The organism is Hydrocarboniphaga sp., from assembly GCF_028291725.1.
In the GTDB taxonomy this organism is placed as follows: Bacteria; Pseudomonadota; Gammaproteobacteria; order Nevskiales; family Nevskiaceae; genus Hydrocarboniphaga.
The window spans coordinates 1-57,020 of sequence record NZ_JAQGNT010000028.1 but is presented as its reverse complement, the minus strand read 5'-3'; the positions used below and the strand labels follow the sequence as shown (position 1 = coordinate 57,020).

50 protein-coding genes, 2 tRNA genes and 1 pseudogene (1 of these 53 running past the window's edge) are annotated in these 57,020 nt (G+C 65.1%); 35 read left to right on the top strand and 18 right to left on the bottom strand.

Annotation, left to right across the window (positions count from 1 at the left end):
• Both JWQ90_RS08185 and JWQ90_RS08180 read right to left on the bottom strand, forming a co-directional pair.
• Positions 1-938 carry the 5' portion of an EAL domain-containing response regulator gene (locus JWQ90_RS08185; RefSeq protein ID WP_299691904.1) on the bottom strand. 334 nt of this gene lie to the left of the window's left edge, so 938 of the gene's 1,272 nt are visible here — the first part of the coding sequence; its start codon is at positions 936-938; its stop codon lies off the left edge, out of view.
• 16 nt (positions 939-954) lie between these two features.
• The gene (locus JWQ90_RS08180) at positions 955-2,904 is read right to left on the bottom strand and encodes a hybrid sensor histidine kinase/response regulator (protein ID WP_299691902.1); all 1,950 of its coding nucleotides are present in this window, start codon (positions 2,902-2,904) and stop codon (positions 955-957) included.
• A gap of 389 nt (positions 2,905-3,293) precedes the next feature.
• Here JWQ90_RS08180 and JWQ90_RS08175 point away from each other — a divergent pair, with 389 nt between their 5' ends.
• The 7 genes from JWQ90_RS08175 (at position 3,294) to JWQ90_RS08145 (ending at position 10,283) form a co-directional block, all read left to right on the top strand.
• A complete protein-coding gene (locus JWQ90_RS08175; RefSeq protein WP_299691900.1) occupies positions 3,294-4,232 on the top strand; it encodes a cytochrome c peroxidase in 939 nt (312 codons plus the stop codon).
• 91 nt (positions 4,233-4,323) lie between these two features.
• Complete coding sequence (locus JWQ90_RS08170; protein ID WP_366919469.1) at positions 4,324-4,608, top strand: plastocyanin/azurin family copper-binding protein; 285 nt, start codon at positions 4,324-4,326, stop codon at positions 4,606-4,608.
• Positions 4,605-4,964, top strand: a complete 360-nt coding sequence (locus JWQ90_RS08165) for a cytochrome c (protein ID WP_299691894.1) — start codon at positions 4,605-4,607, stop codon at positions 4,962-4,964. The genes JWQ90_RS08170 and JWQ90_RS08165 overlap by 4 nt, the downstream gene beginning before the upstream one ends.
• A gap of 32 nt (positions 4,965-4,996) precedes the next feature.
• Positions 4,997-7,252 (top strand): methyl-accepting chemotaxis protein, encoded by a 2,256-nt coding sequence (locus JWQ90_RS08160; RefSeq protein ID WP_299691891.1) that lies wholly within the window; start codon positions 4,997-4,999, stop codon positions 7,250-7,252.
• Between the two features lie 83 nt (positions 7,253-7,335).
• Positions 7,336-9,402: an excinuclease ABC subunit UvrB gene (gene uvrB / locus JWQ90_RS08155; RefSeq protein ID WP_299691887.1), complete on the top strand. Its 2,067-nt coding sequence runs from the start codon at positions 7,336-7,338 to the stop codon at positions 9,400-9,402.
• A 158-nt stretch (positions 9,403-9,560) separates the two neighbouring features.
• Positions 9,561-9,637: transfer RNA gene (locus JWQ90_RS08150), tRNA-Val, on the top strand.
• A 187-nt stretch (positions 9,638-9,824) separates the two neighbouring features.
• Positions 9,825-10,283: a helix-turn-helix transcriptional regulator gene (locus JWQ90_RS08145; RefSeq protein WP_299691884.1), complete on the top strand. Its 459-nt coding sequence runs from the start codon at positions 9,825-9,827 to the stop codon at positions 10,281-10,283.
• 8 nt (positions 10,284-10,291) lie between these two features.
• Here JWQ90_RS08145 and JWQ90_RS08140 read toward each other — a convergent pair whose 3' ends face one another.
• Positions 10,292-10,621, bottom strand: a complete 330-nt coding sequence (locus JWQ90_RS08140) for a type II toxin-antitoxin system YafQ family toxin (RefSeq protein ID WP_366919468.1) — start codon at positions 10,619-10,621, stop codon at positions 10,292-10,294.
• On the bottom strand, positions 10,596-10,877 hold the full coding sequence (locus JWQ90_RS08135) for a type II toxin-antitoxin system RelB/DinJ family antitoxin (RefSeq protein ID WP_299691878.1): 282 nt from the start codon (positions 10,875-10,877) through the stop codon (positions 10,596-10,598). Before JWQ90_RS08135 ends, JWQ90_RS08140 begins: the two co-directional genes overlap by 26 nt.
• A gap of 109 nt (positions 10,878-10,986) precedes the next feature.
• Between JWQ90_RS08135 and JWQ90_RS08130 the strand changes: the two are divergent.
• A pseudogene (locus JWQ90_RS08130) lies at positions 10,987-11,097 on the top strand (IS5/IS1182 family transposase); the annotation flags it as partial.
• A gap of 164 nt (positions 11,098-11,261) precedes the next feature.
• Here JWQ90_RS08130 and JWQ90_RS08125 read toward each other — a convergent pair.
• From JWQ90_RS08125 to JWQ90_RS08115, 3 genes are read right to left on the bottom strand one after another with little or no spacing between them, the layout of a single operon-like run.
• Positions 11,262-14,357 carry an efflux RND transporter permease subunit gene (locus JWQ90_RS08125; RefSeq protein ID WP_299691875.1) on the bottom strand — a complete coding sequence of 1,032 codons (3,096 nt, stop codon included), beginning with the start codon at positions 14,355-14,357 and terminating at the stop codon, positions 11,262-11,264.
• Complete coding sequence (locus JWQ90_RS08120) at positions 14,354-15,475, bottom strand: efflux RND transporter periplasmic adaptor subunit (protein ID WP_299691872.1); 1,122 nt, start codon at positions 15,473-15,475, stop codon at positions 14,354-14,356. The genes JWQ90_RS08125 and JWQ90_RS08120 overlap by 4 nt, the downstream gene beginning before the upstream one ends.
• The gene (locus JWQ90_RS08115; RefSeq protein WP_299691869.1) at positions 15,472-17,034 is read right to left on the bottom strand and encodes an efflux transporter outer membrane subunit; all 1,563 of its coding nucleotides are present in this window, start codon (positions 17,032-17,034) and stop codon (positions 15,472-15,474) included. Before JWQ90_RS08115 ends, JWQ90_RS08120 begins: the two co-directional genes overlap by 4 nt.
• A gap of 192 nt (positions 17,035-17,226) precedes the next feature.
• Between JWQ90_RS08115 and JWQ90_RS08110 the strand changes: the two genes are divergently transcribed.
• Positions 17,227-17,802: a hypothetical protein gene (locus JWQ90_RS08110; protein WP_299691866.1), complete on the top strand. Its 576-nt coding sequence runs from the start codon at positions 17,227-17,229 to the stop codon at positions 17,800-17,802.
• A 151-nt stretch (positions 17,803-17,953) separates the two neighbouring features.
• The gene (locus JWQ90_RS08105; RefSeq protein WP_299691863.1) at positions 17,954-18,403 is read left to right on the top strand and encodes a hypothetical protein; all 450 of its coding nucleotides are present in this window, start codon (positions 17,954-17,956) and stop codon (positions 18,401-18,403) included.
• Positions 18,404-18,560: 157 nt separating this feature from the next.
• On the opposite strand, the gene JWQ90_RS08100 is transcribed toward JWQ90_RS08105, so the two are convergent.
• Positions 18,561-20,228: an alkaline phosphatase D family protein gene (locus JWQ90_RS08100; protein ID WP_299691860.1), complete on the bottom strand. Its 1,668-nt coding sequence runs from the start codon at positions 20,226-20,228 to the stop codon at positions 18,561-18,563.
• Between the two features lie 210 nt (positions 20,229-20,438).
• Between JWQ90_RS08100 and JWQ90_RS08095 the strand changes: the two genes are divergently transcribed.
• A complete protein-coding gene (locus JWQ90_RS08095) occupies positions 20,439-22,112 on the top strand; it encodes an alkaline phosphatase D family protein (protein ID WP_299691857.1) in 1,674 nt (557 codons plus the stop codon).
• A gap of 100 nt (positions 22,113-22,212) precedes the next feature.
• Here the strand turns inward: JWQ90_RS08095 and JWQ90_RS08090 are convergent, their stop codons facing one another.
• From JWQ90_RS08090 to JWQ90_RS08080, 3 genes are all read right to left on the bottom strand, one after another.
• Positions 22,213-23,811: a hypothetical protein gene (locus JWQ90_RS08090; protein ID WP_299691854.1), complete on the bottom strand. Its 1,599-nt coding sequence runs from the start codon at positions 23,809-23,811 to the stop codon at positions 22,213-22,215.
• Between the two features lie 29 nt (positions 23,812-23,840).
• Positions 23,841-25,001, bottom strand: a complete 1,161-nt coding sequence (locus JWQ90_RS08085) for an alkaline phosphatase family protein (protein WP_299691851.1) — start codon at positions 24,999-25,001, stop codon at positions 23,841-23,843.
• A 161-nt stretch (positions 25,002-25,162) separates the two neighbouring features.
• Positions 25,163-26,074, bottom strand: coding sequence for a cation diffusion facilitator family transporter (locus JWQ90_RS08080; RefSeq protein WP_299691848.1), 912 nt, complete (start codon positions 26,072-26,074; stop codon positions 25,163-25,165).
• A 130-nt stretch (positions 26,075-26,204) separates the two neighbouring features.
• Between JWQ90_RS08080 and JWQ90_RS08075 the strand changes: the two genes are divergently transcribed.
• From JWQ90_RS08075 to JWQ90_RS08000, 16 genes are all read left to right on the top strand, one after another.
• Entirely contained in the window at positions 26,205-27,149 is a 945-nt protein-coding gene (locus tag JWQ90_RS08075) for a histone deacetylase family protein (protein WP_299691845.1), read from the top strand.
• A 545-nt stretch (positions 27,150-27,694) separates the two neighbouring features.
• A complete protein-coding gene (ndhC, locus tag JWQ90_RS08070) occupies positions 27,695-28,117 on the top strand; it encodes an NADH-quinone oxidoreductase subunit A (protein ID WP_299691843.1) in 423 nt (140 codons plus the stop codon).
• A 33-nt stretch (positions 28,118-28,150) separates the two neighbouring features.
• Complete coding sequence (locus JWQ90_RS08065; RefSeq protein ID WP_299691841.1) at positions 28,151-28,843, top strand: NADH-quinone oxidoreductase subunit B; 693 nt, start codon at positions 28,151-28,153, stop codon at positions 28,841-28,843.
• Positions 28,843-30,606: an NADH-quinone oxidoreductase subunit C/D gene (gene nuoC / locus JWQ90_RS08060; protein ID WP_299691839.1), complete on the top strand. Its 1,764-nt coding sequence runs from the start codon at positions 28,843-28,845 to the stop codon at positions 30,604-30,606. Before JWQ90_RS08065 ends, nuoC begins: the two co-directional genes overlap by 1 nt.
• Before the next feature lie 59 nt (positions 30,607-30,665).
• Positions 30,666-31,163, top strand: a complete 498-nt coding sequence (nuoE, locus tag JWQ90_RS08055; protein WP_299691941.1) for an NADH-quinone oxidoreductase subunit NuoE — start codon at positions 30,666-30,668, stop codon at positions 31,161-31,163.
• On the top strand, positions 31,160-32,467 hold the full coding sequence (nuoF, locus tag JWQ90_RS08050; protein WP_299691837.1) for an NADH-quinone oxidoreductase subunit NuoF: 1,308 nt from the start codon (positions 31,160-31,162) through the stop codon (positions 32,465-32,467). The genes nuoE and nuoF overlap by 4 nt, the downstream gene beginning before the upstream one ends.
• Positions 32,468-32,585: 118 nt before the next feature.
• Entirely contained in the window at positions 32,586-35,303 is a 2,718-nt protein-coding gene (gene nuoG, locus JWQ90_RS08045; protein ID WP_299691835.1) for an NADH-quinone oxidoreductase subunit NuoG, read from the top strand.
• Positions 35,303-36,304 carry an NADH-quinone oxidoreductase subunit NuoH gene (gene nuoH / locus JWQ90_RS08040; RefSeq protein ID WP_299691834.1) on the top strand — a complete coding sequence of 334 codons (1,002 nt, stop codon included), beginning with the start codon at positions 35,303-35,305 and terminating at the stop codon, positions 36,302-36,304. Before nuoG ends, nuoH begins: the two co-directional genes overlap by 1 nt.
• A 12-nt stretch (positions 36,305-36,316) precedes the next feature.
• Positions 36,317-36,865 carry an NADH-quinone oxidoreductase subunit NuoI gene (gene nuoI / locus JWQ90_RS08035; protein WP_299691832.1) on the top strand — a complete coding sequence of 183 codons (549 nt, stop codon included), beginning with the start codon at positions 36,317-36,319 and terminating at the stop codon, positions 36,863-36,865.
• 13 nt (positions 36,866-36,878) lie between these two features.
• On the top strand, positions 36,879-37,376 hold the full coding sequence (gene nuoJ / locus JWQ90_RS08030; RefSeq protein ID WP_299691831.1) for an NADH-quinone oxidoreductase subunit J: 498 nt from the start codon (positions 36,879-36,881) through the stop codon (positions 37,374-37,376).
• 8 nt (positions 37,377-37,384) lie between these two features.
• Positions 37,385-37,693: an NADH-quinone oxidoreductase subunit NuoK gene (gene nuoK / locus JWQ90_RS08025; RefSeq protein ID WP_299691938.1), complete on the top strand. Its 309-nt coding sequence runs from the start codon at positions 37,385-37,387 to the stop codon at positions 37,691-37,693.
• Positions 37,694-37,933: 240 nt separating this feature from the next.
• Entirely contained in the window at positions 37,934-39,841 is a 1,908-nt protein-coding gene (gene nuoL, locus JWQ90_RS08020; RefSeq protein WP_366919467.1) for an NADH-quinone oxidoreductase subunit L, read from the top strand.
• Between the two features lie 12 nt (positions 39,842-39,853).
• Positions 39,854-41,440: an NADH-quinone oxidoreductase subunit M gene (nuoM, locus tag JWQ90_RS08015; protein WP_299691829.1), complete on the top strand. Its 1,587-nt coding sequence runs from the start codon at positions 39,854-39,856 to the stop codon at positions 41,438-41,440.
• A complete protein-coding gene (gene nuoN / locus JWQ90_RS08010; RefSeq protein WP_299691827.1) occupies positions 41,437-42,891 on the top strand; it encodes an NADH-quinone oxidoreductase subunit NuoN in 1,455 nt (484 codons plus the stop codon). Before nuoM ends, nuoN begins: the two co-directional genes overlap by 4 nt.
• Positions 42,892-42,895: 4 nt before the next feature.
• Positions 42,896-43,828 (top strand): mechanosensitive ion channel domain-containing protein, encoded by a 933-nt coding sequence (locus JWQ90_RS08005; protein ID WP_299691825.1) that lies wholly within the window; start codon positions 42,896-42,898, stop codon positions 43,826-43,828.
• A 125-nt stretch (positions 43,829-43,953) separates the two neighbouring features.
• Positions 43,954-44,304, top strand: coding sequence for a hypothetical protein (locus JWQ90_RS08000; RefSeq protein WP_299691824.1), 351 nt, complete (start codon positions 43,954-43,956; stop codon positions 44,302-44,304).
• A gap of 91 nt (positions 44,305-44,395) precedes the next feature.
• Here the strand turns inward: JWQ90_RS08000 and JWQ90_RS07995 are convergent, their stop codons facing one another.
• From JWQ90_RS07995 to otsB, 3 genes are read right to left on the bottom strand one after another with little or no spacing between them, the layout of a single operon-like run.
• Entirely contained in the window at positions 44,396-45,361 is a 966-nt protein-coding gene (locus tag JWQ90_RS07995; RefSeq protein ID WP_299691822.1) for a glucokinase, read from the bottom strand.
• Between the two features lie 11 nt (positions 45,362-45,372).
• A complete protein-coding gene (otsA, locus tag JWQ90_RS07990) occupies positions 45,373-46,740 on the bottom strand; it encodes an alpha,alpha-trehalose-phosphate synthase (UDP-forming) (RefSeq protein WP_299691820.1) in 1,368 nt (455 codons plus the stop codon).
• The gene (gene otsB, locus JWQ90_RS07985; RefSeq protein ID WP_299691818.1) at positions 46,737-47,537 is read right to left on the bottom strand and encodes a trehalose-phosphatase; all 801 of its coding nucleotides are present in this window, start codon (positions 47,535-47,537) and stop codon (positions 46,737-46,739) included. Before otsB ends, otsA begins: the two co-directional genes overlap by 4 nt.
• 152 nt (positions 47,538-47,689) lie before the next feature.
• On the opposite strand from otsB, the gene infC reads away from it, so the two are divergent.
• The 8 genes from infC (at position 47,690) to JWQ90_RS07945 (ending at position 53,612) form a co-directional block, all read left to right on the top strand.
• Entirely contained in the window at positions 47,690-48,253 is a 564-nt protein-coding gene (gene infC, locus JWQ90_RS07980; protein WP_299691816.1) for a translation initiation factor IF-3, read from the top strand.
• A 129-nt stretch (positions 48,254-48,382) separates the two neighbouring features.
• Entirely contained in the window at positions 48,383-48,580 is a 198-nt protein-coding gene (gene rpmI / locus JWQ90_RS07975; protein WP_299691814.1) for a 50S ribosomal protein L35, read from the top strand.
• 12 nt (positions 48,581-48,592) lie between these two features.
• Positions 48,593-48,949, top strand: a complete 357-nt coding sequence (rplT, locus tag JWQ90_RS07970; RefSeq protein ID WP_299691812.1) for a 50S ribosomal protein L20 — start codon at positions 48,593-48,595, stop codon at positions 48,947-48,949.
• A 231-nt stretch (positions 48,950-49,180) separates the two neighbouring features.
• A complete protein-coding gene (locus tag JWQ90_RS07965; RefSeq protein ID WP_299691810.1) occupies positions 49,181-50,182 on the top strand; it encodes a phenylalanine--tRNA ligase subunit alpha in 1,002 nt (333 codons plus the stop codon).
• 15 nt (positions 50,183-50,197) lie between these two features.
• Complete coding sequence (gene pheT, locus JWQ90_RS07960; RefSeq protein WP_299691808.1) at positions 50,198-52,567, top strand: phenylalanine--tRNA ligase subunit beta; 2,370 nt, start codon at positions 50,198-50,200, stop codon at positions 52,565-52,567.
• Positions 52,568-52,608: 41 nt separating this feature from the next.
• Entirely contained in the window at positions 52,609-52,902 is a 294-nt protein-coding gene (locus JWQ90_RS07955; protein WP_366919466.1) for an integration host factor subunit alpha, read from the top strand.
• The gene (locus JWQ90_RS07950; protein WP_299691806.1) at positions 52,889-53,299 is read left to right on the top strand and encodes a MerR family transcriptional regulator; all 411 of its coding nucleotides are present in this window, start codon (positions 52,889-52,891) and stop codon (positions 53,297-53,299) included. Before JWQ90_RS07955 ends, JWQ90_RS07950 begins: the two co-directional genes overlap by 14 nt.
• 236 nt (positions 53,300-53,535) lie before the next feature.
• Positions 53,536-53,612, top strand: a tRNA-Pro gene (locus JWQ90_RS07945).
• A gap of 139 nt (positions 53,613-53,751) precedes the next feature.
• Here the strand turns inward: JWQ90_RS07945 and JWQ90_RS07940 are convergent.
• From JWQ90_RS07940 to JWQ90_RS07925, 4 genes are all read right to left on the bottom strand, one after another.
• Entirely contained in the window at positions 53,752-54,213 is a 462-nt protein-coding gene (locus JWQ90_RS07940) for a MaoC family dehydratase (protein WP_299691804.1), read from the bottom strand.
• A 14-nt stretch (positions 54,214-54,227) separates the two neighbouring features.
• On the bottom strand, positions 54,228-55,394 hold the full coding sequence (locus tag JWQ90_RS07935) for an acyl-CoA dehydrogenase family protein (protein WP_299691802.1): 1,167 nt from the start codon (positions 55,392-55,394) through the stop codon (positions 54,228-54,230).
• A gap of 26 nt (positions 55,395-55,420) precedes the next feature.
• Positions 55,421-56,680 (bottom strand): acetyl-CoA hydrolase/transferase C-terminal domain-containing protein, encoded by a 1,260-nt coding sequence (locus JWQ90_RS07930; protein ID WP_299691801.1) that lies wholly within the window; start codon positions 56,678-56,680, stop codon positions 55,421-55,423.
• Between the two features lie 2 nt (positions 56,681-56,682).
• A partial coding sequence (locus JWQ90_RS07925; protein ID WP_299691799.1) for a CoA-transferase occupies positions 56,683-57,020 on the bottom strand: 338 nt, incomplete at its 5' end.

The window sequence follows — 57,020 nt, the reverse complement described above, 5'->3', positions numbered from 1 at the left end:
CCGAAATTGCCGAGCGACAGTTTGAAGCCCCTGATCCGCAGCCGCGTCAGCAATTGCAGCGAGTTCGCCGTTTCCGACATCGCCGCCGCTTCGGATATCTGCAGCGTGACCCGGTGCGGGTCGAGCGCGGCCTGCTCACAGTGCCGGGTCAGCGCATCCACCAGCGCCAGATCGCCAAGGCTGGCGGGGGATATCCTCAGCGTGAGTCCGATGGACCCGCTGGGATAGGTCCTGCCGAGCCAGCTCAGGGCCTGCTCGTTGATCGATTCCGTCAGCGCTGCTATCAGCCCGCTACGCTCGGCAAGAGCAATGAACTGGCCTGCGCTGAGCACCCCGAACGGTAGATGGCGCCAGCGCGCGCTGGTTTCAAAGCCGGCCAGCTTGCCGCTGCTGCACTCCACCTTGGGCATGAACATCGGGAATATCGCGCCGCTTTCCAGCGCCCGGCGCAGCTCGGCGGGGGTCGGCGCAGGGGCTTTGACCGTTGCCGGTACCTGCCCCGCGAGCGGATTGCCGGCCGCAGCTGCCGGCGAGCGCGCCGCGAGCAGGGCCTTCAGCTGCTGCAGCTTGAACGGCTTGGGCAGCATACCGGCCACATCGAGGCCGTTGGCGGAGGCGGTGCGCATGGCAGCGGCCAGAACCTCCTCTGCCATGCCGCTGCAAATGATGATGCGCGCGCTGCAGCGGCGCCGCGCCAGCATGTTCATCACCTCGACGCCGTCGATATCCGGCATCGCCAGGTCGATGGCGATATGGGTAGGCGACCAGTTGGCGATGGCGTCGAGCAGGCCACTGACGCGTGTCGTCGTCCGGCCCTCGCCGCCGAGCGACTGGACCATGGCGGCGGCGACTTCCGCCACCGCCGGATTGTCGTCCACCACTAGCAATCGGCAATTTTCCATGGAGTTTCCTGGTGAGTGGGCGGCGCCGTTGCGCACGCCCTTGTCGTTCGCGCTAGACATCGCCCACCGCCGCCGGTCGCGCGGCCGCAGGCGCGTCCGAGAGCTGCGGCAGGTAAATCGACAGCTGCGTGCCTGCACCCGGCGCCGATTCGACCGAAATGTGCCCCAGCGACTGATTGACGAAGCCGTAGGCCATGGCCAGCCCGAGCCCGGTTCCCTTGCCGGTTTCCTTGGTCGTGAAGAAGGGTTCGAACACATGCGGCAGATGCTCGATGGCGATGCCGGTGCCGGTGTCCTTGACGGTGAGCAGCACGTAGCGGCCGTCGCAGCCCAGGCCGCAACGCAGCGCTTCGGCTTCATCGAGCTGGATGTTCTGCGTCCGGATCGTCAAGCGGCCGCCGTCCGGCATGGCGTCGCGCGCGTTGATGGCAAGGTTGAGCACCGCGTTTTCGAGCTGCCCGGGATCGACCCGCGTGAGCCAGAGATCCGCGGCCAGAATCAGATCGATCTTGATGTGTCCGCCGAGCGAACGGCGCAGCAGTGCCTCCAGCCCGGCGAGCAGCGGGTTCAGATCCACGGCCTTCGGATCGAGCGCCTGTTTGCGCGCAAACGCCAGCAGGCGCCGGGTCAGTTCGGCGCTGCGCTCGGCAGCATCGCCGATCAAGGCGGCCAGCTTGTGCAGCCGGGGTTGCGCCACCAGCAGCTCGGTGAGCAGTTCGGCATTGCCCTGGATCACGGTCAGCAGGTTGTTGAAGTCGTGGGCGACGCCGCCGGTGAGTTGCCCGAGCGCTTCCAGGTGCTGCGACTGGCGCGATTGCTCGGCCATCAGCTTGCGCTTGGTGATGTCCTGCGCAACCGCCGCCATGCGGCGCGGCGTGCCGGCTTCGTCGCAGACCGCAAAGCCGGTATCCGAGACCCAGCGCAGGCTGCCGTCCGGCCGCAATACGCGATATTCGACGCTGTAGGGCTGCGCCGGGAAAGCCTTGGCGGCGCGTGCGACGCGCGCGCGGTCGTCCGGATGCACAGACTCGAGCCACAGGCCCGGATTCAAATACAGCTCCGCGGTAGAGCGGCCCCAGATCTTTTCGTAGGCGGGTGATACGTAGAGCAGCCGCTTGCTGTCCAGCTCGCTGAGCCAGAACACCTCGCTGATGGCATTGGCCAGCTCGCGAAAACGGCGCTCGCTTTCCGCCAGCGCTTCGGCGGCCCTCAGGCGTTCTGTCACATCGATGGTCGTGACCAGCCGGGCCGAAGCGCCTGCCCAGGGCAGCCATTGGGCGTGGATCTCGGTGCGGACGATCCGGCCACTCTTCAGCAGATGCCTCCACACTTTTACATTTCTGGCGGAGGTTTCGAGCTCCTCGACATCGGCTCCCAGGGTCCGTACATCGTCCGGCGGCCGGATGTCGGCCAGCGTCATCGCAAGAAACTCAGCGCGGGAGTAGCCGTAGTACGCGACCGCCGCCTCGTTGACTTCCAGGAAACGCAGCGTGGCGGGATCGAACACCCACATCGGCAGAGTATTGCCGTCGAATGCGGCCCGGTAGCGTGCCTCGCCCGCCGGTGCCCCGCTGGCGACGTCGCTAAGGTTCGCCAGCGTCATCAGCGCACCCGCCCAGGCTCCGGTGCTGAACGCCGCGACATGGACGCGAAGCCAGACGATTTCACCGCCGACGTGGCAGGCGTAGCCCAGGCGACACGCGGCTTGCGAGCCGATCAGCACGGCCCGGATACCGGCCGCCAGGCGGCTGGCTTCGGCAGCGCTTTCGCCGTCCTCGGCTCGGCACAAGGCCAGGAAATTTTGTTCGACGGTGCCCGCGAACGGGCCAGACCGGTGAGTGGCCGCCAGCTGCTCCCAGGCCTTGTTGACCACCACGATGCGTCCGCGGGCGTCCAGCACCGCTGCCTGCGAGGGCAGCGCGTCGACCAGCGCCCCTGTCAGCGCGGCTTCGGCCGGCGTCAGGGTCGCACTGTCCAGTTCAGAAGCGCGGTTTTGGTACATGGGCTCTCCTGAGGTCCAACGATCCGTGTCGGTTACAGGCGGTGACGCTCGAGACAAATGTCGGAGAGGTTTTTTGTGGAAGCAGGTTCGCAAGTTCGGGCTGCCAGTGTAGTCGCGTGGATCAGCCTGCACATTTTCGTATCGGCAGTACGCCGGGATTCTGAACCTAGCAGAGCACACGCTGGATCGGCGGGAGTTCCGACGACTTCCGGCGTCTGCGCGAGCGCGGTCTTCAGAACGCTGCCTGGGTGCCGTTAACTCGCTTGAATGCGGACCGGGCGATGTGCCCGTTTCGGAGCTAAGGGATTTGGGGAATTTGGCGAATGAAACATCTTCGGTTGTGCATGGCAGTGGTTTTTGGTCTCTGTGCCGGGCGGGCAGGCGCCGCCGTGGATGCGCGTCCGGCCGATGCCGATCCCTGGCTGCGGCCCGCGCAGGTGCCGGCGCCGGAGTCCAACGCGCCCACCGCCGAGCGCGTCGAGCTGGGCAAGGCGCTGTTCTTCGACCCGCGCCTGTCCGGCTCCAACTGGATCAGCTGCGCGTCCTGCCACAACCCGGCGCTGGGCTGGTCGGACGGCCTGCCCACGGGCATGGGCCACGGCATGAAACCGCTGGGGCGCGGCACGCCGACGATTCTCAACACCGCCTACAACCCGCTGCAGATGTGGGACGGCCGCTTCAAAGACCTGGAACAACAAGCGCTGGGACCGATGGGCTCCGGTGCCGAGATGAACCAGGACCTGGGTAGCGTCGCGACGGAGTTCGCCGCGATCGCCGGCTATCGTGCACGTTTCGACGCCGCCTATCCGGGCGAGAGCATCAGCACGACGACCATCGCCAAGGCCATCGCCAGTTTCGAGCGCACCGTGGTGTCGGGCGAGGCGCCGTTCGATCGCTGGCGCCGCGGCGACGCTGCCGCCATCGGCGCATCCGCCCAGCGCGGCTTCGAGCTGTTCAAAGGCAAGGCCGAGTGCGGCCTGTGCCATATGGGCTGGAACTTCACCGACAACGGCTTTCACAACATCGGCCTGAACAGTGAGGACCCGGGCCGCTACGCGCAGAAGCCGCTCAAGTCGATGAAGGGCGCGTTCAAGACGCCGACGCTGCGCGATGTGGCCCTCACAGCGCCGTATATGCACAACGGTATGTACGCCAGCCTCGAAGAAGTGATCGAGCACTACGATCGCGGCGGCGACCTCAAGGACAACTTGAGCCCCAGCATCCGTCCTCTGGGCCTGACCGTGGTGGAGAAGCGCGATCTGCTGGAATTCCTGAAGACGCTGACCGGCGCGCCGATGCTGGTCGTGCTGCCGCAGTTGCCGCAATAGCTGCCAAGGCCCCTTGAATTTTTAAACATTTTTCGATTGTTGGAGATTGACCATGAACACCCTGCGCTACGCGATTCCCAGCCTGTTGCTGATGGCGATGCTGCCGGCTGCATTCGCCGAGGATCACCTGGTCATGCAGAAAGACAAGGCCTTCAGTGCCAAGGCCCTGAGCATCAAGACGGGCGAATCGGTCACGTTCCGCAACGAGGATGAATTCTTCCACAACATTTTCAGCCTCAGCGATCCCGCGCCTTTCGACCTGGGTGCTTTCGGCAAGGGCCAGACGCGCAAGCTGGTGTTCGACCAGCCCGGCCACTACGAAGTGGAATGCGCGATTCATCCGGAGATGCGGATGACGGTGAACGTGAGCAAATGAACCGCAGCCCCGCCCTGTTCGCGCTGGCTTTGCTGCTCGCCGAACCCGCGGCTGCCGATGCGGGGTCCGCGCCTGGCGGGCGGCAGGTGTTCATGACCTACTGCCGGCTTTGCCACGGTGACGCCGGCGAAGGCGATGGCCCGGCCGCGAAGCTGCTGGCCGATCACGTGCGGCCGGCGAATCTGCGGCGGAGCGTTCTGATCAGGACCGAGAAGGAACGGATCATCCGTGCCGGCGGTGCCGCGGTCGGCCGTTCGGGTTCGATGCCGCCCTGGGGCGAGCAGCTCAGTGACGCCGAGATCGGCGATCTGCTTGCGTATCTGTCCGTGCTCGCGCAGCCGACGACGACGCCTTAATAAATAAATAAACAAGCCTGACGAGAGACTCCATGTCGATCACCACAAGATTGATGCTGGCCCTGGGCAGCATGGCGCTGTTCGTCGGCATCGTGGCCGGCATGGGCCTCTGGCAGCTGCAGCGTTTCGACCATAAGACCCAGACTTTCGTGCAGGTGTCGATGCCGCGTATCGACACCATGCAGGCGTTCACCGAAAGCATCAACCGCATCGGCAACCACGCCTATCGCGCCTATCTGGCCGACGATGCCCAGGTCATGCAGGAGCAGCTGACGGCGCTGAACCAGGACAAGGCCGGGATCGGCGAGATGCTCGCACGCATGGACCAGCTCTTTGCCGACGGCGGCGAGCAGGCCAAGACGCTGCAGGCGGTGATCCAGAACGACAACAGCTCGCTGCTGGTCGCGCTGACCAAGTTCGGCCGCTTCCTGCAGGCCGGCAAGCGCGAGATCGCGCGCACCGCGCTCTACGACGAGGCGCTGCCGCGCATCGACGCGATGCGCAAGACGCTGGCCAGCTACAGTGGCTACGAACTCGCGCAGCTCACCGCCATGCAGCAGGCGATGCATGCTTCCTACCGTGGCGCAGTGATGCTGATGAGCGCCATCGGCGTCGTCGTGCTGCTACTGGCTGTGGTGCTGGCGATCACCATCACGCGCTCGGTGAGCCGTCCGCTGGCCGGCGCCATCGACGTGCTGCGCGGCATCGCCGACGGCGACCTGCAGCGCGAAATCCCGGCGGCAAAGACCCGTGAAATCCGCGAGTTGCTCGAAACCCTGCGCAAGATGCGCGACGACCTGCGCGCCCGCCTGGAACGCGAGCGCCGCATCGCCAACGAGAACCGCGCCGTGCGCGATGCCCTGGACCAGGCCAGCGCCTGCGTCACGATCGTGGATCAGCAGCGGCGTGTCACTTACAGCAACCCGGCCGTCGCCGCCATGTTCGACGGCGCGGCCGACGATATTCGCGGGCAGATGCCCGCGTTCGACGCGGCTGCGCTGCAGGGGCTTTGCATCGACGGTTTCTTCACGGAAACCGATCGCGCCCAACTGCAGTCGGCGCTCGCCGAGCCGCTGCGCACGCGTTCGCGCATCGGCGCCCGCAGCTATGCGATGGTGGTCAGCGCGATCCGCGGCGAGCACGGCGAGTGCCTGGGCAGCGTCGTCGAATGGAAGGACCGCACCGCCGAGATCGCCGTCGAGCATGAAGTGGCCGGCATCGTCCAGGCGGCTGCCGAAGGTGATTTCAGCCTGCGCGTGGACGAAGCCGGCAAGGACGGCTTCTTCGGTCACCTGGCTCGCGGCATCAACCGGCTGCTTGATACCTCGGCGAGCGCGTTCGAGGAAGTGATGATGGTGCTCGGGGCGATCGCCCAGGGCGATCTCACGCGCCAGATTTCGACGGACTACCGGGGCATGCTGGCGCGCATCAAAGAGGACGCCAACGGCACCGTCGTGCAGCTTGCGGATATCGTCGACCAGATCAAGTCGAGTACCCAGGCGCTCAGCTCGGCAGCGCGGCAAATCGCGGCCGGCAACGCCGATCTGTCGATCCGCACCGAGCAGCAGGCGGCGAATCTGGAGCAGACCGCGTCGAGCATGCAGGAGCTGACCTCGACCGTGCAGCGCAACGCCGAGCACGCCCACCATGCCAGCCAGTTGGCGATCAGCGCGAGCGATATCGCCGTCCAGGGCGGCGCGGTGGTCGGCGAAGTGATCAAGACCATGTCGGCGATCGACCAGGCATCCAAGCGCATTGCCGACATCATCGGCGTGATCGATTCGATCGCGTTCCAGACCCATATTCTGGCGCTGAACGCGGCGGTCGAAGCCGCGCGCGCCGGCGAGCAGGGCCGCGGCTTCGCGGTCGTCGCCACCGAGGTGCGCAGCCTGGCTCAGCGCGCCACCGCGGCGGCGCGCGAGGTCAAGTCGCTGATCGCCGATTCGGCGGCGCAGGCGGGCAGTGGATCGGCTTTGGCGGAGCAGGCGGGGCAGACGATGCAGCAGATCATGAGCTCGGTGAAGCGGGTTACCGGCCTGATGGCCGAAATCGCCACTTCGTCGCGGGAGCAGAGCGGCGGCATCGCGCAGGTCAATAGCATGCTGGAGCAGATGGACCAGACGACCCAGCAGAATGCGGCGCTGGTGGAGGAGGCTTCGGCGGCGGCCATGAGCATGGAGCAGCAGGCTCAGGTGCTGGTGGGAGCGGTAGAGCGCTTCCATACGGCCAAGGATTGGGACCAGCCGTCACAATGGGCGGACTCGGACAGGCCGGCCCTGGCGGCCTGATCGCGCAGGATTGTTTGGCAACGGGCGGCACTTTCAGCCGGTCGGCGCGGTCAACTCCGAATCGGGTCTGCTAGTGTTAAGACATGAAAGAAGCCCCCCGCGACGAACTCAAAGACCGCCGACTCAAGCATCGCCGCGAGGAGCTGTTCAAGCTCGCCGCCGACTGGGCGCCGTCCGGCGACCAGCCCAGCGCGATCAAGACCATGGTCGAGAACCTGGAGGCCGGCGTCGCCCACCAGACCCTGCTCGGCGTGACCGGCTCGGGCAAGACCTTCAGCATCGCCAACGTGATCTCGCAAGTGCAGCGGCCGTGCCTGGTGATGGCGCCGAACAAGACCCTGGCGGCGCAGCTTTACGGCGAGTTCAAGGAGTTCTTCCCGAACAACGCGGTCGAATACTTCGTCAGCTATTACGACTACTACCAGCCCGAAGCCTACGTTCCGAGCACCGACACCTTCATCGACAAGGACAGCTCGATCAACGAGCACATTGAGCAGATGCGGCTGAGCGCGACCAAGGCGCTGATGGAGCGGCGCGACGCGATCATCGTCGCCTCGGTGTCGGCGATCTACGGCCTCGGCGATCCCGAGAGCTATTTCAAGATGGTGCTGCACCTGGTCAAGGGCGACCGGCTTGGCCAGCGCGAGCTGATCCGCCAGCTGACGGTGATGCAGTACACGCGCAACGAGATGGCGCTGGACCGCGCCACTTACCGCGTGCGCGGCGAGGTGATCGACATCCATCCGGCCGAGTCGGACATGGAGGCAGTGAGAGTCGAGCTGTTCGACGACGAGATCGAATCGATCAGCATCTTCGATCCGCTGACCGGCGAGGTCAGGCAGAAAGTGCCGCGCTACACGATCTACCCGAAGAGCCACTACGTGACGCCGCGCGAGCGCGTGGTGGCGATGTTCGACGTGGTGAAAGACGAGCTGCAGGAACGACTCAAATATTTTCAGACCAACGGCAAACTGATCGAGGCGCAGCGCCTGGAGCAGCGCACCAACTTCGACCTGGAGATGATCCAGGAACTCGGCTACTGCAACGGCATCGAGAACTACTCGCGCTATCTGTCGGGCCGCGCGCCGGGCGAGCCGCCGCCTTGTTTGTTCGACTATCTGCCGCCGGATGCGGTGGTCGTCGTCGACGAATCGCATGTGACGGTTCCGCAGATCGGGGCGATGTACAAGGGCGACCGTTCGCGCAAGGAGACCCTGGTCGAGTACGGCTTCCGGCTGCCGTCGGCTATGGACAATCGCCCGCTGAAGTTCGAGGAATGGGAGCGGCTGGTGCCGCAGCTGATCTACGTGTCGGCGACGCCGGGCCCCTACGAGCTGGAGAAGTCCGGCACCTCGATCGCCGAGCAGGTGGTGCGCCCGACCGGCCTGACCGATCCGCCGGTGGAAATTCGCCCGGCGCGCAGCCAGGTCGACGACGTGCTCGGCGAGATCCGTCTGCGCGTCGAGCTGCAGGAGCGGGTTCTGATCACCGTGCTGACCAAGCGCATGGCCGAGGATCTGACCGACTACCTGCACGAGAACGGCGTCAAGGTGCGTTACCTGCATTCGGACGTCGACACCGTCGAGCGCGCGGAAATTATCCGCGACCTGCGGCTCGGCGTGTTCGACGTGCTGGTCGGCATCAACCTGCTGCGCGAAGGCCTCGATCTGCCCGAGGTCTCGCTGGTCGCGATTCTCGACGCCGACAAGGAAGGCTTCCTGCGCAGCGAACGCTCGCTGATCCAGACCATCGGCCGCGCCGCGCGCCATCTCAACGGCCGCGCGATCCTGTACGCGGATTCGATCACCGGCTCGATGCGCCGCGCGCTGGATGAGACCGACCGCCGCCGTGCCAAGCAGGTGCAGTACAACCTCGACAACGGCATCACCCCCAAGGGCGTGCAGAAGCGCATCGCCGACGTGATGCGCCTGGGCTATGAGGACGGCGTTGCCGACATGAAGGTGCTGCGCGCGGCCGAGGCGAAGAAGGTCTACGAAGCGATTGCCAGCCCGGAGCTGGTCGGCAAGCGCATCGCTAAGCTGGAGAAGGAAATGAGGGCCGCCGCGCAGAACCTGGAGTTCGAGAAGGCGGGGCAGCTACGCGACGAGATTCGCCGGCTGCGCGAGGCGGTGTTGATCAGCGCGGCTTGAAACCTGGCCGGGTCTTGATCGCGCTAATAGAGCGCTTCGGGTGGGATGGCTCGCATTCTTTGGTGGCCGGTCCGGCGGGGTCGGCAAAAGATTATTCCATGACGGCCTTGCCTAACTTTCCCCGGCCTTGTATCTTTCGCGCCCCTGCAAAGGTCTGCAGGCGCGTAGCTCAGTTGGTTAGAGCACCACCTTGACATGGTGGGGGTCGGGGGTTCGAGTCCCTTCGCGCCTACCAATTAAACATCTGTTTATATTGGTTATTGTTCCTTTAGGCCACCTTATTTTCGGCAGTTTTTTCGGGGAATTTCCCGGAATTGCGCGATTTAAGGCGGGCGCATCGGGTTTTATCGTCGTATCAGATCCTCAACACCACGGTTCGTAATCGCCGGCGGGCCTCGTGATCTGCCCATTGATATCGCTCGTTGTACTGCCGTCATCTTCAACGCAATCGTCGGAATCTTCCTCGCGAAAACCGGCACATCTGCTTCGCCAAGAAATCGAAGACCGGCAAGGCAGCGCCGGCAGCGGGTGCGGTGTTGATTCAACTGCGGCACGAGAAAGTAGAAGGGCAATCGAAGATGAGACGGAACCTGCAGACAGACCAACAAGTTGGCGTCGAGCAGGGCTCCGGGAATGTCTATCGTGACCTGGGTTTCCGCAATCCGGACGCGATGAAGCTCAAGGCCACGCTCGTGTCTGGCATCCGGGCCGTTATCGAGCAACGGCAACTGTCTGGCGTCGAGGCCGCGCGGATTATCGGTATTCCCGAGTTACGACTTTCGCGATTGCTGATTGGCCAATTCGAGCGAATCTCGAGGGAAAAACTGATCGAGTCGCTAGACCGGCTCGATCAAAACGTCAGCTCAGATCTACGAAAGTAGAAAACAGACTATTCGTTGAACAGCTCCGAGTGAGTGCCTGCCCTGACAAATACGATCAATCCTGGGGTAGCACTATCATCAACTTTGTACGCCAAAAGGAAATCACCGCCGATGTGGCACTCCCGATGCGCCGACCACTGTTCCTTCAACTGGTGATCACGCCACTCCGGCCCTAGCGGCGCGTCGTTGGCAATCAGCAACAGCATCGCCTCTTTCAGCCGGTTCATGTCGTAACGCCCAGACCGTATCAGGCGTTCCCAGTCTTTGAGGAATGACTTCGAATAGTCTGAAATCCGAGGCAGTGGCGCCCGCTTACTTGCCGATGTTTTTTTCAAGATCGGCGAACAGTTCGGCGGCGGCAGAAAAACGGGCGCGGCGGGCGGCCGCTATGCCATCAGCCTCGGCCATTGCGGCTCGGGTTTCCGCATTGGGCACCTTGAGTTCCAGCGGGAACGCTTGGTCGACCACCACACGGCGAAGGAACATCCGGACAGCATCGGAGACGGACAGGCCCATGGCAGACAAGGCCTCGGCAGCCTGAGCTTTGGTTTCATCGTCCACACGGATATGCAGCATTGACGTTTGCGCGGTCATTTCCAGTCCTCCGAATCAGCCGGTAGTATGTATCTCCATTGAGATACAAGCAATCGCTGCCAGTAGATTTCAGGGGATGCGATCAAGACCGAAAGGCCGATCACGCTGGGGGGCGGACAAGGGCTACGACGCTGCCGAGTTTGTCGACTTATCGGGCAACACCAATGTGGCCCCGCACATCGCGCGGCACACCAAGAATCGAAAGTCGGCGGTACCGGATGGCCGACTCGTTCCCGTAATCGCGCTGTATGTCATTGTTTCTGAATGCGTGTAGCTGTCCAGATCGCCCGCTCGCCAATGAGCGGGTCTGTGCAGTGGGTTTTTCCCTGTGCCGACGCGATCCGGGAACTGGCTCGACTGTCGTACCGGTCGTGCATAGCCCTTTCACCCCACCTCCGGCACGGCCTCTGCATCCAGCGCCGGCCTGTAGCCGAAGCGCCGCCGCACGCGGAAGCGCGCTTCGTCCACCAACTCGAATACCACCGGCACCACCACCAGGCTCAGCACGGTGGAGGTCAGCAGGCCGCCGATCACCGCCACCGCCATCGGCGAACGGAAGCCGCTGTCGCCTCCGCTGAGGTTCAGCGCCATCGGCAGCATGCCGGCGACCATCGCGACCGTGGTCATCACGATCGGCCTTGCGCGCTTGTGGCAGGCATCGACAATCGCATCCAGACGCGACAGGCCCAGCGTGCTGCGCGCGGTGATTGCGTATTCCACAAGCAGGATCGAGTTTTTGCTGACGATGCCGATCAGCATCAACAGGCCGATCAGTGAGGCCAGCGACAGGTCCATGCTGCACAGCACCAGCGCGCCGAGCGCGCCGCCGGCGGCCAGAGGCAGCGCCGCCAGCACGGTGAAGGGCTGCCAGAAGTCGTGGAACAGCAGCACCATTACCGCGTAGACGCAGAAAATGCCGGTGGCCATCGCCAGCAGGAAGTTGGTGAACATGTCCTGCATGAATTCGAGGTCGCCGCCGGTGGCGCGCTTCACGTTGCCCGGCAGGTGCTGCATCGTCGGCAGCGCCGCGATCTCTTTGTCCACGTCGCCCAGCGCACGGCCTTGCAGCTCCACGCTGAGCGTGACGTTGCGGCTGCGGTCGTAGCGGTCGATCTGTGCGGGGCCGCCTTCGATCGCGAACTGGGCGACGCTCGCCAGCGGCACGGTGCCGCCGTTGCTGGAGCGCACGCGCAACTGCCGGATGGTGTCCAGATCCTGGCGCGCGGCGGGCGCCAACATGGTGCGGATGTAGAGCTGCCGCTCTGGCAGGTTGAGCTTGGGCAGCACCACGTCGTAGTCGCCGCTGGTGGCGATGCGTACCGCGTCGCCGATCGCCGAAGCATTGACCCCCAGCTCGGCGGCGCGTGCGAAATCCGGACGGATCACCAGCTCCGGCCGCAGCAGGCTGGCCGAGGAGATGACGCCGCCGAGCCCGTGCAGCTTGCTGCGGATCTCGTGCGCGACGCTGGTCGCGGTGCTCTGTAGCATCTGCGCGTCATCGCCGGTCAGCACCACGGTCAACTGGGCGCCGGAACCCTGGCCGCCGACGCTGACGCGCGCGCCCGGTAGGGCGGCGAGCAGGCGCCGCATGTCGGCTTCCACGTCCTGCTGGGAGCGCTTGCGGTCTTCGGTGTCGGTGAGCGGCACCAGCAGCGTGGCCTTGGTGACGTCGCCGTCGCTGGAACTGGCGCTGCCCGCGGTCTGGCCATTGCCGATGATGGCGTAAACCTTTTTCACTTCCGCCAACTGGTGCAGCAGCGCGGTGGCCTGGAGTGTCATGTCCCGGGTCACGTCGAGTTTCGAGCCGGGCGGCGCTTCGAGATCGATCTCCACCAGCGCGCGATCGCCGGCGCTGATGAAGGCGGTGGGCAGCAGCGACACCAGCGCAATCGAGGCGACGAAGAACGCCGCCGTGGCGAAGCTGGTGCGCCAGGGGTGGCGCAGGCAGGCGCGCACCGCGATCAAGTAGCGGCGCATGATCCAGCCGTCCGCCTGTGGCTCGTGCGGCCGGGCCTTGAGCATGTAGGCGGACATCATCGGCGTGATCAGGCGCGCCACCGCCAGCGAGGTCAGCACCGCGACGGCAGTGGTCCAACCGAACTGGCGGAACACCAGGCCGGCGATGCCGCTCATCAACGCCACCGGAACAAACACCGCGACGATGGTCAGCGAGGTTGCGATCACCGCCAGGCCGATCTCATTGGCGGCTTCCTCTGCCGCGACTTTCGGCGTCTTGGCGAAGCCAAGGTGGCGGATGATGTTTTCCACCTCGACGATGGCGTCGTCCACCAGGATGCCGATCACCAGGGTCATCGCCAGCAGCGTGATGCCGTTGAGCGTGTAGCCGGCCCAGTGCATGAACGCGAACGTCGGGATGATCGACAGCGGCAGCGCGACGGCCGAGACGATGGTCGCGCGCCAGTCGCGCAAGAATAGCCAGACCACGACGACGGCCAGAATCGCGCCTTCCAGCAGCGCTTCCATCGAGCCCTTGTAGGCGCGCTCGATGTGGCCGACGGTGGTATAGACCTGCTCGAACTGCACCCGCGGATGATCCTTGGCCATCTGCTCGACGGCCTTTTCGACGGCCTTGGCCACGTCGACTTCGGCGGAGCCGCGCGTGCGGTAGACGCGGAAGCTCAGCACCGGCTTGCCGTCCAGCAGCGACAGCTGGCGCTGCTCGGCGCTGGTATCGTGGACGCTCGCGACCTGATCCAGCCGCAGCCTGCGGCCGTCGGCGAGCGGTACCGTAAACGCGCGCAGATCGTCCGCGGACCCGACCGTGCCGATGGTGCGCACGGCCTGTTCCAGGCCGCCGAAATCGCCGCGGCCTCCGGGCGCTTCCTGCTGCATGTTCTGCAGCTGCTGCGAAACATCACCGGCGGTGACGTTCATCGCCTGCAGCTTCACCGGGTCCAGCTCGACGCGAACTTCGCGCGCGATGCCGCCGTAACGCACGACGCGGCCCACACCCTTGAGCGGCAGGATGCTCCTGCTGACGGTGTTGTCGACGAACCACGACAGGTCCGCCGGGTCCATGCTGTTCGACGACACCGTATAGGTCGCGATCGAGCCGCCGTTGACGGTGACGCGCGAGATGCGCGGCTCCAGCACGTCGGGCGGCAGCGAGGAGCGCACGCTGGTGACCGCGTCGCGCACGTCGTCCAGCGCTTCCTGCACGTCCTTCTCCATCTGGAATTCGATGAAGGTTTCGGAGTCGCCGTCGGTGACGGTGGAGGTGACGTGCTTGGCGCCGGAAATCGCCGCGGTGGCGGCCTCGATCTTGCGGGTGACCTCGGTTTCGAGCTGTGTCGGCGTCGCGCCCGGCAGGCTCACCGACACGATGATGCCGGGGAAGTCGAAGTCCGGCATTTCGGCGATCGGCAGCATGCGAAATCCGATCAGTCCGGCCGCGGTCAGCAGGACGAACAGCAGGATGGCGGGTATCGGCCGGTGGATCGACCAGGTGGAGAAGTTCATCGCGCGCTCGGCTTACTGGCGGCATTGCCGGCGGCGACGCTGACCAGATCGCCTTCACCGACGAAGCTGCCGCCGGCTTTGACTACGCGGTCGGCCGCCGTCAGCGCGCTGCCGATCTCGATGTCTTCGCCGTGGCGGCGCAATGTCGTCACCTTGGTCTCGTGCACGTGATTGTTCGCGTCGAGCTTCATCACATAGCGGTTGCCGTCGCGCAGCACGATGCTCGATTCCGGCACGAACAGTGCGCTGCTGCTGCCCAGCACGAAGCTGCCGCCGACGAACTCTCCGGCGGCCAGGCCGCAGTCGCGCGGCAGATCCACGTAGACGATGCCGTTGCGCGTTTTGGTGTCCACGCCGGGAGCGAGCTGGCGCACCGTGCCTGTGACCACGCTGCCGTCGGGCCGCTGCACGTCGGCAGTCATGCCGGGGCGCACACGCGACAACTGCTCGGCGGGGACTTCCGCGCGCCATTCCAACCGGCGGTCGCGGATCAGCCGGAACAGCTCGGTGCCGCTGCCGGCGACGGTGCCGACGGTGGCGCTGCGCGACGAGATCACGCCGTCGTCCGGCGACAGCACGCGCGTGCGCCGCAGCTGCACGCTGGCGGCGTCGCGCTGCGCGCGCGCCAGCTTCAACTGCGCTTCGGCGGTGGCCGCCGCGGTGCGGTACTGCTGGATGTCTTGCTGGCTGATCGAGCCGGTCTGGTCCAGTTGCCCGGCGCGCTGCGCGTCGGCCAGAGCCTTGGCGAGGCTGGCCTCGGCCTGTGCCACCGCCGCTTCCTGCTGCGCCAGTTCGGCGTTCATCATCGCCGGGTCGAGTGTCGCCAGCACCTGGCCTTTGCGCACGATGTCGCCGACGTTGACCATCACCTCCAGCAGCCGCGTGCCGCTGACTTCGGAGCCGATCACGGCCTCCTGCCAGGCCTGCACGTTGCCGTTGGCGCCGATAGCCTGCGGCCAGTCGCCGGTTTGCGGAGCCACCACTTGCACGGCCATGACCGGGTTTGCTGCGGCGGAAGGCGCCGCCGCTTTATGGCAGGCGGCCAGTGCGAAAACCAGCACCAGCGGCAGACCGAAGCGACCCACAGCCGAACGAATCTTCAAAACCGGAGCGCTCATGCGCCGTCTCCTGTGACGTGTGCCTGCGGCGCGGCAGCCGCGGCGGAGGAAGCGGGGATGGGTGTCGCGGGATTGCCGATGTCGTCGGCCCAGCCGCCGCCGACGGCCTTGTACAGCGCGATCCAGGAGCTGCTGATTTCCAGCTGTACCGCGGCCAGCGCCTGGCGGCTGGCCAACGTCAGCCGGCGGCTGTCTTCCAGCTCCAGCAGCGAGGTGGCGCCGAGCCGGTAACGGTTTTCCTGTGAGGCCAGCAGCGCGCTGTAGTGGCGCTCGGACTGCCGCGCGGCCTCGGCGCGGCGCGTGGAGGTGTCGACGCGCACCAGCGCGTCCTCGACTTCCTGTACCGCGCTCAGCACATGACTACGGTAGCTCGCCAGCGACTGGTCATAGCGAGCCCGCGCCGCTTCCACGCGCGCCAGGCCAGCGCCGCCTTCGAAGATCGGCAGGCTCACGGACGGGCCCCAGTACCAGCTGCGCGACGAACCCTCGACGTGCCGGATGCGGTTCACCGTGATATTGCCCACCAGCGTCAGTGACGGCAGCCGGCTGGCCTGGGCGACGCCGATGTCGGCCATCGAGGCGGCCAGCGCGCGCTCGGCGGAGCCGAGATCGGGCCGCTGCGACAGGATCTGCGCCGGCACGCCCGGCACCGCGGGGTTCAGCGGCACCGGGATGCCGGCGCGCCAGGCGGCGGCGGGCTCGGTGGCCTTGCCGTCCGCTGGCGGTTCGCCGGCCGGCGACGTCGCCTGCGCGGTGGCGGCGAGACGCGTCTCCAGATCGGCGGGCGCGACGCCGGTCAGCGCGGTCAGTCGGTTCAGATCCTGGCCGCAGCTGCCTTCCTGTGCGATCAGCTGGTTCTCGCTGTCGTAGGCGGCCGCCTGTGCCTGGTCCTCGTCCGAGGGCGCGGCGAAGCCCGCTTTGAGCTTGAGCAGGGTCAAGCGCTCGGTCTGCCGGCGCGAGTCCAGAGTGTCGCGGTACAGCGCCAGCAGACGCTCGCAATAGCGTCGCTGCACGTAGGCATCGGCCACTTCGGCCGCCAGCGAAACGCGCGCCTCATGCCAGTCGGCCCGGGCCGCCGACAGCCGCGCGCTGTCGCTCTGATAGGCGCGCCGCGCGCCACCGAAGATATCCAGCTCCCAGCTGGCGTCCAGCGCACCGCTGAGCAGGCTATAGGTGCCGGTGTCGGCGGTCGTCGACAGCAGCGCCGCCTCGCCGCTGGCCGAACTGCCGTTGCGCGTGGCCGAGCCGCTGGCGGTCGCCGAGGGCAGGAAGCGTCCGCGCGTCTGCGCCAGCTCCGCGCGTGCTTCACGGATCGCGCCCACCGCCGCATCGATGCTGGGATGGCCTTGTTCGGCCGCCGTCACCAGCTCCGTCATCAGCGGATCGTCGAACTGCTGCCACCAGCTGGTCAGCGTCGTGGTCGCGCCGTCATGCGGCAGCCGCGCATGCCATGCCTGCGGCAGGCCTGAAGCTTGCGGGTCCGGCGGAGTGTAGTCGGGGCCCACCGCGCAGCCCCCCAGCAGTATCGCGGCGATCAGCAGGTATCGGTCGACTTTCATCCGGACTCGCGCTTTTTTGCATTATAGGGAGTCGGCCATGCCGGATAAGGCTAGTGTGATGCCCCACGCTCTATGCCGGCTTGAGCGATGTCAGATCGCCGATGCGTAGCCGCCACCTAGCTTGAGCATCTCGCCTGTTACGAAAGACGAGCGATACTGTCTAGTTCATCGCGGGGGCCGTACAGTCCGCACATGACCGAAATCTATATCAGTACCGACGTCGAAACCGACGGCCCGATCCCGGGGCCGCATTCGATGCTGAGCATAGCCTCGGCTGCGTATCGCGCCGACAAGACACTGCTCGCGACTTTCACTGCCAACCTCGAAACCCTGCCCGGCGCTCTCGCGTATCCGCCGACAGCCGAGTGGTGGTTGAGCCAGCCCGAAGCCTGGGCTGCCAGCCGCACCGATCTGCAGTCGCCGGCCGTGGCGATGCCGGCCTACGTGGCCTGGCTGAAATCGCTGCCGGGCACGCCGGTGTTCGTCGCGCTCCCGGCGGGCTTCGACTTCATGTTCGCCTACTGGTACCTGATGCGCTTTGCCGGCGAAAGCCCGTTCCGCCAGTCCGCGCTCGATATCCAGAGCTATGTGATGGGCGCGCGCGGTCTGAGTTTCGTCGAGAGCGGCAAGCACTACATGCCGCGGCGCTGGTTCGACGATCTCCCGCATACCCATATCGCGCTGGACGACGCGATCGAGCAGGGCGCGCTGTTCTGCAACATCCTCGCCGAACACCGCCGCCGCGACGATGACGATCGGTCGAGCTAAGCGGCATCGGGGGTTCGGATATTGACGATCGGGTCACGAGCGGAGAACCGTCTGGCGCGCCGTTGACCGCGTTCGTCGCGCCGCTGGTCGGGGCAGTCTGCGGTGACCATAAGCTCGGCGGTGCGATTTTAAATATAACAACGAGATTCAAATGCTCAAGAACCTGTCCGCCTGGCGTCTGCTGAGCGGCTCGGTGCAGACCGGTGCCACTCCCCCGCGCCGTGCTTTCGTGCTCGCCCTGCTCGACATCTACAAGCGCTATGGTGTCTACATCGGCGGCCAGCTCGAATATGCCGACCTGGTCAAGGACTGGCCGGCGTCCGGCTTCCGCCGCGGTGATCTCGAGGCGGGTCTGGACGAGGCCGTCGACGCTGGCCTGCTCAAGCTCAGCGAGGGCCCGGGTGAACCGACCGTGAGCTTGCTATCGACCGACTTGCCGCCGGAGCCCAGCGGTACCTTCGCGCGGCGTTTGCGCCATCAGGCTGCTGGCCGCACCTTGCAGGTGCAGCGCTCGCTTCACCGCTCGGGCGCAACTGATTGGAACGGCGAGAACCGCCGGCGCTCCGCCGGCGCTGCTCTCGAGTCCGGGTTGCAGCACTAGCAGCCTGTCGGGCTTGGCAAGATCTACTGCGGCTTCGGCCTGCTGCGCCCAAGCTGCGGGCGCCCTCGTTAAATATCACTCGTATTCTCCGCGGTCGCCCGCAGCATGGACACAGCAGGCCAAACCCTCGATACGATCTCCCAAGCCCGACAGGCTGCTAGCCGGCCATTGCCGGTGCGTCGCTCCGCGGCGTGCTCTGGGTGCCGGCGCTGAGATAGTTCTTGCCATCGGCCGCCTGCCAGGCGGCGGCAAAGGCTTCGGTCTGGCTGGCGCTGTCGATCGTGTCGACATACCACCACTCGCCCTGGCAACGCTGCGGCGTGACGTCGAGCAGCACGTAGCCGTGCTGGGACAGGTCGACATATTTCATGTGCGGATTCAGCAGCCGGATCACGTCCTGGATCGGGGCCAGCTGATCCAGGCCCGGTGAGGTCACCGACGGCGCGACGAACTCCACCGCCAGGCTGCCGCTGGTTTCGATCGGGCCCAGGCCTGGCCGGTAAACCAGCAGGTTGTTCGGGTCACGCGACAGATCCATCGCCCAACTCGAATGGATGTCGCCGGTCAGCACCACCGCGTTGCGGATCGCATTGGTGTCGAGCATGTCGAACACCCGATCACGGTCGGCGCGGTAGCCGTCCCACTGGTCCATGTTGAGATACACACCGCCGGCTGCGATCAGCTCCGGCGTGCCGGCGACTTTCAGCTGGCCGAACATCACCTGCTGGCCGATCAGTTTCCATTTCGCCGCCGAGGTTTTCAGCCTGGATTCGAGCCAGGCCAGCTGTTCGGCGCCGGCCAGCGAACGCGTCGTGTCGTCGGGGCAGCTCAGCTGCGCCTGCAGATCGCACTGCAGGCTGCGCGCGTACAGGCGCGTGTCGAGCATCACCAGGTCGACCAGGTTGCCGTAGGCCAGCTCACGGAAGATCCTGTTGGTGTCGCCGGGGGTCGGCAGACGGATCGGCATCCACTCGTCATACGCCTTCTGCGCATTGGCCTTGCGCAGAAACCAATCCGGCTCGTCCTCATTGCCCTGATGATTTTCGGCACCGTCCTTGTAGCTGTCGTTCGCGGACTCGTGGTCGTCCCAGACCGTGATGAACGGATTCTGGCGATGCAGTGCCTGCAGGTTCACGTCCTGTTTGTACTGAGCGTGCCGTGTGCGGTAGTCGCTCAGCGTCGCGATCTCGTTCGCCGGCTGGTACTCGCGTGCATTGCCGTATTCGCCGCTGCCGTATTCGTAGATGTAATCGCCCAGGTGCAGGATCGCGTCGAGATCGGCGCGCGCGGCGAGCGCGCCGTAGACGTTGAACAGGCCGTGCGCCAGGCTCGCGCAGCTGACCACGCCGAAGCGCAGCCGATCGATCACCGCGTTCGCTGCAGGCGCGGTGCGGGTGCGGCCGATCGCGCTTTTGAATCCGCGCGCTTCGAACTGGTAGTAGTAGCTGGTCGACGGCGACAGTCCGGTGTAATCGATCTTGATCGTCCAGTCGCGATCGGCGCTGGCGGTCTGCCTGGTTTCACCGATTTTCTGCTTCAGCTGCGGATCGGCGTAGACCTTCAGCGTCACCGGGATGCTCTCGTTGGCAAGCGGTGTGGCTCGAGTCCAGAAGATGATCGCCTCGGGCAGGGGATCGCCGGTCGCGGTGCCGTGCTGGAACGGGTTGACACCTTCACCGTCGCCGCCGCCACCGCCTCCAGCACTGCAGCCGGCGAGTGCTGCCGCCGACAAGGCCAGCGCCGATCCGCCGGCACCGCGCAGAAAAGCGCGACGCGAAATGCCGCGACGGCGCGCCTTGCGGCGGCCCCGTGAAGGTGCGCCCATCGAAAGTCCCCAATAAAAAATGAAGTCGCTGCAGGAGCGGAATACGATCAGGCTCGGCCAGCTTGCACTTCTCAAGTTTGTGTCGCGTGAATGACAGACATGTGACATGAGCTGTTTTTGCCAGTGTGGCCGGTGTCGAGGTTTCACGAGCCTGTGTCACGAGCCTGTTACAGCGCGCTGTCAGCGTGTCGATTTGAACCGACCACGCCGATGCCGCCGATCACCCGCCGCGCTTTCGTCATCGCTTCCGGCGCCAGCCTGGTCAGCGTGCTCTCCGGTTGTGGCGCCGGCGGTGACGGATCCGATAGCGGTTCTTCCGGCGGCGGGCTGAGCGCCGCCCGCTTTACGCACGGCGTCGCCAGCGGCGATCCGCTGCCCGATGCGGTGATGCTGTGGACGCGGGCCTTGCCGATTGCCGCAAACGAAACGACGACGCGTATCCGCTATGCGATCGCCCGCGATGCGGCGATGACGGAGCTTGTCGCCAGCGGCGTCGTCGCCGGCAGCGAAGCCGGCGACTGGACGATCAAGCTCGATCTTCGCGACCTGCAGGCCGACCACGCGTACTACTATCGGTTCGAGTCCGCGACCGAGCGCTCGCCGGTCGGCCGCACCCGCACGGCGCCGTCCGGATCGGTCGACCGGCTGCGGCTGGTATTCGTCACCTGCGCCAACTACGTGGCAGGTTATTTCCACGCATATCGCCGTGTTGCCGAGCGCAGCGATCTGCATGCCGTGGTGCATCTTGGCGATTACATTTACGAGAACGGCGAGCAGGATCAGGTTCGGCCCCACGAACCGGCCTACGAGATACTCACCCTCTCGGACTACCGCATGCGCTATGCGCAATATCGTCGCGACGAGGACTTGCTGGAGCTGCATCGCCAGCATCCGATGATCTGGGTCTGGGACGATCACGAGGTCTGCAACAACGCCTGGCGCGACGGCGCCGAAGGGCACGATCCGAGCGCCGATGGCGACTACGCGACGCGCCGTCGAGCGGCGATGCAGGCCGCGTTCGAATGGCTGCCGATCCGTGCGCCAGACGCGGCCGATCGGGCGCGAGTCTGGCGCGGATTCAAGTTCGGCGATCTGGCCGATCTGACGATGATCGACGCGCGCCATTTCGGCCGCGACCGGCCGGCGGCGCCGAATACGCTGTTCGGTGATGCCGTGCCGGTGTTCACCCAGACCGGCGATTTCGCCGACGAAACCCGGCAGATGCTCGGCGTCACGCAGGAAGCCTGGCTGGCGACACAGCTGGCCGGCAACAGCGCGCAGTGGCAGCTGATCGGCAACCAGATCTACTTCTCGCCGTTGAAACTGCTCGGTGCGCCGCGCGCCACCGGTGGCGGCGGCCTGTATCTGTCGAACGACAAGTGGGACGGCTACGATCCGGCGCGTGCGCGGGTGATGCAGATGATCGCGGCGCGCGACAACGTCGTCATCATGACCGGCGACGCGCACGAGGCCTATGCATTTGAAGTGACCGACGATCCGAACAGCATCGGCTACGTCGCACTGACCGGCAGCGGCGCCAGCGCCGTCGAATTCGTCGCGACCTCGATCAGCTCGCGCGGTGACCAGCCGGTGGGCAACGGCGCCACCGCGATCGTCACGCGCACGCAGACGCAGGCCGAGCAGCTGCTGCGGCTGACCAATCCGCATCTGAAGTACTACCAGAACACGCTCAACGGCTACGTGCTGATCGACCTGACGCCGCAGCGCCTGCAGGCTGAGTTCTGGATGGTGCCGCAGGTGACGGTGCATACCGACGAGCAGGCGCTGGATCGCAGTTTTACGCTCGCCAGCGGCAGCCATCATCTGGTGGCTGCAAGCGACGCCTCAAGGCCGATCGCGGGAGGACCGGCACCGGCTCCCTGAGCTTGCGCCACCTCCGAATGACGAACCTGTAGGAGCGGTCCTTGACCGCGATTGAACCCTTGAACAGCACCATCGCGGTCAAGGACCGCTCCTACAGTGGTTATCGATTGGTTTTGCTATTCCAGTCCAGCCACAACTGTGCATCGTCATAGCGATGATCCGCGGCCTTCGGCGTTGGATCGCCTTGGTCGAGTTGGCGATGCACCTGCTCATCCAGCGGCATCGGCACCGCGTCGCGGCCGAGCTTGTAGCTCTGCTCGAACACCACTTCGCGATACGCCTTGTTCAATGCGAGCGCGCGTTGCGGCGACGGCAGCAGCAGGCCGCGCAGGCCCTGCGAGCCGTCGACACCGGCGATGCGAGCGAAGTCGGGCCTGCCGTTGGCGGAAAAGAATCGCGCCAGCATTTCCCGGTTCGCCCGGTAGTCGTCGCCGCCACGCGCACGCTCGAAGTATTCCGCATATTCGCCGCGCGTCCTGCCGTTCTGCGGCGCATCGCGTTGTCCGGCCAGCGTCTGTAAACCCCATCCCTTGGCGTCTGGCAGTTTGCGCGCCAGCGAGAACGTCTGGTCGACCGATATGCCGACATTCGTGTGGCAGCCCATGCAGTACAGTTGCTCTTCGCGTGTCTGCAGGCGCAGCCGGCCCTGTGCGTCTTCGATATAGCCGGACAAAGTCCAGCCGTAGTCGTTGCTCTGGCCGGTCAGCGCGCTGCCGGCGTAGTGCGGGCGATCGCCGGTGAGCTTTTCGCGCGCGTTGTCCTGGTAGTGCGTGGCGATGCTGAGGTCGTCGATCTCCAGTGCCTTGATTGCATAGCGCAGCTCCTTCAGACGTCGCGCTGCGTAGTCCGGCTGTTGCGGATCGAGATAGCGCACCGTGTGCAGGAACTCGGTGTACTGCGGATACAGGCCGCGTCGCGGTTTGATGTCGCCGCGGCCGGCGTAGCGCGCCGGCAGTCCGCGCAGATGCGTCGCGATGCCGAGTTTGCCGTCGCCATCGAGATCGATGCCGGCGGCGCGCTCGTCGATGCTTTCGATGCGCCGGTCGATCGCGGCATCGGCGACGTCGGCCGGTGTCGCGATCATCGCTTCGACAATCGCCAGGTTCGCGCGATAGACCTCGCGCGAGAATCGGCCGGCCGCGTCTTCGCGCAGGCCCGCCGGCAGGCGGATCATCACTTCATCGGCCGATCCGTTGGTCGGCCAGAACGCGCCGGGGAAAGGCTTGTAGCGGAACGCGCGCCATTGCGATCCGTCGCGTGCGAAACCGTGTTCGTCGAAGCCTTTCTCCAGGTCGAGGTCGGGCTTCCAGCCGCGGTAGTCGGCCAGCTTGCCGATCGCCAGACGCAAGGGAGCGTAGTTGTCGGCGCGGGCCCAGGCCAGGATTTCCTCGTCGCTGACCTTCGCGATCGCAGCGCGCCGATCGACGAACTGATTGGTCCAGGGCATGGTCCGCCGCAACGGGCTGAAGTCGTAGCGCTGCTGCAGATCGGCGTCGTCGGCCCCGTTGTTGCCGCGCGCCGTCGTGTGGCAGACGTAACAGGGATTCGCGGCGCCGGTTTTCGCGTAGCACTGTGGCGGAATCCCGGCTTCGACATTGCCGATCTTCTCGCGCACACGTGCCGCCGCAAGCGGATCGTAGTCATCCGCGGCCGCGATGCCGCTGATCGCAAGTGACAGTGCGATCAGCGCCAGTTTCACGGGCGAACCTGTCCGGCCCCGTCCAGCCGTCAAGGCCGTGGCGGCAGTTCCGGCAGGCGCTGCGTGAACACGTCGGCGCCGAAGCTGGCCTGGCCGGTGCTGCCGGCGTAGCCCAGGTACGGCAGGCCGAACAGATCCTGCACCGTGCGCAGCATCGAGTAGTGGTTGTACTCGGCCGTGCTGACGGTGCCGGGTTTGACGAACGGCGAAATGATCACCGCGCCAACCCGGCCGCCGCCGGGGCCGGTGATGCCGGGCAGCAGCGAGTTCGGTGTCGGGCCGGCGCCGCAGCAGGCGGAGGCATCGGACTGCGGGCCATCGGATTCGTCGAAGGTGATGATCAGCAGTCCGTCCTTCTTGAACGCCGCGGAGTCGAGGATCTTCGGCACCAGCACCTGCAGAAAATCATTGATCGATTCCAGGCCGCCGGGCTCGCCATCGGCGCAGGGCGAGTCATGGCCGTCGCTGCACAGGTCGGGGGTGATGAAGCTGTAGCGGGCCGTGGTGTCGACCGCGCCCAGGTCGGAGTCCAGCGCGGTCAGCGGCACCACGTGCTGTTCGCACAGGGCCTGGTTGTCGATCACCGAATGGAAGTACATGAACGGGTTGTGGCGCGTCGCGTAGTTGTCTTCCGCGGTGGCCGACTGGGTGCCGTCCACCGAGTTCAGGTCGGGATGCGCGCAGGCCGCGGCCTCGCGGTCCGGCGTGTTGCCCATGTCTTCCATGTAGCCGCGCCAGCTCAGGCCGGCGGCGGTGAGTTGATCGGTGAGGTTCGGCACCGTGGTCGGGAACACGCAGCCGACGCCGATGGCCTGGCCGTCGATCGCCGACGCCGGCGGCGCGCCGATAAAGTTGGTATAGAGCTGGCAGTCGGTCTGGGTCGCCAGGTTCAAGCCCTGGCCGCTGATCATCGCGATGTAGTTGCCGAGGCTGACGTGGCCGATGCCGTAGTACTGCTCGAGCAAAGCGCCCTTGGCCTTTAGCTCGGTGGCCAGGTACGGCGCCAGCGAATCGCTGGCGAAAGTTTTGGCGTAGTCCTTGTTCTCGAGCACCACCACGAATACATGGCCGACCTTGGTCGCGCTGCTGCCGGATGAGCCCTTGTCGCCATCACCGCCAGCGCAGGAGGCGAGCGCGATCGTCAGCGCGGTGACCAGCGCGCTACGCAGGCAGGCAGAAGCTTTGGACATGGGAAGGCGACCTTTGGGTAGCGGCAGATGCTCCGCGCTGATTGTGACGCTTCCGTTAAAAGAGCGGAGCCCCGTCTGTATTTACTGTAGGTCGGCAATCCCTTGCCGACGTTTTGGCCCGATGCGCAAGCGAGGCCTGATGTCGGCAAGGGATTGCCGACCTACGCGTGGTTCTCGGCATAGCGCTCCGGCTCGACATGGATCGTCGCTTCGACCGGACCGTACTTCGCCAGCAGCAAGCGCTCGATCTCCTCGGTGATCCGGTGCGAGGTCTCGATGTCGCCGGCATTGGTGATCAGGTGCATCTCGACGAATACCTGGCGTCCGACCAGGCCGCGCGAATGCACCTGGTGGCAGTCGACCACGCCGGGCACGCTCATCGCGAGCGCCTCGATCTCGTCCAGCGGAATCGCGGTCGCATCGACCAGCCAGGGCAGGTTGCCCTTTACCACGACCCAGCCGCTCCACAACACCGCGAGCGCGACCGGTATCGCCAGCGCCACGTCCAGCCACCACCAGCCGGTCAGCCAGATACCGATGCTGCCGGCGATCACGCCGAGCGTGATCCAGATATCGCCGAAAGTCTGGGTCGCGTCGGCGAGCAGCAGCTTGCTGTGCAGCCGCTGTCCGGCGCGCCGCTCGTAGATCGCGACGAAGATGTTCACCGCGAGTACCAGCACCAGCAGCACCAGTGCGCTCGGGTTCATCTGCACCGCCGCGGTGTCGGACTCGAACAACCGCATCACCGCCGGCTTCACTACCTCGAAGCAGGCGATGCCGAGCATCGCCGCGATGCCGAGGGCGCCGACCGCCTCGAACTTCAGATGCCCGTACGGATGCTCGCGATCCGGCGGCGGCGCCGACCAGCGCATCACCACCAGGCCCATCACGTTGTTGAGGCTGTCTGTCAGGCTGTGCACCGCGTCGGCCATCACTGCCAGCGAGCCGGTCCACAGGCCGACCGCCAGCTTGAGCAGGCAGACGCCGACATTCAGGATCAAGGTCAGCCACAGAATGCGGCGTACGCCGCTCGCATAGCCGTCGTCGGATTCGGGAGTGGTGGGAGCTTGCATGCGCCGATGGTCGACGATTGCCGGCTCGCCGCCAAGCGCCACGCATGCGACGATGACGTAGCCCGGGTGAAACCCGGGATCGCGCCAACCTGAAAAGCCCCGGGTTCCACCCGGGCTACGAGCCGCCACGATGACATCGAAGGCCAGCTGGATCACTCACCCGAGTTGCGTGCTGCACCAGATGGATGCCGGGCATCCGGAGAGCCCGGCGCGGCTGCTGGCTCTGCAGGCGATGCTGGTTCGCAGCGGGCTGGGCGCGAGCTTTGCGCAGATCGATGCGCCGGCGGCCAGCCGCGAAGCGCTGCTGCGCGTTCACGATGCCGATCATGTCGATCGCATCCTGTCGTCGCGGCCGGGCTCGGGCCGGCTGTGGCTCGACCCCGACACGTCGATGAGCGAGCACAGCCTGGACGCGGCGCTGCACGCTGCCGGCGCCGGCGTGCTCGGCGTCGAGCGCCTGTTGAACGGCGAGGCCGACTTCGTTTTCTGTGCGGTGCGGCCGCCGGGCCATCACGCCGAGCGCGATCGGCCGATGGGTTTTTGCATCCTCAACAACATAGCGGTCGCCGCGGCCGAGGCGCTGGCGCGCGGACTGCTGCGCGTCGCGGTGCTGGATTTCGACGTACACCATGGCAACGGCACGGCCGACATCTTCGCGCGCGATCCGCGGGTGCGCGTGTTCAATACCTACCAGGACCCGCTGTATCCCTACTGGGAGGGCAGGGCCGACGCGCCGTCGCTGATCGATATGCCCCTGCCCAGCGGCAGCGATGGCGCGGCCTATCGCGCCGCGGTCGTCGAAGGCTGGCTGCCGGCGCTGGCCGCGTTCGCGCCGCAATTGCTGCTGGTTTCGGCCGGTTTCGACGCGCATGTGCGCGATCCGCTGGCCGGATTGCGGCTGGTCGACGGCGACTATGCCTGGACCGCGCAGCGTATTCTCGAGATCGCCTCGCGCTACTGCGAGGGCCGCGTGATCGCGATGCTCGAAGGCGGCTACGACCTGCAGGGACTGTCCGGCGGCGTCGAGGCCTTCGTTCGCCCGTTCGTTGAAAGCGGTCCGGAACGGGTCGACTAGCAGCCTGTCGGACTTGGCAAGATCTACTGCGGCTTCGGCCCGCTGCGCCCAAACTGCGGGCGCCCTCGTCAAATATGACTGGATATTCTCCTCAGTCGCCCGCAGCTTGGACACAGCGGGCCCTTACCCTCGCTACGATCTCCCAAGTCCGACAGGCTGCGCGCAGGCATCTGCGCCGATAGGCGTCTAATTCCCAGGTCAGGAATCCGTAAATCCAAAAGTTGGACACCGATGACGGCACGCTGTCAACTTTTGGCGCCATCAGGATTTCAGTCAGGCTTTATCCAAAAGACGACACGCCCCGGCGCCTATTGCCGCGATATACTCCACCGGATTCGCGGCGCCCGTCCGTGTTATGGCTACATTGAGGACCAGCGTCGAATGCGGACTTAAGAGCCGCGCCAGGGCCGGAGAGGGTTTCCGGCCCGTGTGCCAAGACGCATCCGGCGACCTCGGTCGTCTTTGACAAACATCGAACCTCATCTATTGGGAGCACCAGCAACGGGGCTGGTTGGACAGTAGGTGACCAGGAGAGGCTTGAGCCGATGACGACATCGCCGGAGTTCTGGTCGATCGCGGTCTACGTGGTAGCCGTGTTCGGCCTTTGCAGCGTGATGCTGGGGCTGTCTGCGCTGCTCGGCGGCCGCAGCGGCGCGCGTGCCCGCGGCGAACCCTTCGAATCCGGCGTGGTATCGGCATCGCCCGAACGCCTGCGGCTGTCGGCCAAGTTTTACCTGGTGGCGGTGTTCTTTGTGATCTTCGACGTCGAGGCGCTGTTCCTGTATGCCTGGGCGGTGTCGGTCCGCGAATCCGGCTGGACCGGCTTCGTCGAGGCCGCGATCTTCATCTTCATTCTCCTGGCGAGCCTGGTTTACCTGGCCCGCATCGGCGCGCTCGATTGGGCGCCCGCGTCGCGCAAGCGCCGCCCTCTCACGCACAAGCAGAGCGAGGCGAGCGAAAGCACCTAAGCGTACTTTCGATCCGCTAGCCCGAGGCCAGCCATGGAATACACACTCACCCGCATCGACCCCAATCGTCCCACCGGCGTTTCACCGCTGACCAAGGACTACACGCAACGCGAGCCTGGTGATGTGTTCACCGAGGAGCAGGTCAAGCGCAACGTGCTGACCGCCAAGCTGTCGGACATGGTCAACTGGGGCCGCAAGCATTCGATCTGGCCGTACAACTTCGGCCTGTCCTGCTGCTACGTCGAAATGGCGACCGCGTTTACGCCGACGCATGACCTGGCGCGCTTCGGCGCCGAAGTCATCCGCGCCTCACCGCGCCAGGCCGACCTGATGGTGATCGCCGGTACCTGTTTCGTGAAGATGGCGCCGGTGGTGCAGCGCCTGTACGAGCAGCTGCTGGAACCGCGCTGGGTCATTTCGATGGGTGCCTGCGCCAATTCCGGCGGCATGTACGACATCTATTCGGTGGTGCAGGGCGTCGACAAGTTTCTGCCGGTGGACCTGTACGTGCCCGGCTGCCCGCCGCGCCCGGAAGCCTTTCTGCAGGGCCTGATGATGCTGCAGGATTCGATCGGCAAGGAGCAGCGTCCGCTGTCCTGGGTGGTCGGTGATCAGGGCATCTATAAAGCCAACATGCCGTCCGAGCGCGACCGCAAGCAGGCGGCACGCAACGCGGAAACCATTCTGCGTTCACCGGATTCGCTGCATCTGGATGGATCGGTCTGATGGCTGACGGTGCGCCGCTGACCCTGCCGGAAACCGTGCGCGATCTGTTCGCGCGCTTCGGTGAGAACGTCTTTACGCTGCAGACCACGGCCGACGGCATGCCGACGCTATGGCTGCCGGCCGATCGCGTTGCCGAAGTACTGCGCTTCCTGAAGAACGACATCGCCAGGCCGTACAAGATGCTGTACGACCTGACCGCGATCGACGAGCGCCTGCGCAAGCATCGTGCAGGCCAGCCGCCCTCGGATTTCACCGTCGTCTACCAGCTGCTGTCGATCGGCCGCAACACCGATATCCGGCTGAAAGTCGCCCTGCTTGGCGAGTATCCCTCGCTGAAGACCATCGTGCCGATCTACGCCAACGCCAACTGGTACGAGCGCGAAGTCTGGGACATGTTCGGCATCGTCTTCGACGGCCACCCGCATCTGCGCCGCATCCTGCTGCCGCCAAGCTGGGTCGGCCATCCGCTGCGCAAGGAGTACAACGCGCGCGCCACCGAATTCGATCCCTACCAGCTCGACGCGCTGCGCCAGGACCAGGAGCAGGAGGCACTGCGCTTCCAGCCCGAAGACTGGGGCATGAGCCGCGGCACGCGCGATCACGATTTCATGTTTCTGAACCTGGGCCCGAACCACCCTTCGGCCCACGGCGCGTTCCGTATCGTGCTGCAGCTCGACGGCGAGGAAGTCGTCGATTGCGTGCCGGACATCGGCTATCACCATCGCGGCGCCGAGAAGATGGGCGAGCGCCAGAGCTGGCACACCTATATTCCGTACACCGACCGCATCGATTATCTCGGCGGGGTGATGAACAACCTGCCGTACGTGATGGCGCTGGAGAAGCTGGCCGGCATTAAGGTGCCGGCGCGTGTGGAAACCATCCGCGTGATGCTCTGCGAGTTCTTCCGCATCACCTCGCATCTGCTGTTCTACGGCACGTTTGCGCAGGACGTCGGCGCGATGTCGCCGGTGTTCTACATGTTCGTCGATCGCCAGAAAGCCTACGACGTGATCGAAGGCATCACCGGCTTTCGCATGCATCCGGCCTGGTTCCGCATCGGCGGCCTGGCGCACGATCTGCCGATCGGCTGGGAGCTCAAGGTCCGCGAGTTCCTGGACTGGATGCCGAAACGCATGGACGAGTACCGTCGGGCCTGCCTGCAGAACGCAATCCTGATTTCGCGCTGCCGCGACGTCGCCGCCTACGACACCGCCGCGGCGCTGGAGTGGGGCGTCACCGGCCCGGGCCTGCGCGCCACCGGCTGCGATTTCGATCTGCGCAAGGCGCGTCCGTACAGCGGCTACGACAACTTCGAGTTCGAGGTTCCGGTCGGCGCCAAGGGCGATGTCTACGAGCGCGCGCTGATGCGCGAAGAGGAAATCCGCCAGTCGCTGCGCATCATCGAGCAGTGCCTCAACAACATGCCGTCGGGCCCGTACAAGGCCGACCATGCGCTGACCACGCCGCCGCCGAAAGAACGCACGCTGAAGGACATCGAAACCCTGATCACGCATTTCCTCGGCGTAAGCTGGGGGCCGGTGATGCCGGCGGGCGAGACCTCGCAGATGATCGAGGCGACCAAGGGCCTGAACAGCTATTACCTGACCAGCGACGCCAACACGATGAGCTATCGCACGCGCATCCGCACGCCGAGCTTCCCGCATCTGCAGCAGATCCCGAGCGCGATCCGCGGCCAGATGGTGCCCGACCTGATCGCTTACATCGCGTCCATCGACTTCGTCATGGCCGACGTGGATCGCTAACGATGACCAACACCACTACGCCGCAAGGCGTCCAGACCGTGATCAAACTGGCTGATCTCATGAAGCCGCCCGCGCCGAAGCCCGAACGCTTCGTGCTGTCGGATGAGGAGCGTCACGAGATCGAACACGAACTCACGCATTATCCGGATTCGCGCGCCGCCAGCATCGAGGCGCTGAAGATCGTGCAGAAGCATCGCGGCTGGGTGTCGGACGAAGCGATCCCGGTGATCGCCGACATGGTCAGCATTTCGGCCGCCGATCTCGAAGGCGTCGCGACCTTCTACAACCTGATCTTCCGGCAGCCGGTCGGCCGCCATGTGATCAAGGTCTGCGACAGCATCTCCTGCCATCTGACCGGCTACGACGAACTGCGCGACGCGCTGATCCAGCAGCTCGGCGTCAAGCTTGGCGGCACCACGCCGGACATGCGTTTCACGCTGCTGCCGATCTGCTGCCTTGGCGCCTGTGATCGCGGCGCCTGCCTGATGATCGATGACGACCTGCATGGCCCGATCGAGCCGGCGCAGGTCAAAGCCATGCTGGAGGCTTACCAATGAGCTTGCGCAGCGCAGCGGACCCGCAATACCAGCGGCCGCTCACTCGTCTGATCGATCGCGCGGCCGGCCCGCTCGATCGCGCCGGTTTCGAAGCCGAAAACGGCTACGCGGGACTGAAGCAGTCGATCAAGGAGCTGACGCCGCAGCAGGTGCAGGCGGTCGTCAAGGACGCCAATCTGCGCGGCCGCGGCGGCGCCGGTTTTCCGGCCGGCGTGAAGTGGAGCCTGGTGCCGATGGGGCCGGATGCCGGCGAAAAATATCTGGTCTGCAATGCCGACGAGATGGAGCCCGGCACGTTCAAGGACCGGCTGCTGATGGAACAGGCGCCGCATCAGCTGATCGAATCCATGATCCTGGTCGGCTATGCGATGCAGGCGACGCGCGGCTATATCTTTCTGCGCGGTGAATACATCGTCGCGGCTGATCGCTTGAACGCGGCGCTGAAAGAGGCTCGTGCCGCCGGCTATGTCGGCAAGAACGTGCTGGGTGGCGAATGGAGCTTCGAGCTGTTCGTGCACACCGGCGCCGGCCGGTATATCTGCGGCGAAGAAACCGCGCTGATCAATTCGCTGGAAGGTCGTCGAGCGAACCCGCGCGCCAAGCCGCCGTTCCCGCAGATCGCCGGCCTCTGGGGCCGGCCGACGGTGGTCAACAACGTCGAGACGCTGATGAACGTGCCGCACATCGTCCTCAACGGTGCGGACTGGTTCAAGAACCTGAGCCAGGGCAAGAGCAAGGACTCGGGCACCAAGATGTACGGCTGCTCGGGCCGCGCCAACAAGACCGGAACCTGGGAGCTGCCGATCGGCACCACCGCGCGCGAACTGCTGGAGGTTCATGCCGGCGGCATGCGCGACGGCAAGAAGCTGAAAGCCTGGCTGCCGGGTGGCGCGTCCACCGATTTCCTGCTGCCCGAACACCTTGATCTGGCGATGGATTTCGACACGATCGCCAAGGCCGGCTCGCGCATGGGCACGGGCTTGATCGCGGTAGTTGCGGAAGACCAGAGCATCGTTTCCGCCGTGCGCAATCTCGAAGAGTTCTTCGCCCGTGAATCCTGCGGCTGGTGCACGCCTTGCCGCGACGGCCTGCCCTGGAGCGTCAAGATCCTGCGCGCGTTCGAGAACGGGCAGGGCCAGGTCGAGGACATCGAGGTGCTGTCCAAGCTGACCAAGTGGCTGGGCCCGGGCAAGACTTTCTGCGCGCATGCGCCGGGCGCGATGGAGCCGCTGCAGTCGGCGCTCAAATACTTCCGTCACGAGTTCGAAAATGGGCTGGCGAAGTTGCCAGCGGAGGCAGCCTGATGCGCGACGCTCTATCTGCGCGAGCCCTCACCCCACCACCCGCATCCGCGGGTGGTCCCCCCCTCTCCCGCGACGCGGTAGAGGGACTGATGCGTCGCCTGCGGCGACAGGCAAGTTAATGGCAAGCATTCACGTAGACGGCAAGCAGTACGAAGTCGACGGCTCAGACAATCTGCTGCATGCCTGCCTGTCGCTCGGTCTGGACATCCCCTATTTCTGCTGGCATCCGGCGCTGGGCAGCGTCGGCGCCTGCCGCCAGTGCGCGGTCAAGCAGTATGCCGACGAGAACGACAAGCGCGGGCGCATCGTGATGTCGTGCATGACGCCGGCGGCGAACAACTCCTACATCGCGATCGACGATGCCGAGGCCAAGGAGTTCCGCGCGGCGATCGTCAGCTTTCTGATGACGAATCATCCGCACGACTGTCCGGTCTGCGAAGAAGGCGGCCACTGCCATCTGCAGGACATGACGGTGATGACCGGCCATCACAACCGCCAGTATCACTTCACCAAGCGCACCCATCTGAACCAGGATCTCGGCCCGTTCATCGCGCACGAGATGAATCGCTGCATTTCCTGCTATCGCTGCGTGCGCTTCTACAAGGACTACGCCGGCGGTAACGATCTGGGTGTGTTCGGCATCGCCAGCAACGTGTATTTCGGCCGCGAGCGCCCGGGCACTTTGCAGAACGAGTTCTCCGGCAATCTCTCCGAGGTCTGCCCGACCGGCGTGTTCACCGACAAGACCCATTCCGATCGCTACGTGCGCAAATGGGACATGCAGTTTTCGCCGAGCATCTGCGCCAGTTGCGCGGTCGGCTGCAATATCTCGCCGGGCGAGCGCTACGGCGAAGTGCGGCGCATCGAGAACCGCTATCACGGCGAAATCAACGGCTATTTCCTCTGCGACCGCGGCCGCTTCGGCTACGGCCACGTCAACCGCAAGGATCGCCCGCGCAAGGCGCAGATCCGGCGCGCCGGGCAGCTGGTCACGGTCGAGGCCGCCGACGCGCTGGCGCATGTGCATGCGCTGCTGCGCTCCGGCAAGCCGGTGCTCGGCATCGGTTCGCCGCGCGCCAGCCTGGAGGCCAACGCGATGCTGCGCTCGCTGGTCGGTGCGCAGCGCTACAGCAGCGGCATGAGCGCGCTGGACGCGCAGCTGACCGGCGAAGTTCTAAAAGTGTTGCGCACCGGCTCGGTACCGGCGGCGACGATCACCGCGATGGAAGATGCCGACGCGGTGCTGGTGCTCGGCGAAGACGTGCTGGCGACCGCGCCGCGCGTGGCGCTGGCGCTGCGCCAGGCTGCGCGCGGCCGCGCGCTGCAGATGTCGCGCGACAAGCGCGTGCCCGATTGGCAGGCCTATTCGTCGGCCGATATTGCGCAGCACGAGCTGAATCCGATGTATGTCGCGACGCCGGCCGCAACCCGTCTCGACGACACCGCGCGCCGCGGCCTGCGGCTGTCGCCGGACGCGATAGCGACGCTGGGTTTTGCGATTGCGCATCAGATCGATCCGTCCGCTCCGGTTGCGGCCGGCGTGTCGGACGAGATCGCGGCGCTGGCCAGCGAGATCGCGGCCGCGCTGCGTGCGGCCAAGAAACCGCTGATCGTGTCGGGGACCGGCGCAGGCTCGCTCGCGGTGATCCAGGCTGCCGCAAACGTCGCCTATGCGCTGCATCGCCGGAATGCGGCGACCTTGATCAGCCTCGCGGTGCCGGAATCGAACAGCCTCGGCGTCGCGATGTTCGGTGCGCAGGATGTCGAAGCGGCGATCGAGGGTATTGCCGGCAAGGACGCTGTCGTCGTCATCGTCGAGAACGACCTCGACTGGCGCCTGCCGGCCGCGACCGTCGCCAAACTGTCGGCCGCGAAACTCGTCGTCATCGATCACCAGATGACCGCGACCACTGAGCGTGCCGAGGTGATTCTGCCCGCCGCGAGCTTCGCCGAAGGCGACGGCACCCTGGTCAACATGGAAGGCCGCGCGCAGCGCTACTTCCAGAACTTCGACCCGGCCTACTACGACCGCCACGTCGATACCAGCGAGAGCTGGCGCTGGCTGGATCGCCTGCGTGGCGGCGCGGCGGCTACCGAGAACCTCGACGCGGTGCTCGCCGAATGCGAGGCGCAGCTGCCGCAGCTCAAAGGGATCGTTGCAGCGGCTCCCAACGCGAGCTTCCGCATCCAGGGAATGAAGATCAATCGTGCGCCGTCGCGCCAGTCGGGCCGCACCGCGGCGCGCGCCAAAGTCTTCGTGCACGAGCCGCGATCGACGCAGGACCCCGACACCGCGATGAGCTTTTCGATGGAAGGTTACAACGGCGTCGGCAGCCAGGATCGCCCGTCCGAGTTGTTGCCGTACGCCTGGTCACCAGGCTGGAACAGCCCACAGGCCTGGAACAAGTTCCAGGCCGAAGTCGGCGGCGCGATGAAGGGCGGCGACTCCGGCGTGTTCCTGCTGCGCAGCAGCTCCGAGATCGAAGCGCAGGGTTATTTCCCTGCGATCCCGGCGAGCAATACCAGCACCGCGGCGGCCGGCCTGCGCGTACAGCCGATCCACAGTCACTTCGGGTCCGAAGAGCTGTCGAGCAAGGCCGAACCGATTCGTGAGCGCATGGTGCCGGCAACGGTGACGCTGGCGTTTGCCGACGCTCAGCGTCTCGGCATCGAGCACGAGGGCAGTGCCACGATCACCGTCGATGGCGTCAGCTTGACGTTGCCGGCGAAAGTGCGCCTCGACTTCCCGGTTGGCCTGGTCGGCATTCCGGTCGGGCTTCCTGGCGTGCCGGCCCTGCTGGCCGGAGCCGCCGCCTCCGTGGCGAAGGGGGCGTGATGTTCGAGCGCATCCAGGAACTTCTGAGTCCCGTGGTCCTGGCCGCGATCTGGGCTGCGTGCAAGGCGATCATCATCCTGTTGACGCTGGTGGTGTCGGCGGCCTGGATGATCTGGCTCGAGCGCCGGCTGCTGGCGCTGTGGCAGGATCGTTACGGCCCGAACCGCGTTGGCCCTTTCGGCCTCGGCCAGGTCATCGCCGACATGATCAAGATCTTCTTCAAGGAAGACTGGATGCCGCCGTTCGTGGACAAGTTCACGTTCGTGCTGGCGCCGTTCCTGGCGATGATGTTCATGATGCTGGCGTTCGCGCTGATCCCGATCACGCCGAACTGGGGCGTGTTCGCGCCGGATCTGGGCATGCTGCTGTTCTTCGCGATCGCCGGGCTCGCGGTGTACGCGGTGATGCTCGGCGGCTGGTCGTCGAACAGCAAGTACTCGCTGCTCGGCGGTCTGCGCTCGACCGCGCAGACCATCAGCTACGAAGTGTTCATGGGCATTTCGCTGATGGGTATCGTGGCGCAGGCCGGCACGTTCAACCTGCGCGAGATCGTGTTGTGGCAGGAGCAGCACATCTGGTTCGTGATTCCGCAGTTCTTCGGTTTTCTGGTCTGGTGCCTGGCCGGTATCGCGGTCACGCATCGCACGCCTTTCGATCTGCCGGAAGCGGAATCCGAGCTGGCCGCCGGCTATCACACCGAATATTCGGGCATGAAGTTCGGCATGTTCTTCGTCGGCGAATACGTCGGCATCGTCATGGTATCGGGCCTGACCACCGCACTGTTCTTCGGCGGCTGGGACGGGCCATTTAGCGAGCACGTTCCGTTCCTGTGGTTCGCGATCAAATGCTTCATCTTCATGTCCGGCTTCATCCTGCTGCGCGCCGCGCTGCCGCGCCCGCGCTACGACCACATGATGTCTTTCGCCTGGAAAATCTGCCTGCCGCTGTCGCTGATCAATCTGCTCGCGACTGCCGGCATCATGCTCTGGGCGGGGAATTAGGACAGTCAATCCATGAGCCAAACCCTCGCCATTCTTCACGGCATCTGGACCCAGTTCCGCTCGATCGGCATGATCTTCATGCACTCGTTCCGCCCGCGGAACGTGATCTCGTATCCGGAAGTCAAACCGCCGGTACCCCCGCGTTATCGAGGCCGCATCGTGCTGACGCGCGATCCCGACGGCGATGAGCGCTGCGTCGCCTGTAATCTCTGCGCGGTGGCCTGCCCGGTCGGCTGCATCTCACTGCAGAAAGCCGAGCGCCCGGAAGACGGCCGCTGGTATCCGGAATTCTTCCGCATCAATTTCTCGCGCTGCATTTTCTGCGGCCTGTGCGAGGAAGCCTGCCCGACCAACGCGATCCAGCTGACGCCGGACTACGAGCTCTGCGAGTACGACCGCCAGAACCTGGTCTACGAAAAGGAGCACCTGCAGATCGCCGGCCCCGGCAAGTATCACGACTACAACTTCTACCGCGTGGCGGGCATGTCCATCACCGGCAAGGGCAAGGGTCAGGCGCTGAACGAAGACGCGCCGATCGACGTCAAGTCGCTGCTGCCCTAAGGACAAGGACGACATGGTCGAATTCGCGTTTTATGTTGCCTCCACCGTCGCGCTGTTCTCGACGGTGATGGTGGTCGTCAACACGCACCCGGTGCACGCGCTGCTGTATCTGGTGCTGTCGCTGCTGTCGGTGGCGATGGTGTTTTTCACGCTCGGCGCGCCGTTCGCCGGCGCGCTCGAGGTGATCGTCTACGCTGGCGCGATCATGGTGCTGTTCGTGTTCGTGGTGATGATGCTCAATCTCGGGCGCAAGACGGTCGAGCAGGAACGCGCCTGGCTGAAGGCTTCCGGCTGGATCGGGCCGCTGGTGCTCTCTTTAATCCTGTTGGTGCAACTGGTGCTGGTGCTCGCGCCGATGAGTCACCTGACGCCGGCCGGCACGCAGATCATCGACGCCAAGACGATCGGCATTGCCTTGTTCGGGCCTTACCTGCTCGCGGTCGAACTCGCCTCGACGCTGCTGCTCGCCGGCCTGGTTGCGGCCTATCACCTGGGGCGCCACGAAGACTGATGAATACCCTGCATGGCATTCCGATGGAGCATGGCCTGTTGCTGGCCGCGAGCCTGTTCGCGGTCGGCTTCGGCGGCCTGATCGTGCGCCGCAATATTCTGTTCATGCTGATGTCGGTCGAGATCATGATGAATGCAACCGCGCTGGCTTTCGTCGTCGCCGGCAGCCGCTGGATCCAGCCGGACGGGCAGGTGATGTTCGTGCTGGTGCTGACGCTCGCCGCCGCCGAGGCCTGCGTCGCGCTGGCGCTGGTGATGCAGCTCTACCGCCGCTTCCGCACGCTGGACGTGGACGCCGCCAGCTCGATGAAAGGATAGGGGCCTGCTGATGCTTACGGAATCACTGCGTTGCTGGCAACCCTTCGGGCTGCCCCCTTCGGGGCCGCATTGCGGCGTCAAGTCCTTCCTTGTGTACATCGCGTACAGCCGATGGCCCGAGGCGCGAGATGACTCAATGTCATCTCGCGATAAGCCATCGGCGTCGGACTTTCCTTGCACTGCAGCCCCGAAGGGGGCAGCGCAGCGATCCCGCAAGCATCAACAGGCCCTCGTCGCATGTTGAACTTCCTGCCTCTGGTCTTCATCGCGCCGCTGCTCGGCTTCCTGATCCTGGCGTTCTCGCGTGGCCGCATCTCCGAGAACCTTGCTGCGGTGGTCGGTGTCGGCAGTATCGGTGTCTCGGCGCTGACCACGCTGACGGTCGGCTATGACTTCCTCGCGCATCCGCCGGCCGGCGATTCGCATGTACAGCTGCTGTGGACCTGGATGAGCGTCGGCAACTTCGCGCCGACGTTCGCGCTGAAGCTCGACGCGCTGTCGCTGACGATGCTGTCGGTGATCACCGGCGTCGGCTTCTTCATCCACCTGTTCGCGTCCTGGTACATGCGTGGCGACGATGGTTACGCGCGCTTCTTCAGCTACATGAACCTGTTCGTCGCCAGCATGCTGTTCCTGGTGCTCGGCGATAACCTGCTGTTCCTGTATTTCGGCTGGGAAGGCGTCGGTCTGTGCAGCTACCTGCTGATCGGCTTCTGGTACAAGGACCCGGCGAACGGTGCCGCGGCGCGCAAGGCCTTCGTGATCACGCGCGTCGGCGACACCTTCATGGCGATTGCGCTGTTCATGCTGTACCGCGAATTCGGCACGCTGAACATCGACGAGCTGTCGCGCCTGGCCACGCTGCAGTGGCCGGTCGGCGGTAGCCACATCGCGGATGTCATCTGCCTGCTGCTGCTCGGCGGTGCGGTCGGCAAGTCCGCGCAGCTGCCCTTGCAGACCTGGCTGCCCGACGCGATGGCCGGCCCGACGCCGGTTTCCGCGCTGATCCACGCGGCGACGATGGTCACCGCGGGCGTGTATCTGATCGCGCGCACGCATGTGCTGTTCGATCTGTCGCCGCTGGCGCTGCAGTGGGTCGGCGGCATCGGTGCCGTAACGCTGCTGCTGGCCGGCTTCACCGCGTTGGTGCAGACCGACATCAAGAAGATCCTGGCCTATTCGACGATGAGCCAGATCGGCTACATGTTCCTGGCCGAAGGCGCGGGCGCGTACCAGCCGGCCGTGTTCCACCTGATGACGCATGCGTTCTTCAAGGCGCTGCTGTTCCTGTCCTCGGGCTCGGTGATTCTGGCGATGCATCACGAGCAGGACATCTTCAACATGGGCGGCCTGCGCAAGCGCATTCCGTTCGTGTTCGCGTGCATGCTGGTCGGCACGCTGGCGCTGACCGCGTTCCCGTTTACTTCGGGCTACTACTCGAAGGACGAAATCCTGCATCAGGCCTATCTGAGCGGCCACACCTGGCTTTGGGCGGCGGGCCTGTTCGGCGCTTTCCTGACCGCGGTATATAGCTTTCGGCTGATCTTCATCACCTTCTTCGGGCCGGAACACTGGCGCGCCGCCAAGTCCACGCATCATGGCGCAGATGAGCATCATGGCGGCGGCCAGGGGCACGACACGCCGCATGGCGCGGATACGCTCGATCATCACATTCCGCTGATCGTACTGATGGTTTTCGCGCTGATCGGCGGCTTCATCCATCTGCCGCTGGCCAGTGTGCTGCCGGAGGCCGCGATCCACGAAGGAGAGCATGGCCCCGCCTATATCGAGCATCTGCCGCTGATCGTGTCGCTGTTCGGCATCCTCACATCCTGGCTGCTGTTCCTGCGCCTGCCGCAGATCCCCGCCGCGCTGGCGCGCGGTGCAACGACGGCGTGGATCGGCAAGCTGTGGAAGAACGCCTGGGGCTTTGACTGGCTGTACGAGCTGCTGTTCACTCGTCCCTTTGTCTGGTTGGCCAAGGTCAATCGCAACGATTTCGTCGACAGCTTCATCGGCCTGATCGCAGCCAGCCTGCGCGGCTCGAGTAGCGTGCTGACCGCGACGCAAACCGGCGGACTGCGCTGGTATGCGGCGGTCGCGGGCGCCGGCCTATGCGCGTTGATCGCCGTCGTCGCCTTCCACTGAGAACCTAGACCGATGATTCTCGTTTGGCTGATTCTGATCCCCTTTATCGGCGGCCTGCTGAGCTGGCAGAGCGAGCGCTTCTCGCTGCGCATGCCGCGCTGGATTGCGCTGCTGACGATGCTCGGCGTGCTGGTCACGTCGATCTGCTTGTGGGCGACCGGCGACTACTCGATCACCGGCACCGGTTTTGCGGCGGTCGCCGGCAAGGCTCCGACCTGGACCATCGAGTTCCAGGCGCAGTGGATTCCGAGCATCGGCGCCAGCATCCATCTGGGCCTCGACGGCCTGTCGCTGATGCTGGTGGTGCTGACCAATCTGATCGGCGTGCTGGCGATCACCTGCTCGTGGAAGGAGATCGAGCGCAACGTCGGCTTCTTCCATCTGAACCTGCTGTGGAACCTCGGCGGCGTGGTCGGCATCTTTCTCGCGCTCGACATGTTCCTGTTCTTCTTCTTCTGGGAAATGATGCTGGTGCCGATGTTCTTCCTGATCGCGCTGTGGGGGCACAACATCCCCGGCGGCAAGGGCAGGGTCTACGCGGCCATCAAATTCTTCATCTTCACCCAGGCTTCTGGTTTTTTAATGCTGCTGAGCATCCTGGCGATGGTGTTCCTGCATCAGCAGGCCACCGGCAAGCTGTCGTTCGACTATCACGACCTGCTGAATACACCGATGTCGGCGCAGGCCGAATGGTGGCTGATGCTCGGCTTCTTCGGCGCGTTCGCGGTGAAGATGCCGATTGTGCCGTTCCACACCTGGCTGCCGGACGCACACGGCCAGGCCCCGACCGCGGGCTCGGTCGATCTCGCCGGCATCCTGCTGAAGACCGCGGCTTACGGCCTGCTGCGGTTCGGCATTCCGTTCTTTCCGCATGCCTCGGCCGCGTTCGCGCCGGTGGCGATGTGGCTGGGCGTGCTCGGCGTCATCTACGGCGCGGTCGTCGCGTTTTCGCAGACCGATATCAAGCGCTTCGTCGCCTACACCAGCATCAGCCATATGGGCTTCATCGTGATCGGCATCTACGCCGGCACCGAACAGGCGTTGCAGGGTGTGGTCGTGCAGATGATCGCGCATGGCCTTTCGGCCGGCGCGCTGTTCATCCTGTGCGGCGAAATCTACGAGCGCCTGCATACTCGCGACATCACCAAGATGGGCGGCCTGTGGTCGCGATTCCCGAACCTGCCGCCGATCCTGCTGTTCTTCAGCGCCGCATCGCTGGGGCTGCCGGGCCTGGGTAATTTCGTCGGTGAGTTCCTGATTCTGGTCGGCAGCTTTGAAGCGGCACCCCTGGTCACCATTGTGGCGGCAAGCGGCCTGATCCTGGCCGCGGTGTATTCGCTGTACCTGGTGCAGCGCGCGCTGCACGGCGCGCCGCAGCCACTGCCCGAGGGTGCCCATCTGAACAAGCAGGGCAAGCTCAAGGATCTGTCCAAGCGCGAACTGGTGATGATGATGTCGCTGATGGCGCTGCTGCTGGGGCTGGGCCTTTATCCGCAGCTGGTCATCGATACCGCGCACGCGCCGGTGCAGGCCGTTCACGCGATCTACAAGGCGGCTACCGCGACCAGCGCGGTGGCGGTCACCGGAGCCGCGCCATGACGCCGGTACAGGTGTGGGCACTGCTGCCGCTGCTGATCGCCACCGCCGCGATCGTCGCGACGATGCTGGCGATCGCGATCTATCGGCATCATCGTTTCTGCGCGAGCGTCACGGTCGTCGGCATGAACCTGGCACTGCTGGCCGTCGCCTACGATATTTTCTTCGGTGGCAATACAACGGTGGTCGTCACCGGCCTGATGACGATCGACGCCGCCGCGCGGTTCGGCATGGGCCTGATCCTGGTGACGTCGCTGGGTGTGCTGACGCTGTGCCATGCCTACTTCGAGGGCTACAAGAAGAATCGCGAGGAGGTCTATCTGCTGATCGGCCTGGGCACGCTCGGTGCGTTGACCCTGGCCTGCGCGACGCACGCGGCGACCCTACTGGTGGGTATCGAGCTGCTGACCTTGCCGATGATCGGCGGCGTCGCGTATGCGATGGACGAGCGGCGCTCGATCGAGGGCGGCATCAAGTACCTGATCCTGTCGGCCGCGGCGTCGGCGGCGCTGTTCTTCGGTGTCGCGCTGATTTACGCGCAGGTCGGAGCGCTGGATATCGAGGCGCTGTCCCAGGCGCTTGCGGTGGCCAGCCTCGACCAGCCACTGGTGCTGGCCGGTTCGGCGATGATGCTTGCGGGGCTTGGATTCAAGCTGTCGCTGGTGCCGTTCCACCAGTGGACGCCGGACGTCTACGAAGCTGCGCCGACGCCGATCACCGCGTTCCTGGCTACGGTTTCCAAGCTCGGTGTGTTCGTCGTCGTGCTGCGCCTGTTCCACTACGGTGCCAGCCCGGTGTCACCGCTGATCCTGACGTCTCTGGTCGGCTTGTCCATGGCCTCGATGCTGGTCGGCAGCCTGCTGGCGCTGCGTCAGAACAACCTCAAGCGCCTGCTCGCGTATTCGTCGATCGCGCACTTCGGCTATCTGACGATCGTGCTGGTGGTGCCCGGCGACGACGCGCTGCGTGCGGCCGGCGTCTACCTCGCGACGTACCTGGTCACCTCGCTCGGCGTATTCGGCGTGATGGCGCTGGTATCGAGCCCGATGGGCGAGCGCGATGCCGAACATATCGACGACTATCGCGGCCTGTTCTGGCGCCGTCCTTACCTGACCTCGATCCTGACCGCGATGATGCTGTCGCTGGCCGGCATTCCGCTGACGGCCGGATTCATCGGCAAATTCGCGGTGATCGCAGCGGGCGTGGGCGATGCGCAATGGCTGCTGGTCGGGGGCCTGATCGTCAGCAGTGCGATCAGCATCTACTACTACCTGCGTGTGGTTGCGGCCTTGTTCAGTGCGGTGGCCCAGGGCTCCGAGCGCGTCACCGAATCCCTGGGCTGGGCGCAGAGCTTCGGCGGCTTCATGCTGCTGGTGGCGATGATCGTGATGCTGTTCCTCGGCGTGTACCCGCAGCCGCTGTACCTGCTCAGCAGCCAGCTCGCGCTGCATTGATCGGATGCTGATGGTCAGCACGGTCGCGTCGGTCGAGGCGCGCGAGAATTCCGAACTGGGCCGCATTCTCCACCAGTTCGACATTCCCGAGTATCTGCAGGTCTGGCTGGAGCCGGCGATCCGGCTGCTGCTGGTGCTGGTCATCTGGTATCTGCTGCACAAGCTGGTGAGCCTGCTGGTGCGTCGTCTCGAGACGCGCCTGCTCAATACCACGGATCTGAAGACCGAGTCGCAGTTCGACGCGCGCAAGCGCGTCGGCACCCTGGTCGGCCTGCTTAAGCAGGTGATCAACATCTTCCTGTTCGTGATTCTGGCGCTGGTGCTGCTGACGCAACTCGGCGTGCAGGTTGGCCCGCTGATTGCCGGTGCCGGCATCATTGGTGTTGCGGTCGGCTTCGGCGCCCAGTATCTGGTGCGCGACATCATCACCGGCTTCTTCATGGTGCTGGAGAATCAGATCCGCGTCGGCGACGTGGTCACGATCAATGGCACCGGCGGCCTGGTGGAAGTGCTGACCTTGCGCACGATCGTGCTGCGCGACGGCACCGGTACCGTCCATGTATTCCCGCATGGCACGGTCAACACGCTGAGCAACTCCACGCGCGACTGGTCGGCTTACATCTTCAATGTGCAGGTCGCGTACAAGGAAGATCCGGATCGCGTGATTGCGGCGATTCGCGAAGTCTTCGCCGAGCTGCGCCAGGATCAGGAGATCGGAGGGAAAGTCATCGCCGATGTGGAAATCTGGGGCGTCGACAAGCTCGACGGCACGGCGATGACGATCCAGGGCCGCATCAAGACGCGGCCTGGCATGCAGTCCGATGTCGGTCGCGCGTTTCTGCGGCGCCTGCAGGCGGTGCTGATCGAGCGCGACATCGACATGCCGTCGACCGCGCCGACGCTGCAGATTGTGAATCCGCTACCCAAGGCTCCGTAGGTCGGCAATCCTTTGCCGACGTGAGGCTTCCATTGCGCAACCGGGTTCGCACGTCGGCAACGGGATTGCCGACCTACGCCGGTCCCGGCAGTTAAGCTAGGCCATCTGCATTGTGGACGGCGAAGATGAAAATCCAAGCGATACCGCTGGTCGCCGTGCTCAGTTCTCTGCTGTCCGCATGCGGTGGCGGCGATTCGGACGTCAAGGTCTACAAGTACGACGAATCCGTGCAATGCAACGAAAGCAGCGGCGTCCCGCTGGCGACGATGCAGCAGGAGCTGACCAATGCCGGCATCGACGTGCTATGCGCGCAAAAAGGCAATGATGGACAGGCCTGGGCAGCGGTCTGCGGTGGCGGCACCGGCAATCTCAATGTCTACCTGATTCGCCACTCGAATTTAGACGACGCCGAAGCCCTGGGTTTCGGCGACACGGACGAGCTGGATTTCTACAGCGACAGCCCCTGCGAAAGCTGAGTGCCGTAGGTTGGGGTGAGCGCAGCGAACCCCAACATCGGCCCGACAATTGTTGGGGTTCGCGATGCTCACCCCAACCTACGGGTTTCGCTCATTTCGCCAGCGCCAGATGCGCCAGCCCGAGCAGTGAGGGGTTCGGATGGCGGATGCGGTACACCGGCACCGCGTTGATCTCGGCCGCAACCGGCGCCTTGTCCTCCATGCCCTTGCGCAGAGCGGCTTCGTCCAGCGCGCTGCCCAGGTCGTCGAATACGCTGCCGATCAGATAGACGCCGTTCCAGGCGCCATAGGCGAGCACCAGGTTGCCGATCGCCCGGCCCAGCCAGGTGGAGAAGACGACCATGGTCTTGCGCGCCGAGGCTTCGCCGGCCTCCGCTTTGCCCGCAATCGTCGATACATCGACATCGGGTACACCGCTGACGACTTCGTAGAGCCGCGCCAGGCCGGTCTTGGACATCAGGGTCTCGATCGACAGCCGTCCGAGCGGTGCCAGACGATTGAGCCATTGACGCTCGTCCGCACTGACCGCGGCGAGGTCCAGTTGCCCGGCTTCGGTTTCCAGTAGCGTGCGGTCGGCGGTCAGCACCGCGGCGCCGAAGGCGCGGTCGATGCCGATCACCAGTCGGACGCCCGAGCGCAGTGGCCGGGGCACACCGATCGCGATCAGCTCTTCAGGGCGCAGCAGCGGCAGTGCTGCGGCGACCGCGGCCAGATCGTTCAGCAGTAGCACGCGCGACGCGCCGGTTGCTTCGCCTAAATCGCTGAGTTCGATCGTCAGCTGCGACGCCGTCATCCGCACGAAACTACGCTCGGGCATGCGCAGCACGCGGCCGGCGGCCGCGACCGCGCAGGCACCGACCGATGCCAGGCCGGCCGTGCGCAGATGCTCGCTGAGGCTGGCCTGCAAACGGCCGTTGGGAGTCGGTATCGCGCGCAGCGGCTGCAGATGGGGGCGACCATCGCCATTGATCCAGGCCAGGGCTGCCTGCAGATGAGTGCCGCCGACGTCGGCGACCAGTGCGACGGAGTGCGGGGCCGAGGCCGGGGATGGTTCCAAGATGGGTCCTGTCAGTCGTTCTGCTTCAGCGCGCCGAGGAAACGCTGGCGCCAGTTCGAGACGTCTTCATCGAGCAGCCCGCGCATCAGCGCCTGGTGACGATTGCGGCGCTCGTCGATGTTCATGGTGCGCGCGCGTTCCAGCGCGCTCGCGACATCTTCGGTGTCGTAGGGGTTGACCAGCAGGGCTTCACCCATCTGCTGCGCGGCGCCGGCGAAGCGCGACAGCACCAGCACGCCCGGATCTTTTTCGTCCTGCGCGGCGACGTATTCCTTGGCGACCAGGTTCATGCCGTCGCGCATCGGCGTCACCAGGCCGATGCGGCTGGCGCGATACAGGCCGGCCAGTCGCCGCCGCGGAATCGCTTCGTTGACGTAGCGGATCGGCACCCAGTCGACCTGGCCGAACTTGCCATTGATGCCGGCCGCATGCTGCTCCAGCTCGCGCCGGAAATCCTGATAGGCGGTGACTTCACCGCGGCTGATCGGCGCGATCTGCAGATAGGTGATGCGGCCATGGGAATCGGGCTGCGAGTCGAGAAGCAGCTCGTAGGCGTTCATCCGCCGCACCAGGCCCTTGGTGTAGTCGAGCCGGTCGACGCCGATGATCTGCTCGCGTCCGCGCAGGAATTCGCGCAGGCGTATCCATTCGCGCTGGCCGTGCGACGAGAACGCAAAGTCGTGATAGCGCGCGGTGTCGATGCCGACCGGGAACGCCTCGATGCGCAGGCGCTTGCCGAAAGCCTCCATCCAGCCGGGGCCAACCTTGCCGCCGAGATCCTGTTCGACGTAGGCCGCAAGGCGTTTGACGTCGTCTTCGATCTGGAAGCCGACCAGGTCGTAGTCGAACAGGGCGCGCACCAGCGTCTGGTGCTGGGGCAGGGTCGTCAGCAGTTCGCGCGGCGGAAACGGGATGTGCAGAAAAAAACCGAGGCGCTGACGGACGCCGATACGGCGCAGCTCGCTGCCCAACGGGAACAGATGATAGTCATGCACCCAGACCAGATCGTCTTCGCGCAGCAGCGGCAGCAGCGAGCGGGCGAAGCGCTGGTTGACGCGCTGGTATGCGTCGAAATGGCCGCGGTCGTAGCCGGTCAGGTCGAGCCGGAAATGAAACAGCGGCCAAAGACAGCGATTCGCGAATCCCGAGTAGTAGGCCTCGTGGTCGTCGTGGGTCAGATCGACCGTCGCCAGCGTCACTTCGCCTTCGCGCGTCAGGGTCGGCGTCTGCGAGGTCTCATCGACGGTCTTGCCGCTCCAGCCGAACCACAGGCCCTGGTTCTCGCGCAGCGCGTCGACCAGCGCGACCGCCAGCCCACCGGCCAGCGGCGCGCCGCGGACCGAGCTGACGCGGTTCGACACCGCGACCAGGCGGCTCATGGCCGGCTCTGCAGGTGGTCGACGCTGGCCCGCAGCCAGCGATGCACCGCGGCGACATCCGCGAGCCGGTACCGCGCGGCGGAGTGCGTCGCGCCGACGCGGATGCCGATGCCGGCCAGCGCCTGTGCGACCAGGATCGCGTCCTCGTCGGTGGTGTCGTCGCCGACGAACACCGGGCTGCGGCCGGCGAACGGCGCGGCTTCGGCCAGCCGATGCACACCGAGGCCTTTGTTGACGCCGCGCGGACGCGCCTCGACCACGGCATGGCCGGTGATCACGTCGAGCCCATGGGCGAGCGCGAGCCGGCGCATCAGCGCCGCGCATTCCGGCGCGCGTTCGGGCGCCAGCCGATAGTGCAGGGCGACCGTGCCGCCCTTGTCCTCGACCAGGATGCGCGGATCGTTGGCGTAAATTGCTCGCAGCTCGGCCGCGAGCCGGCCGATCTCGGGTGGAAACTCGGAAGTGTCGGCCTGATCCCGTGCCAGCCGCATCTGCGCACCATGCAGGCCGGCGCCGCAGAAGCGCAGCGGTGCCAGCCAGCGATCGACCGACTCCAGCCGCCGGCCGGTCACGATCGCGACCGCGCCGGCCAGCAACTGCTGCAGCGAACCCAGCAATTCGACCAGGCCTTCGGCCGGACGCACAGAATCCGGCGTCGGTGCCAGATCGACCAGGGTTCCGTCGAAATCGAGATACAGGGCGGAGTCGCGGCTCAGCAGCGGCGGTTCCGTCTGCCACGATCCTTCCGCGCCCGAGGTCTCCCTCGGGGTGACATTCCTGTCATTGATGCAGTCCATTGCATTCACTGTAGCCTCATTAAGCCGGCCGTTGTATGAATCGAAGCCGGCTCGGAGTGGCGTTATTTTAAGCTCTATTGGCTTGCGGCTTGAGCTTTGACAGGCCATTACCTAGAATGCGCGGCTCTGAGCAGACCCGGTGGGGCCTGCTCATGTCGCCCAGCCGGGAGTCCGGCGGGTCCAATGGAGATAGCAGCATCGCCCAAGAACGTGAAGATCGACGCAACGACCAGATTTCGGCACTGCGGGTTCGAGTAATCGACGAGAACGGCGAGCAAGCCGGCATCATGCTGACGCGTGACGCCATTGCCCGAGCCGAAGAACTCTCGATGGATCTGGTGGAGGTCTCCCCGAATGCGGAGCCGCCGGTCTGCAAGATCATGGATTACGGCAAGTACGTCTACCAGAAGGACAAGGCTCAGCACGCTGCGAAGAAAAAGCAGAAGCAGATCCAGGTCAAGGAAATCAAGTTCCGACCGACCACCGAGAAAGGCGACTACGACACCAAGCTGCGCTCGGCGCACGCGTTCATTGAGGATGGCGACAAGGTCAAGGTTACGGTGCGTTATCGCGGTCGCGAAATGGCGCATCAGGAACTCGGCATGCAGTTGATGGATCGCGTGCGCAAGGATCTCGAGGAGATCGCGCTCGTCGAGCAGTATCCGAAGATGGAAGGTCGGCAGGCCGTCATGGTCCTGTCGGGCAAGAAGCGCTAGGCACGTAGCCTGGACGCGAACCGGCCACGGTGGCCGGTTCCATAAGAAGTCCCGCTTTAAGTTTTTGAAGCGGGCCCGGTCAGCTCGGGTGGTTCCGATGTGAAGCCGGCACTATAACTGGAGTTATTTATGCCCAAGATGAAAACCAACAAGGGCGCGGCGAAGCGTTTTTCCAAGACTGGAAAAGGCGGCTTCAAGCGCAGCCATGCTTTCAAGCGTCATATCCTGACCAAGAAGAGCCCGAAGACGATCCGCCAGCTGCGCGGTGAGACCCAGGTGCACTCCTCCGACGTTAAAGAAGTGAAGCAGCTGCTTCCCTACGCCTAAGGAGAACGACTAATGGCTCGTGTAAAACGTGGTGTGACCGCTCGCGCTCGTCACAAGAAAGTCCTCAACAAGGCCAAGGGTTACTACGGCGCACGCTCACGCGTGTTCCGCGCTGCCAAGCAGCAGGTCATCAAGTCCGGCCAGTACGCCTACCGCGATCGTCGCGTCAAGAAGCGCGAGTTCCGCGCGCTCTGGATCCAGCGCATCGGCGCCGGCACCCGCGAGCATGGCCTGTCGTACAGCCTGTTCATCAACGGCCTGAGCAAGGCCGGCATCGAACTCGACCGCAAGGTCCTGGCCGATCTGGCAGTGAACGACAAGCCGGGTTTTGCGGCGCTCGTGGCTCAGGCCAAGGCGCAGCTGGCGTAAGCAACCCGAGAGGCGGGATGGGCTGCGATCACATCGATCGCGGTGATCACGCCGAGTCATGAAAAAGGGGAGCGCCGCAAGGCTGCTCCCCTTTTTGTTGACGTCAAATGAGTGGCGCGGCTTTGTAGGCTTTGTAGGTTGGGGTGAGCGCAGCGAACCCCAACAGAAGTTCCGCGTCGATGTTGGGGTTCGCTGTGCTCACCCCAATCTACGAGTTTTGTGGGGAACGTAATGAGTGATTCGCTGGACGATCTGCAGGCCCAGGCGCTGCGTGACATCGAGGCCACGACCGATGCGCGCGTGCTCGAACAGCTGCGCATCGATTATCTCGGCAAGAAAGGCCGCGTCACCGAGCGGCTTAAACAGCTCGGCACGATGCCGCCGGAGGATCGCAAGCCGTTTGGCGATCAGGTGAATCGCGTCAAGGACGCGGTCTGGCGCGCGATGGAGGCCCGCGCGGTGGATCTGGCGGAAGTCGCGATGCAGGCGCAGCTGGCGGCCGAGACCGTCGACGTGACGCTGCCCGGCCGCGGCGACGGCGTCGGCGGCATTCACCCGATTACGCGCACCATCCGCCGCATCGAGCAACTGTTCGGCGAGCTGGGTTTCGAGAGCGTCGAAGGCCCCGAGATCGAGGACGATTTCCACAACTTCGGCGCCTTGAACATGCCGGAGGCGCATCCGGCGCGCGCGATGCAGGACACGTTCTATGTGAAGAACGGCGAATACGTGCTGCGCACGCACACCAGCCCGGTACAGATCCGCACGATGGAACGCTACGTCAGGAACGGTATCAAGCCGCCGATCCGCATCATCTGCCCGGGCCGCGTGTATCGCGTCGATTCGGACCGCACGCACAGCCCGATGTTCCACCAGGTGGAAGGCCTGTACGTCGCCGAGAACGTCGCGTTCAGTGATCTGAAATACGACCTGATGACGTTTTTGTCGCGCTTCTTCGAACGCGATGCCGAGGTGCTGTTCCGCCCGAGTTATTTCCCGTTCGTCGAGCCCGGCGCCGACGTGCATATGAAGCTCGAAGGCCGCTGGCTGGAGTTGCTGGGCTGCGGCATGGTGCATCCGAAAGTGTTCGAGGCGGTGGGCCTCGACCCGGAGCGCTACACCGGTTATGCCTTCGGCATGGGCGTCGAGCGCCTGGCGATGCTGCGTTATGGCATCAACGATCTGCGCCAGTTCTTCGAGAACGATCTGCGCTTCCTCGAAGCCTTCAAGTAAGGGTAAGGACAGACGATGAAAGTTTCCGAAAACTGGCTGCGCGAGTGGGTCAATCCGCAGGCAACGACGCAGCAGATCGCCGAAAAGCTGGTGATGGCGGGCCTCGAACTCGAGATCGAGCCGGCGGTGGCGGAGCCCTCGCATAAGGTCGTGGTCGGCCGCATCGTGTCGATCGCGCCGCATCCGAACGCCGAGCGTCTGCGCGTGTGCACGGTCGATGCCGGCGCGGCCGGCGCGCCGACCATCGTCTGCGGCGCCGCGAATGCGCGCGTGGGCCTGCTGGCGCCGGTCGCGCTGCCGGGTGCGCGCCTGCCGGGCGGTGTCGAGATCGAGGTTGGCGAGCTGCGCGGCGTGGAATCCCGCGGCATGCTGTGTTCGGCCAAAGAGCTAGGCCTGGCGGAGAAATCCGAGGGCCTGATGGAGCTCGACGCCGATGCGCGGGTCGGCCAGCCGATCGAGCAACACCTGGCGCTGGCCGACAACATTCTGAACCTGGAGCTGACGCCGAACCGCGGCGACTGCCTGTCGGTACAGGGCCTGGCTCGCGAAATCTCGGCGCTCTACGGCCTGCCGCTGTCGCGTCCGCGGATCAAGCCTGCGGTGGTCGTCGGCGAGCGTCGCTTTTCTGTGGAAATCGAAAACCTCGCCGATTGCAGCAACTTCGCCGGCCGCGTCGTCGTGGGCCTGAATCCGAAGGCGCGCACGCCCACCTTCATGCGCGAGCGCCTGCGCCGCAGCGGCATCCGCTGCATCCATCCGCTGGTCGACATCACCAACTACGTGATGATCGAGCTCGGCCAGCCGATGCACGCCTACGACGCCGACAAGCTCAGCGGCAGCCTGCGCGTGCGCCGCGCCAGAACCGGCGAGAAGCTCACTCTGTTGAACGACGTCGAAGTCACGCTGGACCAGGCCGAGCTGCTGGTCACCGACGAGCGCGGCCCGCTGGGCCTGGCCGGAGCGATGGGCGGCGCCGCGTCCGCGGTCAGCGCGACCACGACCAGGGTGTTCTTCGAGGCCGCGTGCTTCAGCATGCAGGCCGTGGCCGGCGTCGGCCGCCGCCACAAGATCACGTCCGACGCGCTGTACCGCTTCGAGCGCGGTGTCGACCCGGATCTGCAGCGCGCCGCGCTGGAGCGCGCCAGCGAACTCGCGATCCAGATCTGCGGCGGCGAAGCCGGCCCGATCACCCACGTCGGCCGTACCCAGCCCGAGCCGGTCAGCGTGCGCCTGCGCCGCGCGCGCCTGGTGCAGCTGACCGGGCAGGACATCCAGCCGCGCGAAATCGAGTCGCTGCTGTCGCGGCTCGGCATCACGCTGGTGCACGGCGACGTCGGCACCTGGACGGCGAAGATCCCGAGCTACCGCTACGACTTGCGCATCGAGGCCGACCTGATCGAGGAAGTCGTGCGCCTGTACGGCTACGAGCGCATTCCGGCCAGGCCTTACGCCGCGCAGCTGGCGCCATCGCGGCCTTCGGAAACCCGGCGCGGCAGCGCGCAGGTGATGGACGCGCTGGTGGCGCGCGGCTGGCAGGAGGTGGTGAACCTGGCGTTTGAAGAGCAGCGCATGCACGAGGCGCTGAGCCCGCAGCTGACTGCGATTGCGCTCGACAATCCGATCGCCGAGACCCATTCGCTGATGCGCACCAGCCTGTGGGGCGGGCTGATCGCGGCCTGGCTGCACAACCGCGCGCGCCAGGTCACGCGCGTACGCCTGTTCGAATCCGGCGTCTGCTTCCATGAGGCCGACGGCCGCGTGGTCGAGAACCCGCGCCTGTCGGGCATCGCGGCCGGCACCGTCGCCAGCCGCCAGTGGGGCCAGCCTGCGAGGGCGGTGGACTTCTTCGACGTCAAGGCCGATGTCGCGTCCCTGCTCGAAGCCTGCGGCGGCGACGTCCGCTTCGAGGCAGCCGAGCATCCGGCCCTGCATCCGGGGCAGAGCGCGCGCGTGCTGGTCGACGGCCAGCCCGCCGGCTGGCTCGGCCGCCTGCATCCGCGCGTCGCCAAGGCCCTGGATCTGGCCGAGCAACCGCTGTTGTTCGAACTCGAGTGGGCGGTGCTGCGGCAGGCCAGGATGCCGGTGCTGGCGGTGCTCAGCGAGTTCCCGTCGTCGCGGCGCGATCTGTCTTTGCAAATGCCGCGGGAGGTCTCTGCACAGGTTCTCTGCGATGTCGCCAGGGATTCCACCGGCGCGCATTTGCAGCGTGTCAACGTATTCGACGTGTATCGCGCGGCCGAGGCCGACCAGACCGGTAAGAGTGTCTCCGTGGAGTTGCATTTTCAAGACGCGTCACGCACCCTTACCCTAGAGGAAGTGGATGCCTCGATTGAAGAAATTAAGCGGTCTTTGCAGGAACGTCTGGGGGCGGTCGTCAGGGCCTGATTGTTGGGTTGACAGGCGGGTGGCGAAGGGGAGTAGGGATCGTGGCATTGACCAAAGCGGAACTCGCGGAGGCTCTCTTTGACGAGCTGGGCCTCAACAAGCGTGAGGCCAAGGAGTTCGTCGATCTGTTCTTCGAGGAGATTCGCGGCAGGTTGGAGAGCGGCAAGGAGGTGAAGCTGTCGGGTTTCGGCAACTTCGAGCTGCGAAATAAAAACCAGCGTCCGGGACGCAATCCGAAGACCGGCGAAGAGATCCCGATCTCGGCGCGCCGTGTGGTGACGTTCCGTCCCGGGCAGAAATTACGGTTGAGGGTAGAACTTGATGCGACCGGCTGAGCTCAAGCTTGAGCTGCCAGAGATTCCACGCAAACGCTATTTCGCGATCGGCGAAGTCAGCGAACTGTGTGATGTAAAGCCGCATGTGCTGCGCTACTGGGAGCAGGAGTTCCCGCAACTCAAGCCGGTGAAGCGCCGCGGCAATCGCCGCTATTACCAGCAGGACGACGTGCTGATCGTGCGCCGCATCCGCAGCCTGCTGTACGAACAGGGCTTCACGATCGGCGGCGCGCGTCTGCGCCTGAAAGAGAATCCCAAGGGGCTGGTAGAGGCGGTGCGTCCGGCGCCGGCGGCTGCCGAGCCCGGCGCCCGCGCCGCGCCGCCGGCGCCGCGTCGCAACTCCGAGATCAAGAGCCTGCGCACTGAGCTCGAGTCCTTGCTGAAGCTACTCCCCTAGCACTGATCCGGCGGCTCTTCGTCATTCCCGCGATACGAAGGCTTGCCCCCGCGAAGGCGGGGGCGGGAATCCGGAAGACCGCGGCGCTACTCGTCCGGCCCACTGCGCCTCGGCCATCCCCCGGCGTCCTTTGCACCGTGGCCCACTTCCGCTAACATGCGCGGCCTTCCGATGTCCCGGCGCGGCCACCTCCAACCGCAGTGGTACCGAACTTCGGCAAGCAGGTTTCATCCGGTCGGGGCGTAGCGCAGCCTGGTAGCGCATTTGCCTGGGGGGCAAAGGGTCGCAGGTTCAAATCCTGTCGCCCCGACCAATTTTTCAAGGACTTAGCGTTGCTGCTGCAGCCAGGTAACACTTGGGTAGCGCGGTGTAGAGGCCGTAGCGCTCTGTAGCTTCCTGAAATGCAGTCAGTTGCTCGGACAACACCTGGGTGCCATATCGGACCGGTGATTTCAGTCCGCTACCGGGCGCTTGAGCTGTAGGCCGCTGCGCTTGCAATGCGCGACCAGTTCGTTCTTTTGGTTATAGCCGCGATGCATGAACACCACGACACCCGCGTTCGGGCGCGATTTGCTTTCACGCAACTCCAGCACCTCGGTCTCGACACGCAAGGTGTCGCCGTGAAACAGTGGCTTGGGGAAACGCACTTCATCCCAGCCGAGGTTGGCGACGGCGGTTCCGAAGGTGGTCTCGTTGACCGATATTCCGGTCATCAGCCCGAGCGTGAACGCGCTGTTGACGATGCGTTGCCCGAACTCGGTGTGCTCCCGGCAATATTCCTCGTCGAGATGAATCAGTGCGGGATTGTGAGTGATCGCGGTGAACCAGACGTTGTCGGCCTCGGTGATCGTGCGTCGAATCGGGTGCTGAAAAATCTGGCCGACCTTGAGGTCGTCGAAAAATGCGCCGGGCATGATTCCGCTCGTGGTTAGTAGGACTTGGGAAGGTCGAGAACTTTCTCGCCGATGAAGGACAGGATCAGTTGCTCGGTGACCGGCGCGATGCGCGGCAGGATCGACTCGCGGAACAGCCGTTCAACCTGGAACTCACGCGCGTAACCCATGCCGCCGTGCGTCAGCACAGCCTTGGTCGCGGCGTCGAATGCGGCGCGTCCCGACAGGAATTTGGCGGCGTTGGCCTCGGCCGCGCAGGGCAGGCCCTGGTCGTACAGCCAGGCTGCCCGCAGGCACATCCAGTACGCGGATTCGAGCAGCGTCCAGGCCTCGGCCAGCGGATGCTGGATGCCCTGGTTCTTGCCGATGGGGCGGCCGAAGACGACGCGGTCTTTTGCATATTTTGCGGCGCGCTGCAACGCATCACGGCCCAGGCCGATCGCCTCGATGCCGACCAGCACGCGCTCGGGATTCAGGCTGTCGAGCAGGTAATAGAAACCCTTGCCTTCTTCACCGATGCGATCGGACTCCGGAATGAAATAGTCGTCGATGAAGGTCGCGTTGGAGTCGACCGCGTTGCGGCCGAGCTTCTTGATGCGGCGCACCTCGATCTTGCTGCGATCGAGATCGGCGTAGAACAGCGTCATGCCGTCGGTGGGCTTCTTGCACTCGGACTTGAGCGTGGTGCGTGTCAGCAACACGATCTTGTGCGCCTCCTGGCCGGTCGAGGTCCACATCTTGCGGCCGGTGACGCGATAGCCGCCTTCCACCTTTTTGGCGAAAGTCTTGATGCTGGTAGTGTCGAGTCCGGCGTCGGGCTCGGTGACGCCGAAGCAGGCTTTCTCCCTGCCCTGGATCAGCGGTACCAGCCAGCGCTTCTTCTGCTCATCGGTGCCGTGCACGACGATCGCATGCGGGCCGAACAGGTTGATATGGATGCTCGACGCCGCCGACTGGCCGCCGCCGCAATTGGCTACCGCGTGCATCATGATCGCCGCTTCGGTCACGCCCAGGCCGGCGCCGCCGAGTTCTTCGGGCATGGTGATGCCGAGCCAGCCCGCCGCCGCCATCGCCGCATAGAACTCTTCGGGAAAGCGCGCGTTTTCGTCGCATTCGTGCCAATAGTCGTCGGTGAAGTCCGCGCAGACCTTGCGCACGCTGGTATCGATTTCGCGCTGCAGTTCGGTGAGTGAGAAGTCCATGATGTCCTTGTCGATCGCGGACGCGATCAGGTGTTGGCGAGCCGTTCGCGCGCGGCCGCACGCAAGGTGTCGCGGTGGTCCGGGTGTGCGATGGCGATCAGGCGCTGCATGCGCTCGTCGAGCGCGACGCCGCGCAGACGGGCGATGCCGTATTCGGTGACGACGGCGTCGACGTCGTGCTGCGGAATGCTGAGGGGTGTGCCGGCTTTGAGGCGCGGGACGATGCGCGAATGCCGTCCGGCAGGATCGCTGGCCGGCAGCGCAATCACCGACAGCCCGTCCGTCTGGCGATGGGCTGCGTATGCGAAATCGGGTAGGCCACCGGGGCCGCTGACGTAGCGACCATCGACGGTCTCGGCATTGACCTGGCCGAGCAGATCGACTTCGATCGCCGAGTTGATCGCATGCAGTTTGCTCAGCCGGCCGAGCACCAGAGGATCGTGCGTGTGATCGACACCCGCCAGTTCCAGTGCGCGCAGTCCGGGCAGCTTTTGATAGAGCTGCTCCGAGCCGGCAACGACGGTGGTCATCAGCGGCCGGTCGATGCGCAGCACGCCGCTATCGATCAGGCCGAGGATCGAATCCGACAGCATGCCGCTGTGGAACGCGAGATCGCGATGGCCCGACAGTGCAGGCAGTAGCAGCGACGGCACTTTGCCGAGGCCCAGCTGCAGCGTCGCCCCATTGGGTATCAAGGTGGCCAGATGCGCAGCGATACGCTCCGCAGTTTCATTGCTGCGGCCCGCATCGTATTGCGCCAGCGGCGCCGTCGAATGCGCATGACTATGGAAGGCATCCATGGCGATGCGCGGCGCGCCCGCAACGTCGGGCACGTTCGGATTGATCACGGCGAGGATACGCTTGGCGCGCAGCAGCAGGCCGGGCATGAATTCGACGGCCGGTCCCAGCGAGCACAGCCCGGCTGCATCGGGCTCGCTGACCTGGACGATCACGCTGTCGAGCGGCGTCGCCATATCCAGCAGATGCTGCTGGATGCCGAAATAGTTCATTGGGCTGAAGTCGATCAGGCCAAGTTCACGTGCCTGGCGAAACGCTGGCTGCATGAAGAACACGCGCATGCGGCGCTGTGCCTTCTGTGACGCCAGGTTGCGGCCGTTGATGCCGGGGACGAAGCTGCTGACGAAGCACACGCCGCGCGCGCATTCGGCGTCATCGACCAGCACCTGCGTCAGTTCCACCGGTTCGCCGGCCGATCCAGCGATGAATGCGGTTTCGCCGCTTTCCAGTGAATTCAGCAGGCCTTTGACTGATACCTGCTGTGGCATGGTCAGGCGGTAAGGTGAGCGGCAACCGCGAACTGCGCTTCGGTCTTGCTGCGCAGCTCGGCCAGCGTAACGTCCTTGGCCAGCTCGATCAGCCTGGCGCCGCCACCCTTGCGATCGATCTCGAACACGCCGAGCTCGGTGATCAGCAGATCGACCACGCCCTTGCCGGTCAGCGGCAGTGAGCACTCACGCTTGAACTTCGGCGCGCCGGTCTTCTCGTTGTGCTCCATCACCACCACCACGCGCTTGACGCCGGCAACCAGGTCCATCGCCCCGCCCATGCCCTTGATCATCTTGCCCGGCACCATCCAGTTGGCCAGGTCGCCGCTCGAAGCCACCT

Excerpts from the sequence above, each read along its gene's own strand:
- JWQ90_RS08180 (WP_299691902.1), bottom strand. The coding sequence starts at position 2,904 with ATGTACCAAAACCGCGCTTCTGAACTGGACAGTGCGACCCTGACGCCG.
- JWQ90_RS08170 (WP_366919469.1), top strand. The coding sequence starts at position 4,324 with ATGGCGATGCTGCCGGCTGCATTCGCCGAGGATCACCTGGTCATGCAG.
- JWQ90_RS08165 (WP_299691894.1), top strand. The coding sequence starts at position 4,605 with ATGAACCGCAGCCCCGCCCTGTTCGCGCTGGCTTTGCTGCTCGCCGAA.
- JWQ90_RS08160 (WP_299691891.1), top strand. The coding sequence starts at position 4,997 with ATGTCGATCACCACAAGATTGATGCTGGCCCTGGGCAGCATGGCGCTG.
- uvrB (WP_299691887.1), top strand. The coding sequence starts at position 7,336 with ATGAAAGAAGCCCCCCGCGACGAACTCAAAGACCGCCGACTCAAGCAT.
- JWQ90_RS08135 (WP_299691878.1), bottom strand. The coding sequence starts at position 10,877 with ATGACCGCGCAAACGTCAATGCTGCATATCCGTGTGGACGATGAAACC.
- JWQ90_RS08125 (WP_299691875.1), bottom strand. The coding sequence starts at position 14,357 with ATGAACTTCTCCACCTGGTCGATCCACCGGCCGATACCCGCCATCCTG.
- JWQ90_RS08120 (WP_299691872.1), bottom strand. The coding sequence starts at position 15,475 with ATGAGCGCTCCGGTTTTGAAGATTCGTTCGGCTGTGGGTCGCTTCGGT.
- JWQ90_RS08115 (WP_299691869.1), bottom strand. The coding sequence starts at position 17,034 with ATGAAAGTCGACCGATACCTGCTGATCGCCGCGATACTGCTGGGGGGC.
- JWQ90_RS08110 (WP_299691866.1), top strand. The coding sequence starts at position 17,227 with ATGACCGAAATCTATATCAGTACCGACGTCGAAACCGACGGCCCGATC.
- JWQ90_RS08105 (WP_299691863.1), top strand. The coding sequence starts at position 17,954 with ATGCTCAAGAACCTGTCCGCCTGGCGTCTGCTGAGCGGCTCGGTGCAG.
- JWQ90_RS08100 (WP_299691860.1), bottom strand. The coding sequence starts at position 20,228 with ATGGGCGCACCTTCACGGGGCCGCCGCAAGGCGCGCCGTCGCGGCATT.
- JWQ90_RS08095 (WP_299691857.1), top strand. The coding sequence starts at position 20,439 with ATGCCGCCGATCACCCGCCGCGCTTTCGTCATCGCTTCCGGCGCCAGC.
- JWQ90_RS08085 (WP_299691851.1), bottom strand. The coding sequence starts at position 25,001 with ATGTCCAAAGCTTCTGCCTGCCTGCGTAGCGCGCTGGTCACCGCGCTG.
- JWQ90_RS08080 (WP_299691848.1), bottom strand. The coding sequence starts at position 26,074 with ATGCAAGCTCCCACCACTCCCGAATCCGACGACGGCTATGCGAGCGGC.
- JWQ90_RS08075 (WP_299691845.1), top strand. The coding sequence starts at position 26,205 with ATGACATCGAAGGCCAGCTGGATCACTCACCCGAGTTGCGTGCTGCAC.
- ndhC (WP_299691843.1), top strand. The coding sequence starts at position 27,695 with ATGACGACATCGCCGGAGTTCTGGTCGATCGCGGTCTACGTGGTAGCC.
- JWQ90_RS08065 (WP_299691841.1), top strand. The coding sequence starts at position 28,151 with ATGGAATACACACTCACCCGCATCGACCCCAATCGTCCCACCGGCGTT.
- nuoC (WP_299691839.1), top strand. The coding sequence starts at position 28,843 with ATGGCTGACGGTGCGCCGCTGACCCTGCCGGAAACCGTGCGCGATCTG.
- nuoE (WP_299691941.1), top strand. The coding sequence starts at position 30,666 with ATGAAGCCGCCCGCGCCGAAGCCCGAACGCTTCGTGCTGTCGGATGAG.
- nuoF (WP_299691837.1), top strand. The coding sequence starts at position 31,160 with ATGAGCTTGCGCAGCGCAGCGGACCCGCAATACCAGCGGCCGCTCACT.
- nuoG (WP_299691835.1), top strand. The coding sequence starts at position 32,586 with ATGGCAAGCATTCACGTAGACGGCAAGCAGTACGAAGTCGACGGCTCA.
- nuoH (WP_299691834.1), top strand. The coding sequence starts at position 35,303 with ATGTTCGAGCGCATCCAGGAACTTCTGAGTCCCGTGGTCCTGGCCGCG.
- nuoI (WP_299691832.1), top strand. The coding sequence starts at position 36,317 with ATGAGCCAAACCCTCGCCATTCTTCACGGCATCTGGACCCAGTTCCGC.
- nuoJ (WP_299691831.1), top strand. The coding sequence starts at position 36,879 with ATGGTCGAATTCGCGTTTTATGTTGCCTCCACCGTCGCGCTGTTCTCG.
- nuoM (WP_299691829.1), top strand. The coding sequence starts at position 39,854 with ATGATTCTCGTTTGGCTGATTCTGATCCCCTTTATCGGCGGCCTGCTG.
- nuoN (WP_299691827.1), top strand. The coding sequence starts at position 41,437 with ATGACGCCGGTACAGGTGTGGGCACTGCTGCCGCTGCTGATCGCCACC.
- JWQ90_RS08005 (WP_299691825.1), top strand. The coding sequence starts at position 42,896 with ATGCTGATGGTCAGCACGGTCGCGTCGGTCGAGGCGCGCGAGAATTCC.
- JWQ90_RS08000 (WP_299691824.1), top strand. The coding sequence starts at position 43,954 with ATGAAAATCCAAGCGATACCGCTGGTCGCCGTGCTCAGTTCTCTGCTG.
- otsA (WP_299691820.1), bottom strand. The coding sequence starts at position 46,740 with ATGAGCCGCCTGGTCGCGGTGTCGAACCGCGTCAGCTCGGTCCGCGGC.
- otsB (WP_299691818.1), bottom strand. The coding sequence starts at position 47,537 with ATGGACTGCATCAATGACAGGAATGTCACCCCGAGGGAGACCTCGGGC.
- infC (WP_299691816.1), top strand. The coding sequence starts at position 47,690 with ATGTCGCCCAGCCGGGAGTCCGGCGGGTCCAATGGAGATAGCAGCATC.
- rpmI (WP_299691814.1), top strand. The coding sequence starts at position 48,383 with ATGCCCAAGATGAAAACCAACAAGGGCGCGGCGAAGCGTTTTTCCAAG.
- rplT (WP_299691812.1), top strand. The coding sequence starts at position 48,593 with ATGGCTCGTGTAAAACGTGGTGTGACCGCTCGCGCTCGTCACAAGAAA.
- JWQ90_RS07965 (WP_299691810.1), top strand. The coding sequence starts at position 49,181 with ATGAGTGATTCGCTGGACGATCTGCAGGCCCAGGCGCTGCGTGACATC.
- pheT (WP_299691808.1), top strand. The coding sequence starts at position 50,198 with ATGAAAGTTTCCGAAAACTGGCTGCGCGAGTGGGTCAATCCGCAGGCA.
- JWQ90_RS07950 (WP_299691806.1), top strand. The coding sequence starts at position 52,889 with ATGCGACCGGCTGAGCTCAAGCTTGAGCTGCCAGAGATTCCACGCAAA.
- JWQ90_RS07940 (WP_299691804.1), bottom strand. The coding sequence starts at position 54,213 with ATGCCCGGCGCATTTTTCGACGACCTCAAGGTCGGCCAGATTTTTCAG.
- JWQ90_RS07935 (WP_299691802.1), bottom strand. The coding sequence starts at position 55,394 with ATGGACTTCTCACTCACCGAACTGCAGCGCGAAATCGATACCAGCGTG.
- JWQ90_RS07930 (WP_299691801.1), bottom strand. The coding sequence starts at position 56,680 with ATGCCACAGCAGGTATCAGTCAAAGGCCTGCTGAATTCACTGGAAAGC.